This is a genomic window from Amycolatopsis sp. NPDC104819, from assembly GCF_055583145.1.
On sequence record NZ_JBVJON010000001.1, the window covers coordinates 144,898 to 202,568 of the forward strand.

44 protein-coding genes, 1 tRNA gene and 1 pseudogene (1 of these 46 running past the window's edge) are annotated in these 57,671 nt (G+C 71.2%); 14 read left to right on the plus strand and 32 right to left on the minus strand.

Translation table 11 applies throughout. The annotated features are described in order from the left end of the window. On the plus strand, positions 1 to 647 hold a 647-nt coding region (locus ACZ63E_RS00750; protein WP_465333272.1), incomplete at its 5' end, for a pentapeptide repeat-containing protein. Positions 648 to 719: 72 nt separating this feature from the next. Here the strand turns inward: ACZ63E_RS00750 and ACZ63E_RS00755 are convergent. The 9 genes from ACZ63E_RS00755 to dnaA all read right to left on the minus strand — a co-directional run bounded on the left by ACZ63E_RS00755 (position 720) and on the right by dnaA (position 12,710). Further along, a tRNA-Ile gene (locus ACZ63E_RS00755) sits at positions 720 to 793 on the minus strand. A 49-nt stretch (positions 794 to 842) separates the two neighbouring features. Continuing rightward, a complete protein-coding gene (locus ACZ63E_RS00760; protein ID WP_465333274.1) occupies positions 843 to 1,526 on the minus strand; it encodes a DUF3566 domain-containing protein in 684 nt (227 codons plus the stop codon). A gap of 47 nt (positions 1,527 to 1,573) precedes the next feature. After that, positions 1,574 to 4,123 (minus strand): DNA gyrase subunit A, encoded by a 2,550-nt coding sequence (gyrA, locus tag ACZ63E_RS00765; protein ID WP_465333275.1) that lies wholly within the window; start codon positions 4,121 to 4,123, stop codon positions 1,574 to 1,576. A 51-nt stretch (positions 4,124 to 4,174) separates the two neighbouring features. Then, positions 4,175 to 6,142 carry a DNA topoisomerase (ATP-hydrolyzing) subunit B gene (gene gyrB, locus ACZ63E_RS00770; RefSeq protein WP_465333277.1) on the minus strand — a complete coding sequence of 656 codons (1,968 nt, stop codon included), beginning with the start codon at positions 6,140 to 6,142 and terminating at the stop codon, positions 4,175 to 4,177. A 197-nt stretch (positions 6,143 to 6,339) separates the two neighbouring features. Beyond that, on the minus strand, positions 6,340 to 6,945 hold the full coding sequence (locus ACZ63E_RS00775) for a DciA family protein (protein WP_465334325.1): 606 nt from the start codon (positions 6,943 to 6,945) through the stop codon (positions 6,340 to 6,342). Positions 6,946 to 7,051: 106 nt separating this feature from the next. After that, entirely contained in the window at positions 7,052 to 8,206 is a 1,155-nt protein-coding gene (gene recF, locus ACZ63E_RS00780) for a DNA replication/repair protein RecF (RefSeq protein WP_465333279.1), read from the minus strand. A 10-nt stretch (positions 8,207 to 8,216) separates the two neighbouring features. Beyond that, positions 8,217 to 9,107: a phosphogluconate dehydrogenase (NAD(+)-dependent, decarboxylating) gene (gene gnd / locus ACZ63E_RS00785; protein ID WP_465333280.1), complete on the minus strand. Its 891-nt coding sequence runs from the start codon at positions 9,105 to 9,107 to the stop codon at positions 8,217 to 8,219. 31 nt (positions 9,108 to 9,138) lie between these two features. Then, the gene (gene dnaN / locus ACZ63E_RS00790) at positions 9,139 to 10,272 is read right to left on the minus strand and encodes a DNA polymerase III subunit beta (protein WP_451970796.1); all 1,134 of its coding nucleotides are present in this window, start codon (positions 10,270 to 10,272) and stop codon (positions 9,139 to 9,141) included. Positions 10,273 to 11,105: 833 nt separating this feature from the next. Further along, positions 11,106 to 12,710 carry a chromosomal replication initiator protein DnaA gene (gene dnaA / locus ACZ63E_RS00795; protein WP_465306505.1) on the minus strand — a complete coding sequence of 535 codons (1,605 nt, stop codon included), beginning with the start codon at positions 12,708 to 12,710 and terminating at the stop codon, positions 11,106 to 11,108. A 578-nt stretch (positions 12,711 to 13,288) separates the two neighbouring features. Here dnaA and rpmH point away from each other — a divergent pair. The 8 genes from rpmH (at position 13,289) to ACZ63E_RS00835 (ending at position 19,199) form a co-directional block, all read left to right on the plus strand. After that, entirely contained in the window at positions 13,289 to 13,432 is a 144-nt protein-coding gene (rpmH, locus tag ACZ63E_RS00800; protein ID WP_091288857.1) for a 50S ribosomal protein L34, read from the plus strand. A 21-nt stretch (positions 13,433 to 13,453) separates the two neighbouring features. Beyond that, on the plus strand, positions 13,454 to 13,888 hold the full coding sequence (gene rnpA, locus ACZ63E_RS00805; RefSeq protein ID WP_465306507.1) for a ribonuclease P protein component: 435 nt from the start codon (positions 13,454 to 13,456) through the stop codon (positions 13,886 to 13,888). 5 nt (positions 13,889 to 13,893) lie between these two features. Next, positions 13,894 to 14,220, plus strand: a complete 327-nt coding sequence (yidD, locus tag ACZ63E_RS00810; protein ID WP_465307030.1) for a membrane protein insertion efficiency factor YidD — start codon at positions 13,894 to 13,896, stop codon at positions 14,218 to 14,220. Positions 14,221 to 14,225: 5 nt separating this feature from the next. Next, entirely contained in the window at positions 14,226 to 15,377 is a 1,152-nt protein-coding gene (yidC, locus tag ACZ63E_RS00815; RefSeq protein ID WP_465333281.1) for a membrane protein insertase YidC, read from the plus strand. A 30-nt stretch (positions 15,378 to 15,407) separates the two neighbouring features. Next, the gene (locus ACZ63E_RS00820) at positions 15,408 to 15,968 is read left to right on the plus strand and encodes a Jag family protein (RefSeq protein WP_465306511.1); all 561 of its coding nucleotides are present in this window, start codon (positions 15,408 to 15,410) and stop codon (positions 15,966 to 15,968) included. Between the two features lie 558 nt (positions 15,969 to 16,526). Continuing rightward, a complete protein-coding gene (gene rsmG / locus ACZ63E_RS00825) occupies positions 16,527 to 17,198 on the plus strand; it encodes a 16S rRNA (guanine(527)-N(7))-methyltransferase RsmG (protein ID WP_465333283.1) in 672 nt (223 codons plus the stop codon). Positions 17,199 to 17,277: 79 nt separating this feature from the next. After that, positions 17,278 to 18,201, plus strand: a complete 924-nt coding sequence (locus tag ACZ63E_RS00830; RefSeq protein ID WP_465333284.1) for a ParA family protein — start codon at positions 17,278 to 17,280, stop codon at positions 18,199 to 18,201. Further along, entirely contained in the window at positions 18,198 to 19,199 is a 1,002-nt protein-coding gene (locus ACZ63E_RS00835) for a ParB/RepB/Spo0J family partition protein (protein WP_465306516.1), read from the plus strand. Before ACZ63E_RS00830 ends, ACZ63E_RS00835 begins: the two co-directional genes overlap by 4 nt. 132 nt (positions 19,200 to 19,331) lie before the next feature. On the opposite strand, the gene ACZ63E_RS00840 is transcribed toward ACZ63E_RS00835, so the two are convergent. Both ACZ63E_RS00840 and ACZ63E_RS00845 read right to left on the minus strand, forming a co-directional pair. Next, entirely contained in the window at positions 19,332 to 20,276 is a 945-nt protein-coding gene (locus ACZ63E_RS00840; RefSeq protein ID WP_465306518.1) for a D-alanine--D-alanine ligase family protein, read from the minus strand. Between the two features lie 24 nt (positions 20,277 to 20,300). Next, entirely contained in the window at positions 20,301 to 21,620 is a 1,320-nt protein-coding gene (locus ACZ63E_RS00845; RefSeq protein WP_465333285.1) for an aminotransferase-like domain-containing protein, read from the minus strand. A 212-nt stretch (positions 21,621 to 21,832) separates the two neighbouring features. Between ACZ63E_RS00845 and ACZ63E_RS00850 the strand changes: the two genes are divergently transcribed. Beyond that, on the plus strand, positions 21,833 to 22,477 hold the full coding sequence (locus tag ACZ63E_RS00850; RefSeq protein WP_257922727.1) for a GNAT family N-acetyltransferase: 645 nt from the start codon (positions 21,833 to 21,835) through the stop codon (positions 22,475 to 22,477). A gap of 37 nt (positions 22,478 to 22,514) precedes the next feature. Here ACZ63E_RS00850 and ACZ63E_RS00855 read toward each other — a convergent pair whose 3' ends face one another. The 9 genes from ACZ63E_RS00855 to ACZ63E_RS00895 form a co-directional block, all read right to left on the minus strand. Beyond that, positions 22,515 to 22,814 carry a hypothetical protein gene (locus ACZ63E_RS00855; protein ID WP_465333287.1) on the minus strand — a complete coding sequence of 100 codons (300 nt, stop codon included), beginning with the start codon at positions 22,812 to 22,814 and terminating at the stop codon, positions 22,515 to 22,517. A 300-nt stretch (positions 22,815 to 23,114) separates the two neighbouring features. Continuing rightward, the gene (locus ACZ63E_RS00860; protein WP_465306523.1) at positions 23,115 to 24,263 is read right to left on the minus strand and encodes an N-acetylmuramoyl-L-alanine amidase; all 1,149 of its coding nucleotides are present in this window, start codon (positions 24,261 to 24,263) and stop codon (positions 23,115 to 23,117) included. Between the two features lie 285 nt (positions 24,264 to 24,548). After that, complete coding sequence (gene trxA / locus ACZ63E_RS00865) at positions 24,549 to 24,872, minus strand: thioredoxin (RefSeq protein ID WP_247016298.1); 324 nt, start codon at positions 24,870 to 24,872, stop codon at positions 24,549 to 24,551. A gap of 34 nt (positions 24,873 to 24,906) precedes the next feature. Beyond that, positions 24,907 to 25,899: a thioredoxin-disulfide reductase gene (trxB, locus tag ACZ63E_RS00870; RefSeq protein ID WP_465333289.1), complete on the minus strand. Its 993-nt coding sequence runs from the start codon at positions 25,897 to 25,899 to the stop codon at positions 24,907 to 24,909. Positions 25,900 to 26,002: 103 nt separating this feature from the next. Next, positions 26,003 to 26,785: a hypothetical protein gene (locus ACZ63E_RS00875; protein ID WP_465333290.1), complete on the minus strand. Its 783-nt coding sequence runs from the start codon at positions 26,783 to 26,785 to the stop codon at positions 26,003 to 26,005. Beyond that, positions 26,782 to 27,405 carry an RNA polymerase sigma factor SigM gene (gene sigM, locus ACZ63E_RS00880; RefSeq protein ID WP_086679039.1) on the minus strand — a complete coding sequence of 208 codons (624 nt, stop codon included), beginning with the start codon at positions 27,403 to 27,405 and terminating at the stop codon, positions 26,782 to 26,784. Before sigM ends, ACZ63E_RS00875 begins: the two co-directional genes overlap by 4 nt. 31 nt (positions 27,406 to 27,436) lie before the next feature. Further along, on the minus strand, positions 27,437 to 29,026 hold the full coding sequence (locus ACZ63E_RS00885) for a protein kinase family protein (RefSeq protein WP_465333291.1): 1,590 nt from the start codon (positions 29,024 to 29,026) through the stop codon (positions 27,437 to 27,439). 80 nt (positions 29,027 to 29,106) lie between these two features. Beyond that, complete coding sequence (gene murJ, locus ACZ63E_RS00890) at positions 29,107 to 30,828, minus strand: murein biosynthesis integral membrane protein MurJ (protein WP_465334327.1); 1,722 nt, start codon at positions 30,826 to 30,828, stop codon at positions 29,107 to 29,109. A gap of 563 nt (positions 30,829 to 31,391) precedes the next feature. Continuing rightward, positions 31,392 to 31,673, minus strand: coding sequence for a hypothetical protein (locus ACZ63E_RS00895; RefSeq protein ID WP_465333293.1), 282 nt, complete (start codon positions 31,671 to 31,673; stop codon positions 31,392 to 31,394). Positions 31,674 to 31,785: 112 nt separating this feature from the next. Here ACZ63E_RS00895 and ACZ63E_RS00900 point away from each other — a divergent pair, with 112 nt between their 5' ends. After that, positions 31,786 to 31,944 (plus strand): hypothetical protein, encoded by a 159-nt coding sequence (locus ACZ63E_RS00900; RefSeq protein ID WP_465333295.1) that lies wholly within the window; start codon positions 31,786 to 31,788, stop codon positions 31,942 to 31,944. 125 nt (positions 31,945 to 32,069) lie between these two features. On the opposite strand, the gene ACZ63E_RS00905 is transcribed toward ACZ63E_RS00900, so the two are convergent. Beyond that, positions 32,070 to 34,223, minus strand: coding sequence for a DUF6049 family protein (locus tag ACZ63E_RS00905; protein ID WP_465333297.1), 2,154 nt, complete (start codon positions 34,221 to 34,223; stop codon positions 32,070 to 32,072). Further along, a complete protein-coding gene (locus ACZ63E_RS00910; RefSeq protein ID WP_465306535.1) occupies positions 34,220 to 34,762 on the minus strand; it encodes an NUDIX hydrolase in 543 nt (180 codons plus the stop codon). Before ACZ63E_RS00910 ends, ACZ63E_RS00905 begins: the two co-directional genes overlap by 4 nt. Before the next feature lie 100 nt (positions 34,763 to 34,862). Between ACZ63E_RS00910 and ACZ63E_RS00915 the strand changes: the two genes are divergently transcribed. From ACZ63E_RS00915 to ACZ63E_RS00925, 3 genes are all read left to right on the plus strand, one after another. Beyond that, positions 34,863 to 36,305 (plus strand): CCA tRNA nucleotidyltransferase, encoded by a 1,443-nt coding sequence (locus tag ACZ63E_RS00915; RefSeq protein WP_465333298.1) that lies wholly within the window; start codon positions 34,863 to 34,865, stop codon positions 36,303 to 36,305. Between the two features lie 101 nt (positions 36,306 to 36,406). After that, positions 36,407 to 37,744, plus strand: a complete 1,338-nt coding sequence (locus tag ACZ63E_RS00920) for a sensor histidine kinase (RefSeq protein ID WP_465333300.1) — start codon at positions 36,407 to 36,409, stop codon at positions 37,742 to 37,744. Positions 37,745 to 37,756: 12 nt separating this feature from the next. After that, the gene (locus ACZ63E_RS00925; RefSeq protein ID WP_465333302.1) at positions 37,757 to 38,608 is read left to right on the plus strand and encodes a class I SAM-dependent methyltransferase; all 852 of its coding nucleotides are present in this window, start codon (positions 37,757 to 37,759) and stop codon (positions 38,606 to 38,608) included. Here the strand turns inward: ACZ63E_RS00925 and ACZ63E_RS00930 are convergent. From ACZ63E_RS00930 to ACZ63E_RS00975, 10 genes and pseudogenes are all read right to left on the minus strand, one after another. Further along, entirely contained in the window at positions 38,595 to 40,505 is a 1,911-nt protein-coding gene (locus ACZ63E_RS00930; protein ID WP_465333303.1) for a TNT domain-containing protein, read from the minus strand. The genes ACZ63E_RS00925 and ACZ63E_RS00930 overlap by 14 nt on opposite strands. A 36-nt stretch (positions 40,506 to 40,541) precedes the next feature. Beyond that, positions 40,542 to 43,553 carry an ADP-ribosylglycohydrolase family protein gene (locus ACZ63E_RS00935; RefSeq protein ID WP_465333305.1) on the minus strand — a complete coding sequence of 1,004 codons (3,012 nt, stop codon included), beginning with the start codon at positions 43,551 to 43,553 and terminating at the stop codon, positions 40,542 to 40,544. Positions 43,554 to 43,569: 16 nt separating this feature from the next. Then, positions 43,570 to 45,813: an ADP-ribosylglycohydrolase family protein gene (locus tag ACZ63E_RS00940; RefSeq protein WP_465333306.1), complete on the minus strand. Its 2,244-nt coding sequence runs from the start codon at positions 45,811 to 45,813 to the stop codon at positions 43,570 to 43,572. After that, entirely contained in the window at positions 45,814 to 47,229 is a 1,416-nt protein-coding gene (locus ACZ63E_RS00945) for a glycohydrolase toxin TNT-related protein (protein WP_465333307.1), read from the minus strand. Next, positions 47,226 to 47,663, minus strand: coding sequence for a hypothetical protein (locus tag ACZ63E_RS00950; protein WP_465333309.1), 438 nt, complete (start codon positions 47,661 to 47,663; stop codon positions 47,226 to 47,228). The genes ACZ63E_RS00945 and ACZ63E_RS00950 overlap by 4 nt, the downstream gene beginning before the upstream one ends. Beyond that, positions 47,660 to 52,180, minus strand: a complete 4,521-nt coding sequence (locus tag ACZ63E_RS00955) for a toxin glutamine deamidase domain-containing protein (protein ID WP_465334329.1) — start codon at positions 52,178 to 52,180, stop codon at positions 47,660 to 47,662. The genes ACZ63E_RS00950 and ACZ63E_RS00955 overlap by 4 nt, the downstream gene beginning before the upstream one ends. Before the next feature lie 2,793 nt (positions 52,181 to 54,973). Further along, positions 54,974 to 55,405, minus strand: a pseudogene (locus ACZ63E_RS00960) (WXG100 family type VII secretion target); the annotation flags it as partial. Between the two features lie 9 nt (positions 55,406 to 55,414). After that, positions 55,415 to 55,738, minus strand: coding sequence for a WXG100 family type VII secretion target (locus ACZ63E_RS00965; RefSeq protein WP_465333311.1), 324 nt, complete (start codon positions 55,736 to 55,738; stop codon positions 55,415 to 55,417). Further along, positions 55,738 to 56,277, minus strand: coding sequence for a YbaB/EbfC family nucleoid-associated protein (locus ACZ63E_RS00970; RefSeq protein WP_465333312.1), 540 nt, complete (start codon positions 56,275 to 56,277; stop codon positions 55,738 to 55,740). The genes ACZ63E_RS00965 and ACZ63E_RS00970 overlap by 1 nt, the downstream gene beginning before the upstream one ends. Positions 56,278 to 56,419: 142 nt before the next feature. Continuing rightward, positions 56,420 to 57,671, minus strand: partial view of an MFS transporter gene (locus ACZ63E_RS00975; RefSeq protein ID WP_465333313.1) — the 3' portion only. 38 nt of this gene lie beyond the right edge of the window; 1,252 of the gene's 1,290 nt are visible here — the last part of the coding sequence; its start codon lies beyond the right edge, outside the window — the gene reads right to left on this strand; the stop codon is at positions 56,420 to 56,422.

Here is a 57,671-nt window from a genome sequence, read left to right on the forward strand (position 1 = left end):
CGTTCAGCTACGCCACCTTCACCGGCGACGCCCAGTTCGACCACGTGACCTTCGCCGGCCGCGCCCGGTTCAACGACGTGACCTTCACCGGCGACGCCCGGTTCAGCAACGCCACCTTCACCAGCAGCGCCTCGTTCAGCTACGCCACCTTCACCGGCGACGCCCAGTTCGACCACGTGACCTTCGCCGGCCGCGCCCGGTTCAACGACGTGACCTTCACCGGCGACGCCTGGGTCAACGACGCCACCTTCACCAGCCGCGCCTGGTTCGACGACGTGACCTTCACCGGCGACGCCTGGTTCGACGACGCCACCTTCACCGGCCACGCCCGGTTCGGCAACGCCACCTTCACCGGCCACGTCTGGTTCAGCAACGCCACCTTCACCGGCCACGTCTGGTTCAGCAACGCCACCTTCACCGGCGACGCCTCGTTCAACGACGCCACCTTCACCAGCCACGCCTCGTTCCGCAACGCCATCTTCGCCGGCGCTGTCCCCACGATCGATCGGCGACTCGCTGAGAAGGCCGGATTCGCCAACGTCATCCTCACCAGCTACTCGCCAGACCGAACGACTGCTGCGGGAATCGTCGTCGACGCGAATGAGCTGCGGACAACCACCAACGAAGCCCGGGCTTCCCCGCGCTGAATGTCACTCGGTTTGTCACTCAGGTCATGAAAAAGGCCGGTTCGCGTGTCGCGAACCGGCCTTCTACCTGCGTGGGCCTACCAGGACTTGAACCTGGGACCTCTTCGTTATCAGCGAAGCGCTCTAACCGCCTGAGCTATAGGCCCTTGAACGAGGAGAACTTTACAGGACCCCCGAGGGGGCCCTGCAACCGGGTTACTCTCGCTCCGACAGCGTGACCTCGAGGCCGCCGGCGAGGTCGGCCGACACGTTGTAGATGAACGCGCTGACCGTGGCCAGGGCGGACACCAGGACGATGTTGATCGCGCCGAGGATGGCTGCGATGCCGAAGACGCGGCCCGCGCTGATCAGGGGCTCGGACGACGCGTTGGCGCCTTCGCCGCCGACCAGGGACGAGTACGTGCCGTTCAGCTTGTCCCAGACGCCCATGCCGTCGAGGACCGTGTACAGGACGCCGACCGCGACGAGCCAGACGAAGAACATCGCCACGCCCAGCACCAGGGACAGCTTGAGGACCGACCACGGGTCGAACCGCTTCACCTGCAGCGACGCGCGGCGCGGGCCGCGGCCCGGGCGGCGCAGGGCGCTGGGGCGGGCTCGCTGGGTGGACGCCGACGGGATCGCCGCCGCCGAGGGCTCGCCGGGCGGTGGGGTGTCGCCGCCGAAGAGGCGGGGGGCGGCGCTTCCGGTCACCACCGGGCGCTGGTCCGGGGAGACGGGCTGCGTCTCCCCGGCCGGCGCTTCGGTCTTGAACAGCGCATCATCGGTGGCCAGCTTGACCGTCGCCTCGGAGTCGCCGTCCTTGTCGACCCGCTGCCATGGCGGGCTCGCCGGAGTCCCGTTCGAACCCGCTGCCTCGGGATTCTCGGATGGTGTCACGAAGAGTCAGTCCTTACCCGTGCCGTGGGGCGCTGTCCGTAGTGAACTTACTGCTCCGACGGCGCCGTTGTTCCTTCACCCGCTTCGGGTGCTTCCGGGGCGTCGCCGTCGACGTCACCATTGGCGACGTCCGAGGGCTCGTCGGCGTTGCGTGCGACGGCGAGAAGAGTGGTGCCTTCGCCGAGATTCATCAGCCGGACCCCCTTCGTCTGCCGTCCTGCCTTGCGCACATCGCCCGCCGGCGTGCGGATCACGCCGCCGCTCGAGGTGATCGCGTAGAGCTCGTCCTCGGCGTCGACGATGAGCGCACCCACCAGCCTGCCACGTTTGCGGTCGTGCTGAATGGTGAGCACACCCTTGCCACCGCGGCCCTGCACCGGGTAGTCCTCGATCGGCGTGCGCTTGGAGTAGCCGCCGTCCGTCGCGACCAGCAGGAACTTGTCCTCCTTGACCACGCTGATGCCGAGCAGCTCGTCACCGTCGTTGAACCGCATCCCGAGCACGCCGGACGTCGGGCGGCCCATCGGCCGCAGCGCCTCGTCGGTCGCGTGGAAGCGGATCGACTGGCCTTCGGCGGACACCAGGAGCAGGTCGTCCTCGGCCGCCGCCAGCACCGCGCCGACCAGTTCGTCGCCTTCGCGCAGGTTGATGGCGATGAGGCCGCCGGAGCGGTTCGAGTCGAAGTCGGTGAGCTTGGTCTTCTTCACCAGGCCGCGCTTGGTGGCGAGCACCAGGTACGGCGCGACCTCGTAGTTCTTGATCTGGATGACCTGGGCGATCTGCTCGTCCGGCTGGAACGCCATGAGGTTCGCCACGTGCTGGCCGCGCGCGTTGCGGTTGGCCTCGGGCAGCTCGTACGCCTTGGTCCGGTAGACGCGGCCCTTGTTCGTGAAGAACAGCATCCAATCGTGCGTCGAGCAGACGAAGAAGTGCTGGACGATGTCGTCCTGCTTCAGCGTCGCGCCCTGCACACCCTTGCCGCCGCGCTTCTGCGAGCGGTACAGGTCGGTTTTCGTCCGCTTGGCGTACCCCGTGCGGGTGATCGTGACGACGACGTCCTCGACCGCGATGAGCTCTTCGTCGGTGACGTCGCCGCTGAAGCCGATGATCTTCGTGCGCCGGTCGTCGCCGTACTTCTCGACGATCGCCATCAGCTCGTCGCGGATCAGCGCGCGCTGCCGCTCCGGCTTCTCGAGGATGTCCTTCAGGTCGGCGATCTCGAGCTCGATCTCGGCCAGCTGGTCGATGATCCGCTGCCGCTCCAGGGCGGCCAGGCGCCGCAGCTGCATGTCGAGGATCGCGGTGGCCTGGATCTCGTCGACGTCCAGCAGCTCCATCAGGGCCGGCCGGGCTTCGTCGGCGGACGGCGACCGCCGGATCAGCGCGATGACCTCGTCCAGCGCGTCGAGCGCCTTGACGTACCCACGCAGGATGTGGGCCCGCTCTTCGGCCTTGCGAAGGCGGAACTTGGTCCGCCGGACGATGACCTCGACCTGGTGCTTCACGTAGTGCCGGATGATCTGGTCGAGCCGCAGCGTGCGCGGCACGCCGTCGACCAGGGCCAGCATGTTGACACCGAAGTTCTGCTGCAGCTGGGTGTGCTTGAACAGGTTGTTCAGCACGACCTTCGCGACGGCGTCCCGCTTGATCGTGACGACGATCCGCATGCCCGAGCGGCTGTTGGACTCGTCGGCGATGTCGGCGATGCCGGTGAGCTTGCCGTCGCGGACCAGGTTCGCGATGTTCTCGACGAGGTTGTCCGGGTTGACCTGGTACGGCAGCTCGGACACGACCAGGATCGTGCGGCCCTTCGCGTCTTCCTCGACCTCGACGACCGCGCGCATCCGGACCGAGCCGCGGCCGGTGCGGTAGGCGTCCTCGATGCCGGACGTGCCGAGGATCATCGCCTTGGTCGGGAAGTCCGGGCCCTTGATCCGCACCAGCAGCGCGGCCAGCAGCTCGTCGTCGGTCGCCTCGGGGTTCTCCAGCGCCCACACGACGCCTTCGGAGACCTCGCGCAGGTTGTGCGGCGGGATGTTCGTCGCCATCCCGACCGCGATCCCGGACCCGCCGTTGACCAGCAGGTTCGGGAACCGCGACGGCAGGACGTCGGGCTCCTGCGTGCGGCCGTCGTAGTTGTCGGAGAAGTCGACGGTGTCTTCTTCGATGTCGGCCAGCATCTGCATGGCCAGCGGCGCGAGCCGGGACTCGGTGTACCGCATGGCGGCCGCAGGGTCGTTGCCCGGCGAGCCGAAGTTGCCCTGGCCGTCGATCAGCGGGTACCGCATCGACCACGGCTGGGCGAGCCGGACCAGCGCGTCGTAGATCGCCGAGTCGCCGTGCGGGTGGTAGTTGCCCATGACGTCGCCGACGACGCGCGAGCACTTGTTGTACCCGCGGTCCGGCCGGAAGCCGGAGTCGAACATCGAGTACAGGACCCGCCGGTGCACCGGCTTGAGGCCGTCCCGGACGTCCGGCAGCGCGCGCGACACGATGACGCTCATCGCGTAGTCGATGTAGGAGCGCTGCATCTCCTGCTGGATGTCGACCGGCTCGATCCGGTCGTGGTCCGGAGCCGGCGGCAAGGTTTCCGTCATGAGGTCCTTCTCGGGTGCGGGGGTCCTGGCGGGACGAGGATCAGGGGACGCCTACACGTCCAGGAAGCGAACGTCCTTCGCGTTGCGCGTGATGAACGAGCGGCGGGCCTCGACGTCCTCGCCCATCAGGACCGAGAACAGCTCGTCGGCCTGCGCGGCGTCGTCGAGGGTGACCTGGCCCAGCAGCCGGTTGGCCGGGTCCATCGTGGTCTCCCACAGCTCTTCGGCGTTCATCTCGCCGAGACCCTTGTAGCGCTGGATCGCGTCGTCCTTCGGCAGCTTCTTGCCGGCCTCGACGCCCGCCTGGATGACGGCGTCGCGCTCGCGGTCGGAGTACGCGTACTCCGGGTCCGTCCGCGGCCACTTGATCTTGTACAGCGGCGGCCGCGACAGGAAGACGTGGCCGTGTTCGATGAGCGGGGTCATGAACCGGAACAGCAGGGTGAGCAGCAGCGTGGTGATGTGCTGGCCGTCGACGTCGGCGTCGGCCATCAGCACGATCTTGTGGTAGCGCAGCTTCTCGATGTCGAACTCGTCGTGGATGCCGGTGCCCAGCGCGGTGATCAGCGACTGGACCTCGGTGTTCTTGAGGACGCGGTCGATGCGGGCCTTCTCGACGTTGATGATCTTGCCGCGGATCGGCAGGATCGCCTGGTACATCGAGTCGCGGCCCTCCTTGGCCGAACCGCCGGCCGAGTCACCCTCGACGATGTAGAGCTCGCACTCCGCGGGGTTGGTCGAACGGCAGTCCTTCAGCTTGCCGGGCAGGCCGCCGATCTCCAGCGCGCCCTTGCGGCGGACCAGGTCACGCGCCTTGCGCGCGGCCATCCGCGCCTGCGCCGAGGAGATCGACTTGTTGATGATCGTCTTCGCCTCGGTGGGGTTGCGCTCGAACCAGTCCGCCAGCCACTCGTTCGACTGCTGCTGCACGAACGTCTTGGCCTCGCTGTTGCCCAGCTTGGTCTTGGTCTGGCCCTCGAACTGCGGCTCGCCCAGCTTGATCGAGACGATCGCGGCGAGGCCCTCGCGCACGTCGTCACCGGTCAGGTTGGCGTCCTTCTCCTTGAGCAGCTTCTTGTCGCGCGCGTAGGAGTTGACGACGCGGGTCAGCGCGGCGCGGAAGCCCTCTTCGTGGGTGCCGCCCTCGTGCGTGTTGATCGTGTTGGCGAACGTGTAGACCGACGGCGTGAACCCGGTGTTCCACTGCATCGCGACCTCGACCTCGAGGCCGGTGCCCTTCGCGTCGAAGGAGATCACGCTGGGGTGGATCGGGTCCTTGCTGCCGTTGATGTGCTTGACGAAGTCTTCGAGCCCGCCCGGGTAGCAGTAGACCTTCTCCTTGACGCGCGCGACCTTGCCCTCGGCGTCTTCCTCGGTCTCCTCGTCGGCGACGCGCTCGTCGCGCAGGGACAGCGTCAGCCCCTTGTTGAGGAACGCCATCTCCTGGAGGCGGCGCGAGATCGTCTCGAAGTTGTAGGTCGTGGTCTCGAAGATGTCGCCGTCGGCCCAGAACGTCATGGTCGTGCCGGTCTCGGTCGCCGGGCCGAGGTCTTCGAGGGGGCCGGGGATCTGGTCGGTGTACAGCTGGCGCCAGCTGCGGCCGCCGTACTTGACCTCGGCGAGCAGCTTCGTCGACAGCGCGTTCACCACGGAGATGCCGACGCCGTGCAGGCCGCCGGACACCGCGTAGGAGTCGCTGTCGAACTTGCCGCCCGCGTGGAGCTGGGTGAGCACGACCTCGATGGTCGGCTTGTTCTCCTTGGGGTGCATGTCGACCGGGATGCCGCGGCCGTCGTCGACGACGCGCACCCCGCCGTCGGCGAGGAGGGTAACCTCGACCTTGGTGGCGTACCCGGCCATCGCCTCGTCCACGGAGTTGTCGACGACCTCCTGGACGAGGTGGTGCAGACCGCGTTCACCCGTGGAACCGATGTACATGCCGGGGCGCTTGCGGACCGCTTCGAGGCCTTCGAGCACCGTGATCGACGACGCGTTGTACTCGCTCTTGTTCTCGGTCACAGGCCTTGTTTCTCCTCGTCTCGCCCGAGCGGATACTCGCTCGCCTCCAGTGTACTTGGCCGCGTCCGCTGACATGCGGCAAGGACACCCCTGAACGCGTCACAGACGGACGAAATCGGTTCGAGTCGAGTCTTGACGTATCTCGGGAGGTCTGGATGCGTTCTCGGGGCATTCAACCGAGCATCGCGCAACCCGGGTCAGCCGTACGTGTCACGCGGGCCGCGCCCGGGCACGTGACGGGGGCCTTTCCGCCAGCTCGGGGCGGTCGGACCCTGGATCCGCATGCGCTTGACCACGCCGTTCCCGACGCCCGCCGCGATCTTGGCCAGCAGTTTTCCCTGCAGCAACCGGAGCTGGGTGGCCCACGCGGTGGAGCTCGCGCGGACCGTCAGTTCACCGTCTTTCAGCGCGACCGGCTGGGCGTGTTCGGCGACGTCCTCGCCGACGAGCCGCGCCCACTGGGCGAAAACGCGGGCGCCGGTGACGCTCTCGCTCCAGCCGCGGTCGCTGACGAGCCGGGAGACGAGCCGGCCGAGCGGCTGCGGGTCGCGCGCGTCCGCGCCCGGTCCCGACCAGCGCCGGCGCCGCGGGTTCTGGCCGCCGCCGACCGCGGGGCGACGGCGGCCCGGCGGGACGCCCCGCTCCTTCGCCTTGGCCTTCGCGGCTTCGAGGGCGGCGTGCGCGAGGTCGCGTCCGGTCGGAGCATCCTCGTTCGGCCCAGCGTCGCCGTCACGCTCAGTACCAACCGGGGATTTGGTGTCGCTTTCGGGCGTTTTGTGCCACCTATCTGGCCGCACGGTCACGGGCAGCGATAACTCCTGCACCGTGTTATCCACACTGTCCACAGGTTTGTCCCCAGATCGGGTGCGCTTTGTGTGGCCCGTCACACCGGGTGCTCGGTCGTCCTGCTCAGCCACGCGTGACCTCACCATCCGCCACCACGAACCGGCTCCCCGCCAGCTCACTGGGCACGTCTTCGTCGACCGCCGCGGTCACCAGCACCTGTTCGGCGCTCGCGGCCACCTCGGCCAGCCGGGCCCGGCGCTTGCGGTCCAGCTCGGCGAACACGTCGTCGAGCAGGAGCACCGGCTCACCCGCCTCCGCGCGCAGCAGCTCGTAGCTGCCCAGCCGGAGGGCGAGCGCGAACGACCACGACTCGCCGTGACTCGCGTAGCCCTTGGCCGGCGCCTGGCCCAGGATCAGCTCCAGCTCGTCCCGGTGCGGGCCGACGAGACTGATCCCACGCTCGAGCTCGGCCTTCCGGGCCTCTCCGAGCGCCTTGAGTAAGACGTCCTTGAGGACCTCGGGTTGCGCCCGCTCGCCATCCGGTACGCCGTACGTCTCCGGCAGCGCGTCACCCAGCGAAGACCGGTACGAGATCTTCGCCGGCCGGGAGTCCGGCGCGACACCCATGTACGCCGAAGCCGCGTACGGCCCGAGGTCCGCGACGAGGTTCAGACGCGCGGCCAGCAGCTCCGCGCCCGCCACCGACAGGTGGTCGTCCCAGACTTCGAGCGTCGACAGCGCGTACGGGTCTTCGCGACCCGTACGGCGCTTGCCCGCCGTCTTGAGCAGGGCGTTTCGCTGCTTCAGCACCTTCTCGTAGTCCGCCCGGACCCCGGCGTACCGCGGCGCACGCAGCACCAGCAGCTCGTCGAGGAACCGGCGCCGCTCGCCCGGGTCGCCCCGCACGAGCGCGAGGTCCTCCGGGGAGAACAGCACCGTGCGCAGGATGCCGAGCACGTCCCGCGGCCGGCCGACCGCGCCGCGGTTGACCCGCGCGCGGTTGGCCCGGCCGGCGGTGATCTCGAGCTCGACGGTCAGCTCGCGGTCTTCGTTGACCACCGCGACCCGCACCAGCGCGCGTTCACAGCCGTGCCGGATCAGCGGCGCGTCCGTCGCGACGCGGTGCGAGCCCAGCGTCGCGACGTACCCGATCGCTTCGAGCAGGTTGGTCTTGCCGCGACCGTTCTGGCCGACCAGCACGGTCGGCCCCGGTTCGAGCGCGAGATCGGCCTGGGGCCAGGAACGGAAGTCGGTGACCTGCAGATGACGCAGATACACCAGGAACTCCTTATCCGCCGACCTTCTTCACGGCGTGCCCGCCGAACTGGTTGCGCAACGCGGCGACCGCGCGCATCGCGGCCGAGTGCTCCTGGCGCGACGCGAAGCGCGCGAAGAGCGCGGCCGAGATGACCGGCGCCGGCACTGCGTTGTTGATCGCCTCTTCGAGCGTCCACCGGCCTTCGCCGGAGTCCTCGACGTACCCCTCGAGGTCGTCCAGCTCCGGGTCTTCGTCCAGCGCGCGCACGAGCAGGTCGAGCAGCCAGGACCGGACGACCGTGCCGCGCTGCCAGCCCTTGATCACCGCGGGCACGTCGTTGACGACCTTCGCGGCCTCGAGCAGTTCGAAGCCTTCCGCGAAGGCCTGCATCATGCCGTACTCGATGCCGTTGTGGATCATCTTCGCGTAGTGACCCGCGCCGACGTCGCCCGCGTGCGAGAAGCCTTCCTCGCGCGGGCCTTCCGGGCGCAGCGCGTCGAAGACCGGCATCGCGCGCTCGACGTCCGCGGCCGTGCCGCCGACCATCAGGCCGTAGCCGTTGTCCTTGCCCCACACACCACCGGACACGCCGCAGTCGACGTAACCGATGTTCTTCGCGGCGAGCAGGTCGGCGTTCAGCTTGTCGTCGGTGTACTTCGAGTTGCCGCCGTCGATGACCATGTCGCCTTCGGACAGCAGGTTGCCCAGCTCGGTCACGGTCTGCCGGGTCGGGTCGCCGGCCGGGACCATGATCCAGACGATCCGCGGACCCTCCAGTTTGGACACCAGGTCCTCGAGCGACGTCGTGTCCGTGACGTCGGGGTTGCGGTCGTACCCGACCACCTCGTGACCGGCCGCGCGCAGCCGCTCACGCATGTTGAAGCCCATCTTGCCCAGGCCGATCAGACCGAGCTGAACCATCGGATCCCCTTACGTGCTCAGGAAAGTGCGGTCAGCCGGGAAGGCGGACCGGCATCAGGAGGTAGAGGTAGCCGGGGACGACGTTGCCCTCGGGGTCGGCGGGCTTGATCAGCGCGGGCCGGTTCGGCGTCGTGAACGTCAGCTCCGCCCGGTCGCTGTGGAGCGCGCCCAGGCCGTCGACGAGGTAACCCGGGTTGAACGCGATGGTCACCGGCTCACCTTCGTACTCGACCTGAAGCTCCTCTTCGGCGCTTCCTTCGTCGTCGCCGCCCGCGGACAACCGCAGTGTGTTGTCCCCGAACTCCAGTCGTACCTGAGTCCCCCGCTCCGCCACCAGGGAAACGCGCTTGATGGACTCGGTGAGAGCGGACACGTCGATGACCGCGCGTGAGGTGTGCGACGCGGGCAGCAACTGGCGGTACGGCGGGAACTCCGCGTCGAGCAGACGGGTCGTCGTGTAGCGCCCGGAACCGGAGAGACCGAGCAGGCCCTCGCCGCTGGCGAGCGCGAGGCGGATCGTGGCGCCGCTCGCGCCGAGCGTCTTGGCCGCTTCGGCGAGGGTGCGCGCCGGGACGAGCACCGCGGCGTCGGCCAGGCCCTCGGCCGGCTGCCAGGTGAACTCGCGCATGGCGAGCCGGAAGCGGTCGGTCGCGACGAGGGTCAGCGAGCTGCCGGAGATCTCCAGCCGCATGCCGGTGAGCATCGGGAGCGTGTCGTCCTTGCCCGCGGCGACGACGACCTGGGTGACGGCCTGGCCGAACGCGTCGCCGGCGAGCTCGCCCGCGAAGGCGGGCTGGGACGGCAGCTGCGGGTAGTCCTCGACCGGCATGGTCGGCAGGGAGAAGCGCGCGCTGCCGCACGTGATGGTGGCGCGCGCGCCGTCGACGGAGATCTCGACCGGCTGCGCGGGCAGCGCCTTGGTGATGTCGGCGAGCAGACGCCCGGAAACCAGGAGCCGGCCGCCGTCGGCGATCGTCGCGGGGACGCCCACCGTCGCGGACACCTCGTAGTCGAAGCCCGAGACGGTCAGCGCGTCGGTTTCGCCGTCGGAACCGGCGTCGAGCAGGACACCGCCCAGTACCGGCACCGGAGGCCGGGAGGGGAGGCTTCTGGCCACCCACGCGACGGCGTCGGCGAGCCCGTCACGCTCGACGCGGATCTTCATGCGCGCATCCTTTCGACGACCGAGCCGCGGTCGGCTCGGGCCAGGCCTCGTTCTGGCTGGGCAGTGACCGGCTGCCTCGTCCGGCCGGTCCGCCCTCCGCGTTGAGCGGCCGGAGCACGGACCAGGTGCAGGCGTCCACGTTAGGCCGTCGCGGCGGCCCGCGTCACCTCGGCCTCCCCTTGACTTTGTCGACTTGACGACACGTTCTCGCGGCTGTCCCCAACTTCGTCCTTCGCCTGTTTTTATCTTTTTCTCTCTTAGAAGAGATCTAAAGGCAGTAGCAGTAGTAAGCGTTGTGGATTGTGTGGATTGAGCTCGTTCGCGCTGGTCGGAGCGGTCGCGGGCGTGTGGAGAACCTGGGTGGCGATCCTGTGGGCAACCGAGGGCGTCCGTGGATGGTTTCGGGCGACCCCCGATTCGTCCACAGCTGTCCCCAGTTGTCCCCACGGTTGTCCCCAGGTTTGGGACTGTTCCTGGGGGCGGACGGAGCGGTCCGGTTCGCCCTTCCGGGTGATCGGCCCCCGCTGTGCACAAGATGTGGGCAACCTGGGGATTCAGCGTGGACAGAGGTGTGGATTCCCTGTGGATCGCCTGTGGGCGGGGTGTGGACGGATTCGGCGTCGTCGCTGATGGGAGACCCGTTGGCACTGTGGGCAATCTGCCCACACCATGGGGAAACTTCCTTGTGTACAAACAATTTTCGCGAGTTTGCGAAGCGCGCGTAGGCGGCTTCGCTGCTTCGCGTGCTCCGTACGCTTCGGACAGTCCAAACACGACAAAGGGGCGTCCACTGTGCGTGGACGCCCCGAAGTCGTTGCGGGATAAGGGATGTGCTACTGGCGGGCGCGCTGCTTGATGCGCGACGTCAGCTCCTGCACCTGGTCGTAGATGCGCCGGCGCTCGGCCATCTCCTTGCGGATCTTCTTGTCCGCGTGCATGACGGTCGTGTGGTCGCGGCCGCCGAACGTCTGCCCGATCTTCGGCAGCGACATGTCGGTCAGCTCGCGGCAGAGGTACATCGCGATCTGGCGGGCCGTGGCGAGCGCCTTCGTCTTGCCGGGGCCGCAGAGGTCGTCGAGCGTCACGTCGAAGAACTCGGAGATGACACCCATGATCGTGGGCGCGGTGATCTCCGGGGCGTGCGAGTCGGGGATGAGGTCGCGCAGCACGATCTCCGCCAGGCCGGCGTCCACTGGCTGCTGGTTGAGCGACGCGAACGCGGTGACGCGGATCAGTGCGCCTTCGAGCTCCCGGATGTTCGCCTCGACACGCGAGGCGATGAACTCCAGGACGTCACCCGGCACGGCGAGCCGATCCTGGGCCGCCTTCTTGCGGAGGATCGCGATGCGCGTCTCGAGCTCGGGCGGCTGGATGTCGGTGATCAGGCCCCACTCGAACCGCGTCCGCAGCCGGTCTTCCAGCGTCTCGAGGCGCTTCGGCGGGCGGTCGGAGCTGACGACGATCTGCTTGTTCGCGTTGTGGAGGGTGTTGAAGGTGTGGAAGAACTCTTCCTGCGTACCTTCTTTGCCTTCCAGGAACTGGATGTCGTCGACGAGCAGGATGTCGATGTCGCGGTAGCGCCGCTGGAACGCGACCTTGCGGTCGTCTCGCAGCGAGTTGATGAAGTCGTTCGTGAACTCTTCGGTCGAGACGTACCGGACGCGCATGCCGGGGAAGAGGCGCTGGGCGTAGTGGCCGACCGCGTGCAGCAGGTGCGTCTTGCCGAGCCCGGACTCACCCCAGATGAAGAGCGGGTTGTACGCGCGGGCCGGCGCTTCGGCGACGGCGACCGCGGCCGCGTGCGCGAAGCGGTTGGACGCGCCGATGACAAAGGTGTCGAAGGTGTACTTCTCGTTCAGCTTCGTCTTCGACGTCTGCGGCTGCGCCGGCGCGGTGTAGGGCTGGCCGGCGATCGGCTGGCCGGAGAACGTCGGCCAGATCTCGTGCACGGCGGCGAGCGCCTCGCCCTCTTCGTCGACTTCTTCGTCGGTGTCGTCACCGTCGTCCGGCTTCGTGGCGACGGCCTGGGGCAGCGGCGGAGCCGGCTCGGGGCGCGGCGGCGGCAGCATCGGGCCGGGGCCCGGCATCGGCGCGGGCGCCGGCTCGGGACCGGCGCCGTTTTCCACCCGGCCGGGTGACGGCACGTACCGGGGCGCGGCGACCGGGGCGACGGCTTCGGCGCTGTCCACCTTCACCGCGAGCGAAATGGCGCGGCCGAGCCGCCGGGAAAGCGCGTCGGTGATCGCGCCGCGCAGGCCGCGTTCGATCGCTTCCTTCGCGAAGTCGCTCGGCGCGGCGAGGAGGGCGGTGCCGTCGAGCAAGCCGATCGGGCGGGTCACCCGCATCCAGGCGCGCTGCTGCGGGGACAGGGTCCCGTCGGACAGTTCGCGTACCACCTGTTCCCAGATGACACCCAGATTGTGCTGGTGATCCGACACCTGGCTGGCTCCCCTCCCCTCGTCGGTGTGGACGGACCGAACGTTCCCGCTCACGCGGTCCGGCGCTCCCCGGCGGACCGCGTGCGTTTCGGCACAGCGAATATCCACATAGTTGTCCACAGCTGTGCACTAATGTACGGCGACCCGCGGCGACGCCACCTGCGGGCTCGTCGTACGTCGGTGGGCACTCCACCACCCGGATACTCGTGCACCTCGACCGGTGACCCGAGAGAGGCACGCTAACAAGCCCCGCCCGCTGCCACAAGGCATCCTGGGTCGCCAGCATTTCACGGTGTACGGCGTGTTGCCATTCGGTGCCGGGGCGTCGTTGATCTCGGGCGGAACCAGGCGGTCGCGGACCGTGGCCGAGGGGGTGCTTACCGGCCGCCCGACGGGGGTGCGTACCCTCGTAAGGTCTCCCGTATGCGACGGGTGCGTTTTGCGCGCCCACGTTGTCGTCGCTCGTCGTGACGAGGCCACACGTTGGTAGGAGACACCAGAGACTGCCGTGCGCCCGCACGACACGCCAGGCGACGGGGAAGCTTTCCCCGCGTCCGACGCGACACACAGGAGAAGCAGTGAGCAAGGGTAAGCGCACCTTCCAGCCGAACAACCGCCGCCGCGCGAAGACCCACGGGTTCCGCCTCCGCATGCGGACCCGCGCCGGCCGGGCCATCCTGGCGGCCCGCCGTCGCAAGGGCCGCGAAGCGCTGTCCGCCTGATCCGGCACGTCGGGGCGCGCCGTGCTGCCGGCTGCCGCACGTCTGCGGCGGAGTGAGGACTTCCGCGTGGTTCTCCGTCGCGGATCCCGGGCAGGCAGGCGCCGTCTCGTCGTCCACGCGTTGACCACGGACCCGTCCATGGCCGCCGATGCCTCGTCGGCGACCAGGGCGGGTTTTGTGGTGAGCAAGGCCGTCGGGAACTCGGTGGTCCGCCACCGCGTCACCCGCCGGCTGCGTCATCTCGTTTCGGCCCGGATCGGAACCCTGCCCGCCGGAACTTCGTTGGTCGTACGGGCATTGCCGCCGGCGGCGACCGCGTCCAGCGCCGAGCTCGGCTCCGACCTCGAGGGCGCACTGCGCCGGCTGGGTCTGCTGTCGTCGCGCCGTCCGGCCGGGGATGTCCCCCGCCCGACGCGTCCCGCGGACGCGGCCCCCGACCACGGATCAGCGGTGTGACCGGCATGCGAGCCACCCCCGAGCACGACCACTCCGAGCACGACGTCGAGCCCTCGCCCCCGCGGCCCGGCCCGGTCGCCTGGGTGCTGCTGCTCCCCATCAAGCTCTACCGCAAGGCGATCTCGCCCTTCCTCCCCCCGGCTTGCCGGTTCTACCCGAGCTGCAGCGCGTACGCAGTCGAAGCCCTCACCCGGCACGGCGCCGGCCGCGGCTCCTACCTCGCGCTGCGCCGGCTGCTGCGCTGCGGCCCGTGGACACCGCCCGGCCGTGACCCGGTCCCCGAGACGTTCTCGTGGCGCCACCGCAGACCTGAAACACCGATCGAGGAGTAGCAGCAGTGCTCGATTTCATCTACTACCCCGTGTCCTTCATCCTCTGGTGTTGGCACAAGGTCTTTGGGTTCGTCTTCGGTGAGGCCGCGGCGATCTCCTGGATCCTCGGCATCATCTTCCTGACGTTCACGGTCCGCGGCATCATGTTCAAGCCGTTCGTGAACCAGGTCCGGTCGATGAAGAAGATGCAGGACTTCGCGCCGGAGATGAAGAAGCTCCAGAAGAAGTACGCGAACGACAAGCAGCGCCAGGCGCAGGAGATGCAGAAGCTCCAGCGCGAGCACGGCGTCAACCCGCTGGGCAGCTGCCTGCCGATGCTGCTCCAGATCCCGGTCTTCATCGGCCTGAACCACGTCCTGCGCGCGTTCACGATGCCGCCGCCCGGCGGTGGCCCGAAGACCGAGAACTACTTCTTCACGCAGCACGACGTCGAGTCCTACGTCAACGCGAAGCTCTTCGGCGTCAACCTCGGTGAAGCCGTCTACAACGGTGTCGGCGTCGTCAGCGGTGGTGCCACGAACGTCGGCTTCCACTGGAGCGTGCTCCCGGTCGCCCTGCCGCTGATGATCGTCGCGTCCATCGCCACGCACCTCACCGCGCGGCACTCGGTGGCCCGGCAGAACGCCGCGTCGGCCACCCCGCAGACCGCGATCATGAACAAGCTGACGATGTACATCTTCCCGCTCGGTGTCCTCGTCTTCGGTGCGCTGTTCCCGCTCGGCCTCCTCTTCTACTGGCTGGCGAACAACGGCTGGACCCTGATGCAGCAGCGCTTCGTCTACACGAAGATCGACAAGGAAGAGGCGGCCCGCAAGGCGGAGGCCGCGGAGAAGCGCGCGTCGCTCGGCCCGAAGCCGGGTCAGAAGCCGACCGCGCCGAAGGTCGGGCAGAAGCCGGTCCAGCAGAAGAAGAACCAGCCGGCCCAGGGCGGCTCGCAGAAGAAGGTCACCAAGGCGGGCTCGGCCCACGGCTTCGCGCAGACGGCGCAGGAGAAGGCCGAAGCCGCTTCGGCGGCCGCCGCCACGGCAGCCGAGCAGACCCCGGCCGCGGCCGAGGCGAAAAGCCCGAACGGCCAGAACGGCTCGAAGGAGAACGGCACGGGAGTGCCCGGGCTCCTCAAAGACTCGACCAGGAAGTCGGGCCGGAAGCGCCGCTGAGGCGCGACCGGTTCGGAGAGGAGACGAATGATGTCGGAGACGATCGACAAGATCGAAGCCGATCAGGACGACACAACGCCGGGTGCGGCCGGCGAGGAGGCGGGCGAGCAGAAGGCGGGAGGTGGCGACGACGTCCTCGTCCAGGAGGGCGACATCGCGGGCGACTACCTCGAACGCCTGCTGGACCTCCTCGACTACGACGGCGACATCGACCTGGACGTCGAAGCGGGCCGCGCGATCGTGAGCATCGACGGCGGCGAGGACCTCGAGAAGCTCGTCGGCCCCCGCGGCACGGTGCTCGAGGCGCTGCAGGAGCTGACCCGCCTGGCGGTCCAGCAGGAGACCGGCTCCCGCAGCCGGCTGATGCTGGACATCGCGGGCTGGCGCGCGGACCGCCGCGAGGAGCTGCGCGAGCTCGGCCGTTCGACGGCGGAGTCGGTCCTGTCGAGCGGCGAGCGGGTGCGGCTCCAGCCGATGAGCCCGTTCGAGCGCAAGGTGGTCCACGACGCGGTGGCAACGGTCTCGGGCGTCACGAGCGAGAGCGAGGGCGAAGACCCGAAGCGGCGCGTGGTGATTTTCCCGGAGTCCTGAGCTTCGGTTCTTGGAGCGGCCCCATCCGACTGGTTCGGGTGGGGCCGCTTTTTTGACCAAAGGGCGCTGCGGCGCTCGGCTGGGTTCGGCCCGCGCGATCGAGTGCGACTGGAGCGAGGTGCGGCTGTGGAGCCGCTCGGCCCGGCGGAGCCGATGGGCGATCGGCTCGCGCTGCGCGAGTCGGTGGGGATCGAGTTGCGGGGTGCCGGCGAGCGTTCGTCGACTCAGCGATGGCGAGCTCGTGCGGGTTCGGCGGGATCCGGCTGTGGAATGCTCGGCAGCGGTTGGGCGAATTACAGCGGTGAGGTTTCACGTGGAACGTGGGCCGTTCGGCCTCGCACGCGACCGGCCGGTCGCCGGAAGAGCGCGCCCCGGGTGTCCGAGGCTGACCCACCGCCGCCATGTTTCACGTGGAACGGACTCCTCGGCCTCCTGCGCGTGCGCCGCGCGAGTGGAGTTGTCCACATCTGCGGTCTGTCGGCTCGTTTTCGACTCGACATCAGGGACAATCGAACGAGCGCCGTTTCACGTGAAACGCGCGGACGAGGAGTAGACGGAGTGAGCTTGGAGCAGGCCGCGGTGGCGGTGCGGGCCGCGGCGGAGCGGGTGTTCGGTGCGCGGGTGGGCCAAGCCGCTGGGTACGTCGAACTCCTGGAGAGCCACGGGGTCGAGCGGGGGTTGATCGGGCCGCGGGAGGTCGAGCGGCTGTGGGAGCGGCACGTGCTCAACTCGGCGGTGATCGGCGAGCAGATGCCTGAGGGGGCTCGGGTCGTCGACGTCGGGTCGGGTGCGGGGCTTCCGGGTGTACCGCTCGCGATCGCACGACCGGACCTCGATATCGTCTTGCTCGAACCGATGGCCCGCCGGGTGGACTGGTTGGCCGAGGTGGCCGAGAAGCTGGAACTCCCGATCACCATCGTCCGTGGACGCGCGGAGGAGCGGCCTGTGCGTGAGCAGCTCGGTGGCGCCGACATCGTCACCGCTCGCGCGGTTGCCCCGCTCGCCCGGCTCGCGGACTGGTGCCTTCCACTGGTCCGTCCCGACGGCTTCCTGGTCGCCCTCAAGGGCGCCAGCGCGGCGGACGAGATCGAGCGGGACGGCGCCGCCATCAGCAAAGCCGGCGGGGCCGCTCCGCTGATCGTCGAATGCGGCACCGCAGTACTAGAGGTCCCCAGCACGGTCGTGAAGATCCGCCGCCTGCCGCCGAAGGCGCGGAGTAGGAAGCGCTAACGAGCCGCGCCATGTTCCACGTGAAACGACGCGACTCGACCACCGACCAGACGTCTAAATGGAGGAGGTGTCGAGACCGGTGAATCCCCCGCCGTCCGACTCCACGGAGACCACCCCCGACGTGGGCTGGACCCCGATCGCCGAAGAAGCCGCCCGCGCCGCTCGTCTGCTGCACCCGGACGGGTCGCTCCCCCGGCCCGGTCGCCGTCGCGTGCTGACCGTAGCCAACCAGAAGGGTGGCGTCGGCAAGACCACGAGCACGGTCAACCTCGCCGCCGCGCTCGCCGTCCACGGGCTCAAGACGCTCGTGGTCGACCTCGACCCGCAGGGCAACGCGAGCACCGCGCTCGACGTCGACCACCGGTCCGGGACGCCCTCGATCTACGAAGTCCTCATCGGCGAGGTGACGCTCGCGGAGGCGGCCCAGCCCACCGAGCAGTCCCCGAACCTCTTCTGCGTCCCCGCGACGATCGACCTCGCGGGCGCCGAGATCGAGCTCGTCTCGATGGCGTCGCGCGAGTCGCGGCTCAAGGAGGCGATCTCCTCGGAGATCCTCAACGAGATCGGCGTCGACTACGTCTTCATCGACTGCCCGCCGTCGCTCGGCCTGCTGACGGTCAACGCGATGGTCGCCGCGCAGGAGGTGCTCATCCCGATCCAGTGCGAGTACTACGCACTGGAGGGTCTCGGGCAGCTGCTGAGCAACATCGAGCTCGTGCAGCAGCACCTCAACCGCGAGCTCCGCGTCTCGACGATCCTCCTCACCATGTACGACGGCCGGACCAAGCTGGCCGACCAGGTGACGAACGAGGTCCGGAACCACTTCGGCGACACCGTGCTGAAGACCGTCATCCCCCGCAGCGTGAAGGTGTCCGAGGCGCCCGGGTACGGCCAGACCGTGCTCGCTTACGATCCCGGTTCGCGTGGCGCGATGAGCTACGTCGACGCGGCGAAGGAGATCGCCGAGCGCGGCGCACAGATGGAGAGGGGTAGTTCGACATGACCGAGCGCAGAGGTGGGTTGGGGCGCGGCCTGGCCGCCCTCATCCCGACGGGACCGGCGGGCGGCGGTTCACTGCCGGCGCCCGCCGACGGCGCTGCGGCGGACGCGAAGGCGGCCGAGGACAAGGGCTGGTTCGCGGCCAACGGTCAGGCGAAGCAGCACAGCGGCGAGGTCGCCGGCGCGGTCTACCGCGAGATCCCGGTCGGCTCGGTCAAGCCCAATCCGAAGCAGCCGCGCCAGGTCTTCGACGAGGACGCGCTCTCCGAGCTCGAGCACTCGATCCGCGAGTTCGGGCTCATGCAGCCCATCGTGGTCCGCGAGCTCGGCGAGGGTGAGTACGAGCTCGTCATGGGCGAGCGCCGGCTGCGCGCGTCGCAGCAGGCCGAGCTCGAAGCGATCCCGGCGATCGTCCGGCAGACCGCCGACGAGTCGATGCTGCGTGACGCGCTCCTGGAGAACATCCACCGCGTCCAGCTGAACCCGCTCGAAGAGGCGGCGGCGTACCAGCAGCTGCTCGACGAGTTCGCGGTCACCCACGAGGAGCTGGCGAGCCGGATCGGCCGCAGCCGCCCGGTCATCACCAACACGATCCGGCTCCTCAAGCTCCCCCTGCCGGTGCAGCGCCGGGTCGCAGCGGGTGTCCTGTCCGCCGGGCACGCGCGCGCGTTGCTCTCGCTGGAGGACGCCGACAGCCAGGAAGAGCTCGCCGCGCGCATCATCGCGGAGGGCATGTCGGTCCGGGCGACCGAGGAAGCCGTCACGCTCAAGAAGAGCGAAAAGCCGGCCAAGCCGAAGCCCGTGGCGCGCAAGCCGATCCAGGCGCCGGGTCTGCAGGAGCTCGCGAACCGCCTTTCGGACCGGTTCGACACCCGCGTGAAGGTCGACCTCGGCCGGCGCAAGGGGCGGATCACGCTCGAGTTCGGGTCGGTCGACGACCTCGAGCGGATCGTGGCGATCATCGATGCGAATGGGACGAATCAGACACCGAAAACCGATTAGGGATCACCCCAGGACGTTTCGTCACGGTGATGATTGCTCGACGCGTCGTGGCGACCACAACCAGTGATGATCGACTGCGACACGAAAAAGGCCGCCACGGACGTTCCGAGGCGGCCTTTCGCGTGTGGAGAGTCAGCGGGAGATCGCGCGCCCGATCAGGTCGGCGAACACCGTGCCGAGCGACTTGCCCGCCGCTTCGATCGCCATGGGCACCGTCGACGTCTCGGTGAGTCCCGGCGACGGGTTCACCTCGAGGAAGTGCACCGTGCCGTCCGCGGCGACGATCGCGTCCGTTCGGGAGATGTCACGCAACCCGAGGACGCGGTGCGCGGCGACGGCGAGCTCGGCCGCCGCCTTGGCCGCGGCGTCGTCGAGCCGGGCCGGGGTGAAGAAGTCCGTCAAGCCGGCGGTGTAGCGGGCCGTGTAGTCGTACACGCCGCTCTCCGGGACGATCTCGACCGCGGGGAGGGCCTCGGGCCCGTCCGCGCCCTCGATGACCGTCACGGCCACCTCGACGCCGTCCACGAACCGCTCGGCGAGCACCGTGTCGCCGTACGCGAAGCAGCCGACCATCGCCGCCGGCAGTTCCGCCGCTTCGCGCACCACCTGGGTGCCGAGCGCCGAGCCGCCCTGGTCCGGCTTGAGGATCAGGGGCAGGCCGAGCCGCTCGACCATCGCGTCGAGCACCGCCTGGGCGCCGAGCTCGCGGAACGTGCTGTGCGGCAGCACCGCCCACGCCGGCGTCACGAACCCGGCGTTCTCGATCAGCGCCTTGGCGGTCGGCTTGTCCCACGCGCGGCGGCAGCCCTGGGAGCCGGTGCCGACGAACGGCACCTCCAGCATCTCCAGGACCGTCTGCACCGAACCGTTCTCACCCTCGCCGCCGTGGAGGGCGACGACCACCGCGTCCGGCCGCTGCGTGCGCAGGCGCTCCAGCAGCCCCGCGTCGGTGTCCCACTCCTCGATGCCGAGGCCCTCGGACTTCAGCGCCGCGGAGAGCCGCCGCCCGGACCTCAGCGAGACGTCGCGTTCGTGCGAAAGCCCGCCGGCGAGCACGGCAACGGTACGGTCGACCACCGTGGAAACTCCTTAGGTAGAAACTCAGACCGTGTCCGGGGACGGGTTCTGCGGTCCCTGGATCTGGCGCGAGCCCACGCTACCGAAGGTGCGCGCGAGGTCCATTTCGGACTCCAGCACGGCGGCCAGCCGCCGGACGCCCTCGCGGATCCGCTCCGGCGTCGGGTAGCAGTAGGACAGGCGCATCTGGCGGCTGCCGAAACCGTCGGCGTAGAAGCCGGTTCCGGACGCGTACGCCACCCGCGCGGTCACCGCGCGCGGCAGCATCGCCTTCGTGTCGACGCCTTCCGGCACCGTCACCCAGACGTAGAAACCGCCGTCCGGCTTGGTCCAGGAACAGCCCGCGGGCAGGTACTGGTCGAGCGCGGACAGCATCGCGTCGCGGCGCTCGCGGTAGTTCTCGCGGAACTTCTTGATCTGGCCCTTCCAGTCGTGCGTGGCCAGGTAGCGCGAGACGATCATCTGGTTGAACGTCGGCGGGCAGAGCGTCGCCGACTCCGCGGCCAGCACGAGCTTCTCGCGCACCGCGTGCGGCGCGAGCACCCAGCCGACACGCAGGCCCGAGGCGAACGTCTTGGAGAACGAGCCGAGGTACACGACGTTGTCGGGGTCCGTCGACCGCAGCGCCGGGTAGGTCTGGCCGTCGAAGCCGAGCAACCCGTACGGGTTGTCTTCGACCACGAGAACACCGTGGTCGCGGCAGATCTCGAGGATCTCCGCGCGGCGCTCGACGGCCAGCGTGACGCCGGCGGGGTTGTGGAAGTTCGGGATCGTGTAGAGGAACTTGACCCGGCGCCCGGCCTTCTCCGTCTGCGCGAGCGCCTCACGCAGCAGCTCCGGGACCAGGCCGTTCTCGTCCATGGCGACGTGCACGACCTGCGCCTGGTACGCGGCGAACGAGCCCAGCGCGCCGACGTACGAGGGGCCTTCGGCGATCACGACGTCACCCGGGTCGCAGAACAGCCGCGTGACCATGTCCAGGCCCATCTGGGAGCCGACGGTCACCACGACGTCGTCCGGGTGCGCCTTGATGCCCTCAAGCGCCATGATCTCGCAGATCTGCTCCCGCAGCACCGGGACGCCGTGCGCCGAGCCGTACTGCAGGGCGACGAGCCCGTCTTCGGCGATGATCTCCGCCACCTGCGCCGAGAGCGTGTCGAGCGGGAGCGCGGCCAGGTTCGGCATGCCACCGGCCAGCGAGACGACCTCGGGCCGGCTGGCCACCGCGAACAGGGCCCGGATCTCGGAAGCGGTCATCCCGGCGGTGCGCGCGGCGTACCGCTCGAGGTGCGGGTCGAGGTTCTGACGGCCGCGTGGGCGCTTGCTGGGGCGGTTCTCGGTCATCGACGATTCACCCGGGGCTCGGTGGACACGGTCACTCCCGCGGGAGCAGATGGATCCCATCGAGTGTAACCGGGCACCCATCCAGGCCCCCTGGCCTTTCGGTGCTTGTCACATCGGCCTACCATCGGTGCTGGCTCCCGTGTTCGTGCTGTGGTTCCGCGCGGCTTGACGGCCGGGCAGCCCGTCGGGAGCGCAGGTCAGGGAGGTCGCGGGTGTCGCGTCGCGTCGTGGGCGTCACACTGGACAACCTCGAGCACTTGCCGAAGAGCTGTCGGCAGTGCGTCTACTGGGAGCTGGCCCCGCACCTGAAGAACCAGGCCGAGGAGTTCGGCGCCACCGAGGTCGAAAAGGAAGCCTGGGTCTCCAGCGTCCTGCTCGAGTGGGGCTCCTGCGGCCGCATCGTCTACAGCGACACGCTGCCGGTCGGGTTCGTGCTCTACGCCCCGCCGAACGCCGTCCCGCGGTCGCTGGCCTTCCCGACGTCCCCGCCGAGCGCCGACGCGGTGCTGCTGACGGCGTTCCAGGTCCTCCCCGAGTTCCGCGGTGGCGGGCTCGGCCGGATGCTGGTCCAGGCGGTCGCCAAGGACCTCACCAAGCGCGGTGTCCGCGCGATCGAGGCGTTCGGCGACGCGCGTCCCGACGAGACGGACCCGGACGGCGGGCACAGCTGTGTGCTGCCGGCCGCGTTCCTGCAGAGCGTCGGGTTCAAGACTGTCCGACCGCACCAGAAGTGGCCGCGCCTGCGCCTGGAACTGCGCTCGGCGATCACCTGGAAGGAAGACGTCGAGGCGGCGCTGGAGCGGCTGCTCGGCCAGGTGACGATCACCACCGCCGAGCCCAGTCTCGGCCGCGCCTGACCTCGGGCGCGAGCGGTGCCCGAGGTCAGGCCGGCGGTCAGCTCGGGCAGGTGCCGGTCCGGACGGCGTTGGTCACCATGCCCCAGTCCCCGCCCACGTAGCCCAGGAACCGCACCGAGTTGAGCTCGACGCAGATCGAGTGATCCGGGTTGCCCTTGGTGGACACCCGGACTTTGTCGCCGGACGTGCTGCACCCCTTCCAGTACGCCTTGCCGGCGGCGACGCTCAGGTGGCAGGGGGTGCCGGCCGCGGGCTGGGCTGCGGCCACCCCCGAGCCCGCTGCGGTTCCGGCCAGCACCAGCGCGGCCGCCGCGACGATGCGAATGATGTTCTTCATGGTTCCTCCCTCGGCCGGGCCGGTGCCCGGCAGCCGTCCGACGCACGGACGGCCGGGGAAGTTCCGGTCATGCGGTACAGCGCCTGGCGCAAACGTTTGCGCCGGTGTCCCGGCACGGGTGTAACAGCGGATTCCGTCGTGCGTGCACAACTGTGGAAGAAGTGCCGAGTTATCCACAGAGCGCTGATAGGAGCGGTGGACAAGCTGTGGAGAACTGCCCGAAAACCTGGGGACGCACGTGCTGCGTCCCCAGGTGTGGTGGGGCAGGTGAAGGTGAGCCGCTAGGGGTTGTGGTCGGGCCTACTCGGCCTTCGCGAGCTCATGTGCGAGGACGTCCGCGAACGTGAACGTGCCCGTCGGCTGGTCGCCCTCGCCGAGCAGGTACAGGCGCTTGACGGCGATCAGGATGCCCTCGGCGACGATGTCGCGGAAGGCCGGGTCGCCGAGCTTGCGGGCGTCGTCCGGGTTCGTCAGGTAGCCGATCTCGATCCGGACCGCCGGGCAGCGCGTGCGGGTGAAGATGTCCCACGACTTGTAGTGCGTGCGGTTGTCCTGCAGGCCCGTGCGGGCCGCGACCTCACGCTGGATGAAGCCGGCCAGCAGCTCGCCCACCGTGGACGTCGTGCCGTTGCCGTTGCCGAAGTGGAAGCTCGCGACACCCTGCGCGCGCGGCGACGGGTTCTTGTCGCTGTGCAGGGACAGGAACAGGTCCGCGCCCGCGTCGTTGGCGAACTTGGCGCGCTCGAGCTCGGTCGGGCTGTGGTTCGGGCCGCGGGAGATCAGCGCCTCCATGCCCGTGGCCTTCATCCGGCCTTCGAGCCGCCGCGCGAGGTCCCACGCGATGTCGGCCTCACGCAGGCCACCGGCGACCACGCCGAGGTCGTCACCGCCGTGGCCGGGGTCGATCACGATGCGCTTGCCGCGCAGGCGCGGGCCGGCCTGGCGCACCTGCTCCTGCTCGCGCAGGAACACGGGGCGCCCGCCGCGGGCCCGCGGCGAGGACAGGCGGTGCAGCTCGCGGATGGTCGCCGGGCCGCACATGCCGTCCGGCGTCAGCCGCATGTCGCGCTGGAACGTCTTGAGCGCGCGCTCGGTGGCCGGGCCGAAGTACCCGTCGGGGCGGCCGGCGTCGAAGCCGAGCTCGGTCAGCCGCTCCTGCAGCGTGAAGACGTCGTCGCCGTGGACCGGCGACGCGATCATGTACGACAGCGGACGGCTGCCCAGGTGGTAGCTGGCGCCCTTGAGCGCCTGGAACGTCGCCGGGCCCACGATGCCGTCGGTCATCAGCCCACGGCGTTGCTGGAAGGCACGGACGGCGCCTTCGACGGCGACGTCGAACGTGTCGTAGTCGTCGGTGCCGGAGACCGGCGGGAGCAGGTCCATCCCGGCCAGGATGGACCTGATCTCGGCGACGTCCGGACCGGCGTCACCGCGGCGGAGTACCCGCATGCACTCCTCGCTCTTCCTAAGGCACCGACTCGGGGGTTCGGCGCGGGGCAGAAAACTTCGGGAAAACCATCACTGAGACGCGCTCAGGTCTTCTATTGTGCCTTGCCAACTCTCGGTGACAGCGCAGGCCCGGTAGGTCCGTCAAGCGCCCGATCGTGGCGCACCTTCAGTGGCCCTCGTCACGCAGCATTCACCCACACGGGCGGGATTACCCCGAACGGCGACGGACCCGGGGTCCACAGGAGGGGTTCCTGCAGGCCCCGGGTCCGCCGGGTGGGTCTGCGCTCAGAGGACGTCGGCGAGATCCGACAGCAGCGCGGCCTTCGGCTTCGCGCCCACGATCTGCTTCACCGGCTTGCCGCCCTGGAACAGGATCAGCGTCGGGATCGACATCACCTGGTAGTCACGCGGCGTGTTCGGGTTCTCGTCGATGTCGATCTTGGCGATGGTCAGCTTCTCGCCGTTCTCGGCCGCGATCTCCTCGAGCACCGGGGCGACCATCTTGCACGGCCCGCACCAGGTGGCCCAGAAGTCGACCAGAACCGGCTTTTCGCTGGTCAGGACCTCGTCGACAAACGTCGCGTCGGTCACCTTCACGGTGTTGGTCATGGTTTCTCCTTCAGGTGGTTTGTACGCCGGAAAGTCAGTTGGTGCCCGCGCCGTAGCCGCCGCCGACGAGCTCGGCCGCCTCGTGCGCGTCCGATTCGCCGTGCTCCGCCAGCCAGCGTTCCGCGTCGATCGCGGCGCTGCAGCCCGAACCCGACGCGGTGATCGCCTGGCGGTAGGTGCGGTCAACCAGGTCGCCGGCGGCGAAGACGCCGTCCAGGTTCGTGTAGGAGCTGCGGCCCTGGGTGATGACGTAACCGTCCTCGTCCAGGTCGACCTGCCCCTTCACCAGCTGGCTGCGGGGGTCGTGCCCGATCGCGACGAAGAAGCCCGAGACGTCCAGGGTCGACTCGGAGCCGTCCTTGGTGTCCTTGATCTTCAGGCCCTCGACCTTGCCGTCGCCGAGCACGCCGGTGATCTGCGAGTTCAGCTGCCACTTGATCTTCTCGTTCGCGCGGGCGCGCTCGAGCATGATCTTCGACGCGCGGAACTCGTCGCGCCGGTGCACCACGGTGACGGACTTCGCGAACTTCGTCAGGAAGGTCGCCTCCTCCATCGCCGAGTCGCCACCGCCGGCGACCACGATGTCGTGGTCGCGGAAGAAGAAGCCGTCACAGGTCGCACAGGCCGAGACACCGCGCCCGAGCAGCTCCTGCTCACCCGGCACGTTCAGGTACCGCGCCGCGGCACCCATGGCGAGGACGACCGCACGCGCGGCGTAGCGCTTGCCGTTGGCGTGGACGTACTTCACGTCCCCGGTCAGCTCCAGCGACTCGACGTCCTCCGCGCGCAGCTCGGCGCCGAAGCGCTCGGCCTGCTTGCGCATCTCCTCCATCAGGTCCGGACCCATGATGCCGTCGCGGAACCCGGGGAAGTTCTCCACCTCGGTCGTCGTCATCAGCGCGCCGCCGAACTGCGTGCCTTCGAACACCAGCGGTTCCAGCTGGGCCCGTGCCGCGTAAACGGCAGCGGTGTATCCGGCAGGACCCGACCCGACGATGATCAGGTTCCTGATTTCCTCGGCAGCCACCCGTGACCTCCGCTCGTAGTGACCCGTGTACCAGGGTTAACACGATCGTAGGTGGCCATGTTCCCAGGGGTGACAGCCGCTACTCGTCTCCTCGGTGGTGCGGTTACTTCTCGCCGACGATCTTGTCGAACAGCACCGCCGGGTTGCCCGGTCCGCAGTCCGCGCCAAACGCGACCAGGCGGAACTGCGCCAGCTTCCCGGTGGTCAGGATGATCATGACGCCGGCCTTGCCGCCGACGTTGACCGGGCGGATGCCCTCCGGCCGCACCTTCGGGTCGAGCCCGGCGGCCGCGATGCACGCGTCCAGCCGGTCTTCGGTCTGCAGCGGGCCGAAGTCGCGGACGCCGACCGCCTTGCCGATGAGGGCCTGCGCGCCGCTGCCGTCGCTGCCGACCGTCGGACCCGACGGCGGCGCGGCGACGTTCGGCGTGCCTGTCTGCTGCGACGTGCTGGGGATGGCGACCGTCACCGCGACGACGGCCGCCGCGGCCGCGGTCAGGATCCCGGCGCCCCAGCCGAGCCGCTTGTTCCGGCGTCGCCGGGCCGCCGCGAGGTCCACCACCGGGGCGTGCCCGGACCCGGCCTGCTCCGGTGCCGTGCGCGGCGACGGAAACTTGGCGGCTGCTTCGGCGGCCAGAGCCGCGTCCAGCCGGGCCGCGAACTCCGCGGGCATCGGCGGGGCCGGCGCGTCGGCGAACGCGGCCAGGTCGGCCTGCGTGGCGTCGAGGGCGTCCAGGATCGCGCGGGCTTCCGGGTCGGCGTCGACCAGCGGCCACAGCTCCGCCGCCCGAGCGTCGTCCAGCACGCCGGCGTGGAGGTCGGCGAGCACGTCGACGGACCAGGGCGGACCGACGGTCCCCCCGATCCCCCGGCTTTCGTCCGTCATCGTCCCTCCCCGCTACCCGGCTGGCGCCCGGCCCGTTTGCTTTCGTGAGTTGGGACGTTCGCAATCGCATCGGGGTTCCGCAGGTGTCCGAGAACCTTCGCGAGTTTTCCGCGGCCCCGCGCGCACCGGCTCTTCACGGTGCCTTCGGCGATGCCGAGCATCTTCGCGGTCTCGGCGACGGAGTAGCCCTCGACGTCGACGAGCACGATCGGGGCCCGCTGGTCCTCCGGCAGCTGGTCGAGCGCCTCGCGGACGAGCAGGCTCGTCTCGCGCTCGGCCATCGAGTCGCGCGGGGTCGCCGGCTCGTTGAAGCCCGTCTCCGGCAGCGGCACGGTCGGCCGCGCCTGGCGGCGGCGGATCCGGTCGAGGCAGGCGTTCACCACGATCCGGTGCAGCCACGTCGTGACCTGCGACTCCGCCCGGAACTTGTCGGCGGCGCGGAACGCCGAGATGAACGCGTCCTGCAACGCGTCGGCGGCCTCCTCCGGGTCCCGGACCGTGCGCAGGGCGACCGCCCACATGCGGTCGCGATGTCGCTGGACGAGTTCGCTGAACGCATGAGGATCCCCCGCGGCGTGAGCCGCTATCAGATCCGCATCCGTGGGAGCTGCAGCTGTCACCCGGGAGAGCCTACTGACCTCCCCGGGCGCGTCACCCCGCAGGCAGGAAGGTCAGGTCGGCGATTTCCGTCTGGAACTTGCCGTCCTCACCACCCAGAGCGGTGATCCAGACGATGAAGTACTCACCCTGCGTAGGCTGGGCCAGCGCGATCGTCGTGTCGCCGTCCTTCAGGTCGCCGTTGCCGACGACCTTCGTGTCGGCCAGGTCGGGGTTCTTCTCGGTCGCCGAGCGGATCTCGACCTTGGTGCCCGGCGTGCCGCCGCCGATCTTCACCTGGCTGAGGGTGATCGGGTCCTTGAAGGTGACGACCAGCCCGACCCCCGGCTTGATGACCGGGAACTGCTGCTTGTACTGCTCGGTCCGCCACTGCGTCTCGGGCTTGTCGTCGGTCGCGTACTTCGCCCGCGCGGTGTTGTCGCCCTTGCCCTCGGGGTTGTAGACCGCGACGGCCTGCGGCTTCACCGCGGCGCCCACGGCGGGCGACGGCGGCGGCGCGGGCTGGCTCGACGCGGGCGGCTGCCCGGCCGGCTGGCTCGACGCCGGCGGCGCGGCGACGTTGATCGTCGGCCCGCTCGCCTTCGAGTCACCCTGGAAGACGTTGATCAGCATCAGCCCGCCCCAGGCGAGGATGACGACGGTCGCGACCACCAGCACGGTGACGCCCAGCGCGAGCTTGCGCCGCCGGGCGACGTCCTTGACCGGCTTCTTCGTCGTCCAGACGGTGCCTTCGCCCTCGGCCGGGTCACCGCCGACGGCCTTGATCAGCTGGGTGCGCTCTTCCTCCTCGGCCACCTGGTCGAGCATCCGGAGGATGGCCGCGCTGGTGCGGATGCCGCCGTTGCCGCCGTCCTCGATCGTGCGGACGGCCAGCGACGACAGGTCGGCCGGCACCGTCGGGATCAGCTGCCGCGGCGGCACGATCCCGCCCTGCGGGGTGGTCGGCGCCGGCTGGATGGCGGGCGGGCCGCCGGGCAGCGCCCAGCGTCCGGTGAGCAGCAGGTACAGGACCGCGCCGAGCGCCTTGACGTCGTCGCGCAGGGTCGCCTCCGGCAGCGGGCCGGGGAACGCGAGCTTCAACGCGCCGTTCGGCGTCAGCCGCAGCCGCTGGGGGTGGTCGAGGCCGAGCACGAGCCCGTTCTGGTGGGCCTGCTCGACGGCTTCGGCCAGCGCCTGCACCATCCGCGCGGCCGCGGCGGGCGCCACCGGCCGCTGCGCGACGAGGTCGACCAGGTCGCTGCCCTTGGTCCACTCCGCGACGACGACCCCGAGCAGGCCTTCGCTCGAGGTGATGCCGCTGCCGAGCGCGAGCACGTCGAGCACCCGGGCGACACCGCCGTGCCCGAACTTCGACGCGTGTGTCGCGCGTTCGAGGGTGCGCCGCGCGAGCCGCGCCGCCTCCGGGTCGGCGGGGTCGCCGACCAGCAGCGTCAGCGCGACATCACGCTTCAGCTGCCCGTCCCGCGCACGCCAAAGGTGCGCGTCCCCCCGCTCGTCCACGCCGAACTGCGCGAGGAGGCGGTAGCGGCCGTCGCCGACCACACGCCCGGGGGCCAGCGATCCGACCTGGGCCTTGCCCACGTGGTTCGCACCCCCCGCCTGTTCGCTCCGCCTCGTGTCCACCCGCACTCTCTCCCGTTAGCTCCCCCGCCAAGGTTACCCAGAATACGACGCGGGAGTCGTCGCCTTCCGTACCGGAATCGTTACCCGCGCTTGATCAACCGGGTGAACCTGGATGTGGCCGGTTTCAGCTCCTCCACCTTCAAGGCCATCAAGATCCCGAACGAGACCGCGATCCCGACGATGCCCTGCAGGAAAAGCTTGATCCAGGCCCCCAAAGTCGGCCCGAACGAGTCCGGCACGACCTGCCCGGCGACCCAGGCCGCGCCGACGCCGAGCGCGCTCGCGACGACCGTGAACAGGATCACGCCGATCACCCGCTTGCTCCGCAGGTTGCCCAACGTCACCCAGAGCCACACCTGGCCGAGGATCGCGCCGACGACGAACGTCAGCGCGTTCACCATCATGACACCGAGCACGACGTTGTCCGGCGACAGCAGCACCGGGCACAGGTACAGCAGCGGCACCTTGACCAGCGTCATCACGATCATGATCAACGTCGGCGTGCGGGCGTCCTTCATCGCGTAGAAGACGCGCATCTGCAGCATGACCAGCGCGTACGGCAGTAGTGCGAACGCCGAGATCGCGAGCGCGTCGCCGAGCCGCTCGGCGGTGTCGACGGTGCCCTTGCCGAAGGTGAACAGCGCGATGCCGATCGAGCCGCCGACCACGGTCATCACCGCGGAGATCGGCACCAGCATCACCGTCGACATCCGGGACGCGTACGAGAGGTCGCCGATCAGCTTCTTGTGGTCGCCGTCGGCGGCCGCGCGGCTCATCCGCGGCATGATCGCGGTCAGCAGCGAGACGCCGATGACGCCGTACGGGAGCTGGAAGAGCAGCCAGGCGTTGCTGTACGCGGTCACACCACCGGGTGAACCGCTGGTCAGCACGCGCGTGTTGATCGTGTACCCGACCTGGCTCACCGCGACGTACCCGAGGATCCACAGCGCGAGGCCGCCGAACTCCTTCATCTGCTTGTCGATGCCCCAGCGCCACTTGAACCGGAAGCCCGACCGCAGCAGCGGCGGCACCAGCAGGATGGCCTGGGCGACGATGCCGCCGGTGACGCCGATGCCGAGCGTCAGCACCTTCGGGTCGAAGATCGACGGCTGGTCGGTGTTGATGTCCCCCGGCATGATCCACACGACGAGGATCGTGAAGATGACGACCAGGTTGTTGATCACCGGCGCCCAGGCCGTCGGGCCGAAGATCTGCTTGGCGTTCAGCACCGCCGAGAGCAGCGCGAACACGCCGTAGAAGAAGATCTCGGGCAGCAGCAGGTAGGCGAACGCCGTGGTCAGGCCGGAGCTGGCCTTGCCGGAGCCGTCGACGTAGAGGCTGGTGAACGCCGGCGCCGCGAGCACCGCGACCACCGTGCCGACCAGCAGCAGCGAGAACGCCACCGTGATCAGGCGCTGGGTGTAGGCCGCGCCGCCGTCGGGATCGTCCTGCGAGCGCACCAGCAGCGGCACCACCACGCTGGCGAGCACGCCACCCATCAGCAGCTCGAAGATGATGTTCGGCATCGTGTTCGCGACGTTGAACGAGTCGTTCGCGATGCCCTGGCCGATCGCGCCGACCAGCAGCAGCTTCCACAGGAAGCCGGTGATCCGGCTGATCAGCGACGCGATCGCCATCCGGCCGGACGCCTTCGCCAGCGACGGCGCCTTCGCCGGCGCGGCCTCCTTGCCGGGCTCGACCGGCTTGACGAGCGGCGTCTTGAGCGCCGGCATGACCTGGGTGGCCAGCGCGTCGTACGGGCGCATGACGTCCGGGTCGGCGACCGGCCAGCGCGAGTTCATGGGGACACCGGCGGTGCGCGGGATGAACCGCGTCGCCTCCGGGTCGGGTGGCCGCTGGGCCTCCTCCTGCCACGGCCGGACCGGCGCCGGCCGCCGTGACCCGCGACCGCGCGGCGGCACGGGCACACCGGACGCCGGGGTGCCGGGAGCTCCGGGCGCGGGGGTGCCCGGCGGCGGGGTCGCGGGCGGCGGCAGCGGCGGTGCGGGCTGCGGCAGGCGGCCCTGCGCCGACGGCGGTCCGGCGGGCGGCTGAGCCGGTGGCTGACCGGGCTGACCGGGCGGGGGCGGCACGGGCTGGACGCGGGTGGGCGCCGGACCGCCGGCCGCGCGGGGCGGCTGCCCGCCGCGCGGGGGCGGGCCTTGCGGCGGTGGCCCCTGGGGCGGCGGGCCCTGCGGGGGCGGACCCTGCGGCGGCGGGACGCGCCGGGCCGGGCGGCCGGGGGCGTCGTCGCGCACCGGGGCTTTGTCGTGGACGGGCCACGCCTCGCGCGGAGGCCCGTCGTCGCGGACCGGGCGGCCGTCGCGAGGAGGCAGGTCGTCGCGGGGTGGCCTGCCCTCGCGGACTAGACCATCGTCGCGGACGGGGCGACCCTCGCGGACGGGACCGTCTTCGCGGATCGGTCGGCCGTCGCGGGGCGGCAGGTCATCTCGGGGTGGGCGGCCGTCGCGAACGGGACCGTCGTCGCGCATCGGGCGGCCATCGCGAGGAGGCATGTCGTCGCGGGGTGGTCGGCCGTCGCGGACTGGGCGGCCTTCGCGCACAGGACCGTCGTCGCGAGCCGGGCGGCCCTGGCGGCGCGGTGGGCCGTCCTCCCGGACCGGCCGCCGGGGCGGGGCGTCGTCACGGGCGGGGCGCGGCGGAGCTTCGTCGCGCGGTGCCCGCCGGGGCGGGGCGTCCTCGCGCCGGGCGCGCTTGTCGCGGGCCGGGGGCTCGTCGGGGGCCGGGAGGTGGCGGGTGTGCCCGTTGCGCGATGGCTGGCGGCGGCCGCGCTCGGGCGGCGGCTGCTGCGGCGGAGGCTGGCGGCGGACCGGCTGCCCGGCACGCGGCGGCCCGTCACCCCGTTGCGGGGGCGGAGCGCCTTCGCGTCGAGGACGACTCGCACGCTCGGGTGGTAAGCCCGGCTCTCTCTCCAACGCGTGCCCAATCCTCGGTGCTCGAACCCCGCCGCCGCGGCCCGGTGCCGCGCACGTGCGGACCAAGGGTAATCGGGAACCGGCCGAAGCACTCAAAGGCCGACGGATCAGTCGACGACGTCGCGACCCGCCCGGGCGTCCTTCACCCTCCGGTAGATGCGCCGCGAGGCGAGCAGAAGCAGGGCCACACCTGCGGCGACGGTCGCGATGATCGTGATCGCGCCGTACTCCGTGGACGTCAGTTCGAACCGCGCGGATGACCCGAGCGGGGTACCGGTGGGCGTGCTCAACGACACATCGACGCTGAACCGGCCGGCCCGCAGCGCCTCCACCGGGAGGAAGTACTGCCGCCCGCCGCCCGCCGGGAACGACACCTCCTTGCGGTCGTCCGCACGCAGGCCGATGTTGTTGTTCAGCGTGAACCGGGCGTTGATCCCGACCGGCAGGTCGTTCACCACGTACACCGGTAGCGGCGAGTTCCCGGACGCCAGCGCGATGGTCTGCTTCGGCTGCGAGACGCTCACCCGGTCGCTGATGGCCCCGATCTCGGCCCGGGCGTTCGCGGTCGCCGCGTCGGCGGGCAGGCCGCGCCAGCCGACCGACGAACCACGCAGCTCGGCCAGCCGGACCGGCGCGACGACGTCCTCCGGTTTCACCCGTTTGGTGGGGTCCAGCTGCATCGCGGACGCCATCCCGGTGGCCTGGTCGTCGAGCTTCGCCAGCGTCGAGACGACGGCCGGGTCGATGCCCGCGTCCGGGCTCTGGCCGCCGTCGCCGACCGCGCCGGAACCCTGCGGGTCCGCGTCGAGCAGCGACGGGAGCGACTGCGCCGTGACGAGACCCGTGCCGAGGAAGCCGCCGACCTGCTTCAGGTACGCCGTGAGCTCCTCGGCCGGGGCGTCCCACCGCCGGGGCGGCGCGACGAGCAGGTGGTTCGGGCGCTCCTGCCCGGCCGGCACGCCGAGGCCGGCCCGGAAGGCGAGCGCGCCGAGCCCGTTCTGGCTGGCGATCGCCCGTTCGGTGTTCGCAGCGACGGTGACGGAGTCGGGCACGCTCGGCACGCCGGTCATGGCCGCGGAGATCAGCGAGTCGGTCGGCTGGGCCCGGACGGTGCCGCCCTGCACGGTGACCCCGCCGCCCGCGCCGGCGGGGGCGAGCTTCGCCGCGTCCGTCAGCACGGTCTTGACGCCGGCCTGGGTCAGCGCGGTCAGCACGGCTTCGTTGAGCGTGCCGTCCGGCCAGAGCACGCCGGTCTGCGGGGTGACGCCGGCCAGCTGCTGGATCGTGGCGGCCGCGGCGGCCGCCTGGGCGACCAGGATGGGGTCGCCCGGACGGATCCGGGAGACGGTGTTGAGGTCGGCGTCGGCGAAGGGCAGCGCGATCGCGCACCGGCCGACCAGCAGGTTCTTGAGCTCGGTCAGCCACGTCTTCGCGGTCCCGGCGCCCTTGCCGTCGACGTTGCCGCCGTCGGTGTGCACCTGGTAACCGCGGCTCATCGCGTCGACCGTGCTCAGGAGGTCGGGGTCGAGCGCGAAGCACATCGACTTGGCCAGGGCGGAATCGTCGTGCACGGCCTTGGCCGCGGCCGTGACCAGCGCGTTCAGTCGCCCGTCCGGGCCGAGCTCGTCGGCGAGCCGGTCGTCGCGCAGCACCAGCGGCTGGCCGTACGGCGCCGCGTAGACCTGCGGGACGCTGCTGGTCAGCGGCCAGAGCAGGGTCATGCTCGGCGCGCCGCCCGCCGCGTGCCCGGGCGGCTTGCCCGGCCCGGCCAGCACCGGCATCAGCATGCTGACCGCGCCGAGGCGGGCCGCCCCGCCGAACTCCGGGGTGCCGTTGACGTTCACCAGCAGCGGGTAGACGCCGGGCCGGCTGAACAGCGCCTTCGAGCCGGTCAGGTCGACCGAGATGTCCAGCGGCGCGCTCTGGCCGGGCTCCAGCGCGTCCGCGACCGAGCTGAAGTCGGTCAGCGGGGTGTCCTTGATGACGGCGCCGGACAGCACGTCGTTGACCCCGCGCGAGGTCGTGACCCGCTCGCCGACCTGCAGCCGCACCTGCGGCCGGTTGACCTTGCGGTCGCCGGTGTTGGTCACCGTGCCGGTGACGGTCAGGGTGGTCGTCGAACCGGTGATCACACGCGGGTTGAGCGCGTCGAGCTCGACGCGCAGTCGGGCGCCTTCTTCGGCCTGGGCCACCGTGGCTCCGGCGAGGGCGGGGACGGCCAGGAAGAGGACGGAAAGGAAGGCTGCGGCGAACCGCTTCACTCGGGGGCTCCCTCAGGGGCGTGCTCGTCTCGTCCGTGGACGTCCGGGCGCGCGAAAAGTTCCTTGGCCTTCCGGACGAGCTTGCGCTCGTCGGAGTAGGCGAGTTTGGTCTCCAGCTCGGCCAGCGGGACCCAGGCCACCTCGGTGACCTCGACGTCTTCGTCGGAGAGTTCCCCGCCGAGCGCTTCGAGCAGGAAGTGGTGGACGGTCTTGTGGATGCGCCGCCGCTCGGCCACGAACCAGTAGTCGATGGTGCCCAGTGGCCGCAGGACGCGCGCGGAGATGCCGGTTTCCTCCTTGACCTCGCGCACGGCCGTCTGCTCCACCGTTTCACCGTCCTCGATGTGGCCCTTGGGCAGCGACCACAGCAGTCTGCCGTGCCGGTCGAGCCGGCCGATCAGCACCGCCTGTTCGCGCGCCGCGTCCATCACGAGGCCACCGGCCGACGTCTCGTCGACCGTGGTCAGGCGCCTGCCGCGCTGACGCCTCCGCCGCCTCCGCGGCTTCGAGGCGCCGGGACGGCCGGCTGATCCAGACATGCTGCGATGCTAGAGCAAACGGTTGCCCCGGTAGGCTGGCTCTCCGTGTCCTGTCCGGTGGTGCCTGTAGTAATCGCACCCGACAAGTAGTGGGATCTTCGTGAACGACGTGGTCGCCAAGGAGAACGCGGTGGTCGAGCTGATGCGGCTCTCCCCCCTGGCGGACGAGCTGGCCGAACGGTTCGCCCGGGCCGGGCACCGCCTGTACCTCGTCGGCGGGAGCGTGCGCGACGCGCTCCTCGGCCGGCGATCCGGCGATCTCGACTTCACCACCGACGCCCGGCCCGACCGGGTGCTGAAGATCGTCAGCGAGTGGGGCGACGCGGTCTGGGACGTCGGGATCGCCTTCGGCACGGTCGGCGTGACGAAGAAGGGCATGCAGCTCGAGATCACGACGTTCCGCGCGGACAGCTACGACCGCGTCGGCCGCAACCCCGAGGTCACCTTCGGCGACAGCATCGAGGGTGACCTCCTGCGCCGTGACTTCACGGTCAACGCGATGGCCGTCGAGCTGGCGACGAAAACGTTCATCGACCCGCACGACGGGCTCGGCGCGCTGCGGGAGAAGGTGCTGGACACCCCGGCGACCCCGCAGGAGTCGTTCGCCGACGACCCGCTGCGGATGCTGCGGGCCGCCCGCTTCGCCGCGCAGCTGGGCTTCACCGCCGCGCCCCGGGTGGTCGACGCGATGGCGTCGATGGCCGGGGAGATCGACCGGATCACCGCCGAGCGCGTGCAGGCCGAGCTGTCGAAGCTGCTGCTCGCGGCCGACCCGCGGCCGGGCCTGGAGCTGCTGGTCGACACCGGGCTGGCCGACCGGGTGCTGCCCGAGGTGCCCGGGATGCGGCTGGCGATCGACGAGCACCACCAGCACAAGGACGTCTACCAGCACTCGCTGACCGTGCTGGCCCAGGCGATCGAACTGGAGAAGTCGCACGAGCCGACGTCGGAGCCGGACCTGATCCTGCGGCTGGCGGCGCTGCTGCACGACGCCGGCAAGCCCGCGACCCGCGAGTTCCAGCCGGGCGGCGGGGTGAGCTTCCACCACCACGAGGTGGTCGGGGCGCGGATGGCCCGCAAACGTTTGCGGGCGCTGAAGTTCTCCAAGGAGATCATCGACGACGTCTCCCAGCTCGTGTTCCTCCACCTGCGGTTCCACGGCTACGGCAAGGGCGAGTGGACGGACTCGGCGGTCCGCCGGTACGTCACCGACGCCGGCCCGCTGCTGACCCGGCTGCACAAGCTCGTCCGCGCCGACTGCACCACGCGCAACCGCCGCAAGGCGGCCGCGCTGCAGGCGACCTACGACGACCTCGAGGCCCGCATCGCCGCGCTCAAGGCCAAGGAGGACCTCGACCGCGTGCGGCCGGACCTCAACGGCGAGCAGATCATGGAGCTGCTCGGCCTGCGGCCGGGGCCGGACGTCGGCAAGGCGTGGAAGTTCCTCAAGGAGCTGCGCCTGGACCGCGGCCCGCTGGAGCACGACGACGCCGTGGCCGAGCTGAAGAAGTGGGCTGCCGAGCAAGGAATCGGCGACTCCTGATCATCCAGGCCGTCAATTCGTCGGAAAGCTGGACCAGTTCGCCACGAATCGGTGATACTCCCCACCTCGGCTCACCGATGTGATCAGGGGGTGTCCGCGCCATGTCCACCGAAGCGCCCGACGCCCCCGAACCGGTGACCTCGGGCAGCTTCTTCGTGGCGCTGCTGCGGCAGGGCGCGCCCGCCATCGCGACGGCGACCAGCGAGCTGTCCGACGAGGTCGGCGACCCCACCCCGATCCACGCGCTGAAGCGCATCTCGAAGATGGCCGGGCCGATCGACCCGACCCGGCGTGACGGCTTGCTGCTGCGCGCGACCCGGTACGTCGTGCTCATCCCGCTGGCCTTCCGGCTCCTGGCCGTGCCCGGCCAGTTCGGGGTTTTCCTCTTCCAGCACGGCTCGACCGGGCTGCTGCCGGTCGGGGTGTTCACCCTGCTGTCGGTCGCGCTGAACGTGATCGGCTTCCGCTGGATGTTCCGTTCGGCGCCGTTCCGCGGCCGGGACGCCGGGAAGCTGCTGGCCGTCGACCTGGTCTTCACCGTGCTCTCCCCGCTGGTGCTCGCGCTGACCGTGCCGTCCGAGGCGTACTTCGACGCGCTGGCGGTCAGCAGCGTCCACCTGCTCGGTGAGGCCGGACTGCTGACGCTCGCGGTCGGCGCGCCCAGCGGGCTGGTGTTCGGGTTGGCCGGCTTCCCGCTGCGGATGCTCGCGAACTGGGTCAACACCGGTCAGTTCCACGTCGGAGCGGCGTTCTCGACCTTCTCGGCGTTGCTCGCCGAGCTGTTCTTGGCGGCCGCCGCGCTGGTGCTCACGGGCCTCGGCACCCGGCTGGCCCTGGCGTACGGGACCCGCAACGGCCGGCTCGCCGAGCGCGCCCAGCAGCACCGGATGCTGCACGACACCGTGCTGCAGACCCTCGAGGCGATGGCGCTGTCCGGCACCACGAACCCGGAGCAGCGGCTGGTCGAGATCCAGCGGCTCGCGCGGGCGCAGGCGATGGAGATCCGGCACACGATCGAGTCGGCGGCGTCCGAGCGGGCCGAGGCGGGCGCCCGGCCGCTGGGCGAGAAGCTGGCCGCGCTCGCCGCCGAGATGGCGCGGGACGGGCTGCGCGCCCAGCTCGTGGTGGCCGAGCTCGACGACGACACGCTGTCGGAGGTCCGCCAGATCGCGATCCGCGACGCCGTGCGCGAGGCCCTGCGGAACACGATGAAGCACTCCGGCACCGACCGGGTCGTGGTGCGGGTCGAGGAACGCGAAGGCGGCATCGCCGTCATCACCCGCGACCACGGCGCCGGGTTCAGCCCGGCCGAGCGCCCGGCCGGGTTCGGCATCAGCGAGTCGATCACCGCCCGGCTGGCCGAGGTCGGCGGGACGTCACTGGTCGAATCGGGACTCCCCGGCGGAGGCACCCGGGTGACGCTCTGGGTGCCCTTCTGATATCTCCTGAGCATGACCTCGATCGAGCTGCTCGCCGACGCCCTCGCCGCCCACCGCGCCGGTGACCGCGCCCAGGCCGCCGACTTCGCCGTGCGGGCCGGCCGCGCCGGCTCCTCCCTGGCCGACGAACTCCACACCTACCTCGCCGGAGACGCCACGGCTTCGGTGTACGACCAGCCGAGCGCGTTCACGGCGTTCATCCGCGGCGGTGGCAACGTCGGGCTGTACCGGGCGCTGAGCGCCGCGCTCGCCACCCGTTACGACGAGGCGAAGCCGGAGTCCCTGCTCGACCTGGGCTGCGGGGACGGCCTGGCCGTCGTGCCCGCGCTCGAGCAGGCCACGCACATGCCCGCGCGGATCGACCTGGTCGAACCGTCGGCGGCGCTGCTCGAAGGCGTCCACGAACGGGTGCCGTCGGCGCAGTGCTGGCAGTCCACCGCGCAGGAGTTCCTGGCCCGCGACGACCTCGGCTGGGACTTCGTCCAGTCGACGTTCGCGCTGCAGTCCATCGAGCCGGAGCAACGCGCGGAGGTGCTTCGCGCGCTTCAGCTACGCACGGGGACGCTGGTGATCGCCGAGTTCGACATCCCGGAGTACGTCGAAGGGTCGCCGGAGCACCTTCGCTCGCTCGTCGAGCGCTACGAGCGCGGAGTCGCCGAGTACGGCGAAGACGCGTCGCTGGTCGCGCAGGGCTTCCTGCTGCCGGTGCTGCTCGGGATCGTCGACGGCCACGAGCGGACGAACTGGGAGCAGCCGGCGAGCGGCTGGGCCGAGCAGCTGGAGACGGCGGGCTTCACCGAGGTCGACGTCGCACCGCTCGCCGACTACTGGTGGTCGCCCGCCGTCCTCATCACTGCCTGCTGAGCGAGCCCGTCTCGAGGTGCTGGGCGAGCGGCCGCGGCAGCAGGTACGCCACCCCGCCGCCCGGCATCGTGGTCCACGGCGCCGTCACGCCGGTCAGCACCCGCAGCGCGCGCTGCACTCGGTAGAGCCGCTTCTCCCGCTCGCGTTCGAACGCCAGCGACGTCTCGGCGAACCGCGTCCCGTCCGCGTGCACCAGGTTGCCGGTCTCGTTGCCGAACCGGACGACCGTCGTGCCCGGCGCGAGCACGACCAGGCGCTTACCGCGGTAGAAGTTCAACGGCGGCTCGCCGCGCATCGGCAGGATCGGCCAGTCGGCAGGCTGGTCGGACTCCTCCGACGGCGGAGGCGGCGGCAGCATCAGCAGCACGCCGAGCAGGAAGCGGGCCGCGTCGGCGAGCGAGCCGAACGCCACCGGCTCGTCGGCCGGCGGCCGCGAGACCTCCCAGCCGTTCTCCGCGCGGCGCAGCGTCCAGACGTCTTCGGCCGGCACTTCGCCGGCGCCGATCCGGTAGGCCGCGGGCGGCACGCCGTGCTCGGCCAGCCGCTGCTGAAGCAGCTCCAGCGTCTCCGCGCCCCGCAGCGTCCGCACGCTTTCGCCGCGCGCGACGCGGGACAGCGCGCTCTCGTCGGGCAGGTCCGCGGATGTCTGAGCCGGCCGCGGCTGGCCCAGGACCTCCGCCTCGGCCGTCGCGCGGACGAGCTCCCCGACGAACGGCGGGCGGAACCCGGCGGCCCGGATGTGCTCGACCAGCTCCGGCTCCGGCGGCACCCCGTACTTGCGCAGGTAGTGCGGCACGGCGGCGGGCCAGATCCAGGTGCCGTCGGTGTGGAACGCGTTCGGCACGTCCGGCTTCGCGCCCGGCGCGCCGAAGATGTCCGGCAGCGGCGCGGGCCGGTGCAGCGCGACCGGCGCCCGGAACAGGTAGTCGAGCACCCCGCGGACCTGGTCGGGCGGCACCGGCGGCCGGTTGACCACCGGGCGCTCGCCCTCGGTGTGCGAGTCGGCGGCCCGCGCCTGCCGGAACACGACGTCCAGCGGCAGCCCGGCCTTGGCGGTCAGCCAGGCCGGCATGTGCTTCGACGAGCGCGGGAAGTTCGCCAGCTCCAGCTCGTAGGCGGCGGTCGACGGGCGGCCGCCGTCGTTGGGCGGCACCCGCCAGTCCGGCTCGCGGTCGGCGTCGAAGTCGAAGTCGAACTGCGACGCCGAGTCGAGCGTGAACGTGCCCTGGAACCAGGTGCCCGCCTCCGCCTGGTACATCGCGGCACGCAGGCGCGTGAAGAGCCCGCCGAGCCGCGGCACCGCCGGCAGGGACACCGAAACCGGGCCGTCCTCGTCGCCGACCGCGCGGAGCTCGATCTCCGAGTAGTCCCCGACCTGCCGGAACTGCGCGCCGACACGAGCCCAGCCGCCCGGCACCGTGTGCAGCAGCGTCCGCCCGATGGCGCGCAGCAGCGCGTTCTGGTCACCGGCGCCCGGCTGCGGCCGCGCCTCCGGCGCCTCGGTGAAGTCCAGCCTCGTCTGCCACAACGCCGTGACCTGCTTCGCCGGCACCGTGACCGAGAAGTCGGTCAGGCCCAGCTGCGCGGCGCGCGCGGCGTCGTCGTGGATCCAGCGCAGGGTCAGCTCGGGTCGCGTGCCCGGCGCGACCTCGAAGACCTCGTCGTCGTACTCGCCGAAGGTGCGCAGTGTGAACGTCGCCGGCACTTCGCTCGCCGGCACCACTCGCGCGGGACGCCCGTCGTGCTCCTTGTCGAAGCCTTCCGGCGCCTCTTCCTCCGGCAGCACCGAAAGCAGCACGGTGCCGTCCGTCGTCGAACGCTGAGCGCGGAACGTCCCCTCGCCCCACGTCGCGTACAGGCCGTCCGGGCGTTCGGCCACCTCTACCCGGTAACGCACGTTTTGTCCTCCCCTGACCCCAGTGACCCCAGAAACCTAGTCGACCGGGTACCGAGCGAACCACCGGTCATCACCCGGCGCATCCGGGCCGAACTCGGTGAGCGCGTCGTCCGCCAGGCCGACGATGACATCGCGGAGCTCCAGCTGTTCGAGCCAGCCGGCCCGCAGGGCTTCCTCGCCGTACATCGCGCCGACGAGGTTGCCGCAGACCGAGCCGGTCGAGTCGCTGTCCCCGCTGTGGTTGACCGCCGCGAGCAACGCCGTGTCGGCGTCCGTGGTGGTCAGCGCGACGTACACGGACATCGACAACGCCGTCTCGCCGACGTTGCCCTGGCCGAGTGACTCGAGCTTCTCCGGTGTCGGCGGCCCTTGCTCCGCCAGCGCCAGAGCCGCGTCGAGCGCCGCGCTCTGCTCTTCGTGCCCCGGGTGCTTCACGAGCTCGTCGCGCGCGGCCGCGAGGGCGTCGAGCAGCGGTTTCCCGTGCAGCAGCCCGTGGACGAGCACCGCGAAACAGCCCGAGGACAAATACCCGCTCGGGTGACCGTGGGTCAGCGCGGCGCTTTCGGCGCCCAGCCGGAACACCTCGGCGAGGTCGTCGGACCACAGCGCGACCGGGGCCGCGCGCATCACGCCGCCGCAGCCCTTCGAGTTGTTCACCGGACGTTCGATGGTGCCCCGGACGCCCGAGCGGCCGTACGCCTCCAGCTCGCCGAAGCAGGTCAGGCCAGGCGCGCGGCGGCTGAACAGGTCCTGGTGGGTGACCAGCCAGCCGTCCGGCGCTTCGACGTCCGACTGCGGCCCGCGCGCCCGGTCCCACGCGACACCCTGCGTGTGCAGCCAGCGCTGGTAGGCCAGCTGCAGCGAGTGCACGACGTCGGCCGAACCGGTCCGCCGCCGCTGCGCGTGCGCCCTGATCAGCGCTTCGAGCGTGAAGAGCGTCATCTGCGTGTCGTCGGTGATCCGGCCGACACCGCCGTACGCGGGGATGAAGTCGGTGATGCCGGCCGGGCCCGCGATTTCGCGGATCCGGTCGATCGAGTCGAACTCCGTCTTCGCGCCCAGCGCGTCGCCGATCGCACCGGCCAGCAGGCTGCCCCGGAGGCGTGATCGCAAGCCCGGTCCCTTCGGTTTCGGGGTGAACCGGCCGCTCGGGTACCGGCGCTCCCAGCGTGCGTGCTCCGCGGTCTCCGTCTGGAGGCCGTTGCGGTTGAAGTACCAGAAAACGTCGCTTGCGACGTCGTCGAGCAGGCCGAGGTCGGGCAGCGCCGCGACCCACGCGGCGGGCAGGCCCGGCACGCCGAGCCGTGCGCCGACGAGCGCTCCGGCGACCGCGCCCGCGACCGAGCCGGACCGCGCGGCGAGCGTGATCGCCGCGTGCGGGTCGTAACCGCGCTTGGCCGCGGCGAACAACGCCCGGCCGAGCACCGACCGCACGCTCTCGCCGTCACCGATGCTTTCCAGCTGCTCGACGTCGTCGGCTTCGCGGTCTTCGCGCAGCTCCAGCGCGGACGTCGCGAGCTCCCCGCCGATCTCCTGCAGCCTCAGGTGCACCGGCAGCGCGAACGCGTCCCGGGTCAGCACGGTCTGGAACAGCGCCACCAGCAGCTCGACGCCTTCGGCGTCGACGCCTTCGGCGTCACCGCCGGTCAGTGCACGGGCGACGTCCTTCGCGTACTGCTCGCCGTCGACGTTCGCGAGGGCGACCGCACTCGCCGGCGTCGCGGCCAGTGCCGTGGCCAGCAGCGCTGAGGCGCCGGTCGGCGCGGGGCCCGCGTGCCGGGTCGCGACGGCGAGCCAGCCGTCCGGGTCCGGCTCGGGCAGCGGCGGCACCACGCCGTCCGGGACCGGCGGCAGGCCGCGCAGCACGACGTCGGTGTGGAACAGCAGGTGCCGCGTCAGCCCGCCCAGCGGCAGCGGCCCGGCGGGGTCGGGGCCGCCACCCAGCGCGTCACCGATCGCGAAGCCGACGTACGCGCCGACGATCCGGTGCCACGCGAAGCGCGCGGCGAGGGTGCCGTAGGCGGAGAACTTCCCGAACGTCCACGGCACCGGGCGCGGGCGCGCGTCTTCGTCCACGTGCGCGATCAGGCCGTCGGCGCCCAGGTCGGCGGGCCATTCCGGCTCCTGGCCGGCCCGGCGCCGGACCCCGTTGCGGTACTGCCAGGCGAACCCGCGCAGGTACCGGACGCACTCCTCCGGGGTCAGCTCGAAGTGGTAGTCGCGAGCGTGGTCGGCCGCGTACCGCAGGTGCCGTTCCAGCAGGTCGGGCGGCTCGACGCCGAACTCGGCGACCAGCGCGGGCAGCGCCTCGGCGACCTCCGGGCCGGCTTCGGGCGCGGGCTCGTCGACCTTCGGGTGTGGCTCGCCGTCCCCGAGGTCGGCCAGCTCGGCCGCGGCGAGGCTGCGGACCAGCCCGGTGCCCGGGTCGAGCGTCAGCCCGGTCCCCGGCCGGTCGCGCAGCAGCTCGCGGACGCCGATCCGCCACCGGCGCGGGTAGCGCCCGGGAACTTTCGCCGACGAGCTGTAGGCGATGACCTCGTGGCTGCTCGTGCCGGGAACCGGCCGGACCAGGGGCTCGCCGTCCGGGGTCGGCACGAGGACTTCGCAGTCCAGGAGCGCGCGCACGAAGTCGGCGCGGCTGATCCAGTTCGCGCCCAGGTAGTTGAGGAGCTTCTCGACGTCGGTCACCGGCACCGGGAAGCCCCGCCAGACCGGCCCCGGCGTGTACTGCCCGCCGGTCCGGATCGCGCGCACCGGGACGTCCAGCCGCGGGAACGCCTTCTCGTCGAACTCCGGGTCGACGTCCGGCCGCGGGCCGGCCATCGCGGCCAGGTCGAGCGTGATCTCGCCGCCGTCGTCCGGCACGACGGCCACCGGGCTGGGGAACAGCCCCGAGCCGACGTCGGTGCCGTCGAGGTAACCGGCCGTGTTGACCGTGAAGCTCCAGCCGTCCGGACGGCGCGCGGTGTGCCGGATCCGCAGCCGGTCGCCGTCGGGCCGGGTGCGGAACCACTCCCGCACCCGCGCGACGGCTTCCTCTTCTGTCATTCTCCCCATCCTCGGGCTAATGCCGCGGGTACCGCTCGATCCACTGGTCACCCAGCGCGCTCAACGCCGAATGCCGGTCGAAGTGCCAGTAGGCGTCCGAAGCGACGTTCTCCACCAAGTGCCGCAGCTCCAGCTGGTCGACCCACTTCTGCGGCAGCCCGGGGATGCCGGTGCGCGCGCCGAGCAGGGCCCCGGCCAGCGCGCCGGTGAGCGCGCTGCGGCCGGAGTGGTTGACGGCGCGAAGCAGCGCCTGCTCCGGGTAGTTCTCGAAGCCGGACAGCGCGGCGAAAGCGCGTCCGAGGACCGAGAGCGTCGTCTTGCCGTCGCCGATCAGCTCGGGCATCCGCAGGTCGGGCAGCCCGTGCTCGCCGAAGAACGGCACGGACTCGGCGACCATGTCCTTGATCGCCGTCCACTCCGGGCCCTGCTGGTACTGGTTGTCCGGGTTGAGCACCTCGCGGCTGAGGTTCCAGATCGGGAAGCTGAACGCCTCCTTGGTCAGCGCGTGCTCGAACAGCCAGGTCAGGTAGGTCGTGGCGGCCAGGTCCGCCTCGCCGGGGTGGGTGACGCCGGCGAGGTCGCGCGCGGCCTGGCGCGCGCCGCCGCTGAAGCCGCTGCCGGGACCGGCCATGGTCAGCGCGGCGGGCAGCGCCGGGATCAGCGCGGCCGGGCCGGCCATCGTCACCGCGCCCGCGGCGCCGGTCGCGAGCTGGTGGTAGGCGTTCAGCTCGGCATCGTCGGCGTCCCGCCGGGCGTGCAGGTCGGTGACCTGCACCAACCAGCCGTCCGGGTCGTCCAGCGGTGCGCCCTGGGTGCGCAGCCAGCGCTGCAGCGACCCGCGGACGACGTCGGGGAAGAGCTGCTCGGCTTCGCGCGACTCCGGCTGTTCGCGGTGCGGGCTGCGGATGACGGCCTCGGTGTAGAACAGCAGCCGCTGCGTCAGCGAGCCGATCCGGCCCGGCTGGTCGAACGCCGGGATCAGGTCGGTGACACCCTCGATGCCCCACTTCGCGTGGATGTCGTGGAGCGGCATCCGGTCGACCGCGGCGCCGAGCGCTTCGCCGAGGGCGAAGCCGACGTACGCGCCCGTGACGCGCTGCCAGCCGTAGCGGAACCCGTCGAGGTCCCGCTCGAAGTACTTGCCGAACGTGTCGAGGCGCGGCACCGCGCGCCCGGCGTTGTCGTACGTCGGCGCGAGGCCGTTCGCGCGCAGGTCGTTGGGCTTGCTGCGCGGCGGCTCCGGCATGTCCATCCGCTTGAGCCAGGACTCGCCGAGCACGGTCTTCGCGCACTCCTCGGCGGTCAGCTCGTAGCCGCGCCGCCGGGCCTTCTCGGCCGCCAGCAGCGGTGGCCTCACCGGGTCCGGCAGCCCCATCCGCGACGCGGTGTCGGCGGCGACGCGGATCAGGTCCTCCTCGGCCTCCGGGCAGCGGCCGTGCACGTCGATGCGCGGCTCGTGCCGCGGGAACCGCTTGACGATCTCGGCGAGCTCACCGCTGGAGACGTCCTCGATGGTCGTCGGGCCGCCGTTGATCACCAGGTTCGGCGGGTGCTCGAACTCGGCCAGCGTCGCGACGTCGACCTTCCACCAGCCGTGCTCGCGTGAGGGCAGGTGCCGGGTCGAGCTGAACACCTTGAGCTCGTTGCGCTCCTCGGCGAAGTAGAACCGGTCGGTCTTGCCGGTCTCCAGGTCGAGCGGGATGAACACCTCGCACCGGATCAGCCCGATGAGCAGCAGCTCCCGCGTCAGCCAGCCGACGCTGGCGAACGACAGCAGCGTCTCGAGCGTGTTCTCGGGCTTCGGGTAACCGCGGCGGATCGGCCCGGCCTTGTACTCGGGGTTCTCGCGTTCTTCGCCGGTCTGGTTGCCCTCGGCGTCGACCTTCACCCAGCCCGCGACGGCCTGCAGCGGCACGCCCAGCTCACCGAGCCCGGCCTTCACGTACTCGGGGTCGACGACCTCGCGCCAGTTCTCCTGGCCGGGGAACGCCACCGGCACCGACAGGCCGCCGGGGTGCGGGTGCGCCTGCCGCAGCTCACCGTCCGGCTCGCGGACGACGACCGACGGCGGCGGGAAGATCTCCTTCTCCGGCCGTCCCTCGTCGAGGAACGCGATGGTGTTGTAGGGCACCGACCAGCCCTCGGGAATGCGCAGCACCTTCTCGGTGTCCACCCGGAGCCCGGCGGGACCGGAGACGTCCGGACCGTGCACCGCGCGCAGCCACTGGCCGACCTTGGCAATCGCTTCCGCCGCTTCCACCTACTCGATCCTCTCCAGGCTTCCGTCGGACTCGTGCTCGGCGATCGTCTTCGGCAGCACGAAGGCCACCGCACCACCGGGCAGGTTCGCCCACGGGACCGTGATGCCGGTGATCACGTGCAGCGGGCGTCTCAGCCGGTAGCTCCGCCGCTCCCGCTCGCGTTCCAGCGGCAGCGACGTCGTGGCGAACCGTACCTCCCCGTGGTGGACGAGGTTGCCGGGTTCCTCGCCGAAGCGCAGGACGACCGTACCCGCCACCAGCCGGGTGATGCGCTTGTTGCGGAGCAGGGTGAGGGGAGGCTCACCCGGCGCCGGGTGGACCGGCCAGTCGTCGAGCTCCTTGGCGGTTTCCAAGGGTGTTTCGTGGCCGGCGGTCATCCGGGCGGGGTGCAGCAGCAACGCGCCGAGCAGCTGCTGGGCGGCGTCTTCGAGGCGCTCGAAGTACTTCGGCTCGCGAGGCTTCCCGCCGATGTGGGCGGCGACCTCCCAGCCGTCGGGTGTGAAGTTGAGGCACCAGGTGCCGTCCGCGCGGTCGCCGACGCGGTAGGCCTCCGGCCAGACGCCGTGCTCACCGAGCCGCTGGACCAGGACGATCAGCAGCTCCTCGTCGCCGAGCCGCGGGTCCGGGGTGGTCTCCAGCTCCGCGACGACGTCACCGCTCGTCTTCTTGACGTCGGCGCGGCTCGGCTTCGGCCGCGGCTGACCCAGCAGGTCGGCCTCGGCGGTCCGCCGGACCAGCGGCTCGACGTACGGCGGCTGGAAGTGGTGCCGGCGGATGTGCGCGACGAGGTCCGGGTCGGGCGGGATGCCCTGCTCGGCCAGCTGGTCGGCCACTGTCGACGGCCAGATCCAGGCGCCGTCGGTGTGGAAGCGCTCGTCGCCGTCTTCGTGCACGACGGCCTCGCGCTCGAGGTACTGCAGCACCAGCGGCGCCTCGGTGTCGGTCAGCGGCGGCCGCTCGACGTCCGGGCCGCCGGGCTCGGCGTGCCGGAACACCACCCCGAGCGGCAGCTGCGCGCGCAGCCGCCACCAGTCCGGGACGTGCTCCTCGGCGCGCGGGAACTCGGCGAGCTCCGCCGGGTAGGCGGCCGACGGCGGCGAGTCCGTCCACACCGGATCGTCGTCGAGCGCGAAGTCGAAGTCGAAGGTGCCGTCCGGGGTGAGCGTGAACCGCGCCTGCAGCCAGGTGCCGCGGCCCTCGGCGTACATCCCCTTGCGCAGCTCGGTGAACAGCTCGGCGATCGCGGCGGACGTCGTCGCGTTGTGGCCGTCGAGCTCGCTGTGCCCGCCGACCTGCCGGAAGTCGACGGCGGCGGGCCCGGTCGGGTCGGCCCGGTGCTCGCGGACGAGCTTTCCCAGCTGCACCAGGAGGGTGCGCTGCTCTTCGGGCGAAAGTCGTTGTTCCACGTGAATCATCGCGCCCACGTCGAGGTGTAGCTGAAGGTCGGGGCTTCGCCGGCGTCGCGGCGGGCGAACTCGTCCTCCCACATCTTGAAGGTCCGCCGGTACAGCGAAACCTTGAGCGCGGCCTCCTCGCGGCTCAGCGGCCGGCCCTCTTCCCGGGCCACCGAGTGCAGCGCGGAGATCGTGTCGTAGAGCGCGAAGAGCGCTCCGCCGCCGCGCAGGTATTCGCGGCGCAGGTCCTCGGTCCGGACGACGAACTGCTGCTCGGTCAGCGGGCCGATGTCGCCCTCGCGCGCGAACAGGACGTCGTCGATCTTGAGGTTGTCCTCGACGAACCGCCCGGTCCGCCAGTCCAGGATGTGCCCGGTCAGCTCGCCGTCCGCCGTGGTGTCCAGCCGGTACGGGCTGTCGTGGTGCCGGAAGTACGCCGGCGTCTCGATCGTCATGACTCCGGCCTCTTGTTCAGCGCTTCCCAGAACTTCTCCCGCTCCCGCTTCAGCAGGGCGTTGATCAGGGCTTGCTCCTCGGGGGTGTACGGCCTGGCCCGCTTCTTGTGCGTCACCGGGTCCGGGCCGGGACCCTCGTCGACGGCGCGTGCCTTGATGTCCCGGCGCACCTCGTAGAGCGAGTGGTCGTAGGCCGACACCGCGTCGACGGCCTTGAGATGCAGCCGGAACTCGGCGACGTGCCCGTCGATCCGGACCTTCATCTGCAGGTCGCTGTACCCGGCGGGCTGGGGTTTCACGAACCGGTCCTCGAACTCGACGATCTCGATGTCGTCGCGCGCCCGGATCTTCTCCAGCGCGGCGTAGAGCATCTCGATCTTCTCGAACCGGACGATGCCGCCGGCGATGTCGGTCAGCCGGGACGGGTCACCGCCGTAGTTCGACTCGATCTTGTCCTCGGCCCGGCCGCGGCCCTTGAGCGTCTTGCGCAGGTCCGGCTCACCTTCGGTCTCGGCGGCGATGTCCGGCACGACCTCGCGCAGCTTCTGCATCGCGACCTCGGCACGCGTGTAGACGTGGTCGAGGTACCGCTCGAACTCCGCCCGGTTGCCCAGGTGCTCCGCCGGGTAGTGCGGCTGACGGCGGTCGGCGTCCTCGTACCGGTCGTTGTCCGCGGTCGCCTCCGCGGAGAGCCGCAGCTCGGTTTCACCCAGGTCCAGGCGCTGGGGCTCGTCCGGGATCGCCTCCGGCATGGTGCCGTGCTCCCGCTGCGCCTCGACGTCGTGCAGGGAGTCCTGGAAGATCCGCACGGCCTCGTCGTGCGCGAGCAGGTTGCCCAGCGCGAGCGGCCGCTTCGCCAGCGAGTCCGCGATGTAGGCGTTGGCCTCGTCGCCGAGCAGCCGGACCAGTTCGGGATGCCGCGGCAGCTGGGCCTCGAGGTAGTCCCGCAGCGGGCCGAGGTTGTGGGCGTGGCCGAGCGCGTCCTTCGCCTCGACACGCGCGTCCGCCAGATCCGGGTGGGCCAGCGCGGCCTGCAGGTCTTCACGGCCGAGGAAGCCCGCGTCCGGTTCGGTCATGCCGTAACCGCCGTGCGTCCCGCCGGTCTCCGCGTGCTCGGTCCGGACGTGCTCGGTGTCCGGCGTCCCGACGTGCAGCAGCCGGATGTCCTTCGGCGGGTGCGGCAGGCGCATGAGGTCACCGGACTGCGGGTCGATGAACGCGACGCCGTCCCGGGTGTGCACGACCATCGCGACGTGCCCGTGCTCGACACCGTCCGGGCCGTCGTACTTCACCGCGACGGCGGCGTGGTGGTCGACCGGCCGCTCGCGCATCTCGCGGATGACGTCGTCGTAGCTCGCGCGGCCGGAGAACGTCTCACCGAACCGGCTCTCGATGTGCTCGAGCGTGCCGCGGCTGCCCATCTCGTGGAGCAGGACGGGCTCGGCCGTCATGTCCCCGCCGTGCAGCCGGTCCCAGTACGCCTCGGGGGCGCGGGTGCAGTTCGAGACGAAGCCGTTCTCGAGCGCACCCGGCTCACGGAAGCCCGGGTTGACGTCGCGCAGGTGCGGGTGGCGGTCCTGAACGTAGGCCGCGCGCTCCTCCGGCGTCGCCGCGCCGGCGTGGATGGCCGGTTCGGCGGGCGGGTTCGTCGCGCGGGCCAGGCCCGAGTAGTCCGGCGCCGGCTCCGGCACGGGCGGCGGCTCGGCCGGGCCGTCGAGGACGTCGCTGACGGACTTCGGCTCCGGCTGCGGGTGCTCGCCGAGCCCGCCGAGGCGCTCGGCGATCGACTCCTGCTTGCGGCGCTCGAACTCCGCCGCGTTGTGGTCGTTCTCGGCGCGCCGCTCGGCCATCTTGCGCTGCGCGGCCTCGGGGTCGAGGTACCGCGGGTGGCCGGGGCCGATCTCCTCGGCCTCGATGATCCACTTGCGGCGGCCCTCGGGGGTGATCACCAGCCGCTTGTCGTGCACCAGCAGCTGGGTTCCGGGCGGCGACAGCGACTCGCGCTCGCCGGGGTTCTCGGCGAGCTTCGAGATGTCGCGGAGGTTGTCCGAGCGGACGTGCAGCTCGACGTCGTCGCCGAACTTCGTCGTCGAGAGCTCGCCGGTCTTGATCGAGGCGCTGGAGAACGCGGGCTCGACGACGACCTCGCCCTGGCGGTAGGGCCCGGCGACGAGCTCGGCCAGCCGCGGATCCCCGCCGACGTCGTACCCGCGGACGGTCTTCCCGGACGTCCGCGGAACCTGGTTGAGGCCGTCGGTGATGGCGCGGGTGTTCTCCTGCGCGAGGTCGAAGCCGGGGTGGCCCGGGCCGCGGCGCAGGGCCTCGTTGACGTCGTAGGCGTACTCGCCGCGGGTGTAACCGTGGATCGCGACGGCGCCTTCGTCGGTCAGGTGCAGGCCCGCGGCGTCGCGGCGGGCGAGCGCGCGGTCGTGGATCTGCTGGTAGATGTCACCGTCACCGACCGCCCGGCGGATGCTCTCGTGCTCGGCCGGGGTGGCGCGGTGCGCGTCGTCGAAGAGGTAACCCTCGTCGTGCCGGACGTGCTCGGGCGCCGGGTTGAGCCGGTCGGTGATGGCCGGCGTGGTGTCCCCGCCGAGGGGCAGCTCGTGGATGTGGGTGGCGTCGGGCGGCAGCTCGGCGAGCCGCCCGGTGACGGGATCGGCAAAAACGACCCCGTGCTCGGTGTGGACGCCGGCGACCAGCTGCGTCTCGCCGTTCCCGTGCTCGAAGGCGACGGCCGAGCGCGCACCGATCGGACGTTCACCCAGGTCGTGAGCGACGTCGGCGAGGCTGTCCCGGCTGTGCCACCGCCCACCGAGCTGCTCGCTGACGCTCCGCCCGGTCGAGGGAGCGGCGCTGACGTCCTCCCCGTTCATCCGCCGCTCGAAGGCGACCATCGACTCGGCGGCGCTGGTGCGGAAGCCGTTCTCGAGAGCGCCGGGGCCGTAGTGGTTGCGGGTGTTGACGGCGCCCAGTTCGGGAACGGCGTCCCGGACGAGGCGAGCGTGCTGCTGCGACGTCTCGACGGACCCGGCGTGCAGCACCGGCGTCCCGCCGGGCGCGAGCGGCTCGGCGAGCTGGGACCAGCCCCCCGCGGGCTCCCCGGTGGCCGGCGCGGGCCGCTCGGGAGGCAGGGAATCGGGGTCGGCGCCGAGGAGTTTCGCCATGTCCCCGGTCGGCTTGAGGTGGGGATGCTCGGCGTAGAACTGATCGAGCTCGGCGTCGGCCTCACGCTGGAAGCGTTCCTCGTCGGCCCGCTCCTGAGCCCGCCGATCCTCGATGGCCTGGCGCGCATCGGCCTCACCGAGGTGCCGCGGATCCCCGGGAGCGATCTCCTCGGCATGCACGATCCACTTCGGCTCGCCGGGCTTGCGGTTCGGGTTGTCGGGATGCCCCGGCCCCTTCTCGACACCGGTGATCTCGAACTGCGACCCGGCCTTGAAGAGGACTTCGCGCTCATGCCCGATGCTGGCCATGGACTCGACGTCCCGGCCGGTCTTGGACTGGATCCGCATCTCGACCTCACCGGCGAAGGTGCTGCGCGGATGCTCCGCGTCGACCTTCGACGAGCTGAGGAACGACGGTTCGGTGATGTGCGCGTCCTGGTGGAAACGCCCGAGGAAGGCCTGCAGCCGAGCAGGGTCCCCATGGAAGTCGATCCGCCGCGAGACGACCCCGACATGCGGCGGCAGCTCGTTGAGCCCGGAAACAAGCGCCCCGGCCTGCGGAGCGAGCTCACGGAGCTCAGGCCCCCCGAACCGCAGAGCGTGGTTGAGCGGCCCGACCATCTCCTGGCGCGTGTAGGCGTGGACGGCGAAGGCGCCGTCGTCGGACATGCCGGGATGGAAGTCGTCGCGCTTGGCGAGCGCCTCACGCCGGACCTGCTCGTGGCGCCATTCGCCGGTCTCCCGGCTCTGGCGCCCGGAGTCCATGAAGGTGTCCTCGATCCGCCGAGCCCCGGCGGGATCGTCGGTGCGGAAGTGCTCGTCGGTGAGGTAGGGCTCGTGAGGCGCGTCGTGCTCGGACTGCCCGTAGTCGGCCGGGTGTTCGGGTGCCTGGGCATCGGGGTGGTCGGAGCTGAGCGGCTCGTCGGATCCCTGGTCCCCGGACGTCGGCTCGGCAGCCTGCTCGGCCGCAGGCGTTTGCTCGGCGGGCTGCTCATCGCCTGGCGCCTGTTCGCGCGGCTTTTCGTCTGCAGGCGTCGGCCCGGCGGGCTGCTCATGCGTCGGCTGTTGCCCGTTCGCGGGCGCTGGTTCGTCAGGCCGCTGGTGCTCGGCCGCGGGCACTGACTCGCCTCGCACCGAGCCGTCCCCGCGCACCGGCGCCGGCTGTCCGTCTCCGAGCGAGCCCGGTTCGGCCGCGGGCTGCGAACCAGCAGGGTGTTCGCGCGGCACCGCTTGCTCGCCCGTCCGCCCCACCACGGACGGCTCCTGCCCCGACGCGCGCTCGACCGAAGGCGAGCCCGGCTCCGCCGGGTGCTCGCCGACGGGCCCGTGCTCGACTGGCCCTTCCTGCATCGGGGCATGCCCGGCCGCGGCCTGTTCCACTGGGTGCTCGCCGACGGGCCCGTGCTCGACTGGCCCTTCCTGCATCGGGGCATGCCCGGCCGCGCCCTGTGCCGCCGGACGTTCCGGTGCCGACCGCTCGGCGGCTGGCGGTTGCGCGTGCTCGCCCGCAGGCTCCTGCACTGGGCGCTCGGCAGCCGGGCGTTGCTCCGTCGTCGGCCGGTCTTGCGGCGGGGCAAGCTCGGCCGCGGGCCGCTGCTCGGCGACCGGCCGTTCCACAGGCGGCTGCTCGAACGGTCGCTGCACCGCCGGCTGTTCCGGCGCACGCTCCACCGGCCGCGGCTGGTCGAAGGGCCGGCCCGGCAGGTTCTCCTGCGGCGGCCCGAACCGCGGCGGCGGCACCTGCGGCGGCCCACCCGGCCAAGACGGCCCCACCCGCGGATCATGCGCCGGCCGTCCCCCGGGCGGAGGCGGCATCGGCGGCCGCCCACCGGGACCCTGGGGTCCACGCGGCTGACTCGGATACCCAGCCGGCCGCTGCCCACCAGGCATCGGAGGCCGAGGCCCACCTTGCGGCGGCCCCGACGGCATCCGCCGCGGATCATGCGGAGCCATCCCACCCTGCGGCGGCGGTCCCCGATGCCCCATCGGCGGTGGCCCACCTTGCGGCGCCGGCGGCTGTCCGCCGGGCCGTTGCTCACCCGGCCGAGTCGGCGGGTGCCCAGCTTGCGGTGCCGGGGGTTGTCCGCCGGGTCGTTGTTCGCCTGGTCGGGTAGGCGGTTGCCCGGCCTGCGGTGCTGACTGTTGCCCTCCGTGCCCCTGTCCGCCCGGCGGTTGCCCACCCGGCCGCTGTTCGCCGGGCCGAGTCGGCGGTTGTCCGGCCTGCGGTGGTTGCGCTCCGGGTCGGTGCTCGCCTGGTCGGGCCGGTGGTTGCCCACCTTGCGGCGCCGGCGGTTGCCCAGCGGGCCGCGACGGCGGTCCGCCAAGTGCCGTCGCAGGCTGGCCGCCGGGGTGCACGGGACCGCCGCCCGCCATTGGCTGGCCGCCCGGTCGCGGGGGGAACTGTCCGCCCTGGGGTGCCGGTGGCTGGCCGCCTGGGCGTCGGGGCGGCTGGCCGTTCTGCGGTGACGGGGGCTGACCGTTCGGATGCACCGGAGTTTGCCCACCATTCGCGGCGGGCCGATGCTCGCCCGGCCGCGCGAACGGCGGCCGTCCGGCCTGCGGCTGCGCGCCGCCGCTTGCTGGGGGCATGCGGCGCGGGTCGTGCGGGGGCTGGCCGCTGCGTGGGGGCATGGGCTGCTGGGGTGAGCGCGGACCCGCGCCGCCGCCCGTGCTCGGCATTCCGGCAGAAGGAGGCGGCGGTGGTGTGAATCCGGCCGGCGGTGGGGTCTGCGGTGTCGACGGACCGTTCTGGAACTGGCCCGCCTCCGCCGCGAAGGGCTGGGTTCCGCCGGTGAATCCCGCCGCGCCGACCGTGTCCTGCGGACGGCCACCACTCTGCCGCCCCTGCTCCGGGCCGAACGACGGCGGAGCCATGCCGTAGCCGCCGCTCGGCGAGGAGCTGTGCCCCCCGCTGCTCGGCATTCCGCCGCCCGTCGGCTCGCTCGGCTCGACGCGGGGCGCTTGTGCGACAGCTTGCTGCTCAGAGCTCGGCCGTGGCGCAGGCGGCTGGTCTGCCGCGGGCCGAGCGTCGACGGATTGGCGTTCCGGACCCTGCGGCTCAGTCGTGTGCTGAGGGCTAGGCGGTTCCGGAGCCGGCGGCTGGTCCGCCGCGTGCCGCGCCTCGACGGATTCGCGTTCCGGAGCCTGGTCCGCCCTGGACGATTCCGGGGTCGGCTGGTCCGTCGCCCGTGACTCGGCGGACTGCTGCTCCGCGCGCTCGGGTTCCCGCCGGACCTCCGGCTCGGAGTCCGCCGAAGAATGACGCGGCTCTTCACCGCGTGACTCGGGTTCCGACGCAGTCCGCGACTCCGGCTCCGAAGACTGCCGCGACTCCGGTTCCGACGACGGCTCCCGCCGCGACTCGGGCTCCGACGACGCCCCCGACTCCTCGCCCGAACCCCGCCGCGACTCCCCAGAGTCCCGCGAGTCCCCCGAGCCGGAGTCCGAACCCCGCCCGGCCTCCCCGGAGTCCGCCGAACCAGAGCGAGAGCCCGAGTCGCCGGAGTCCGCCGAGCCAGAGCGAGAACTCGAGTCGCCGGAATCCCCCGAACCAGAGTCCGAACCAGAACCCGAGTCCGAACCACCGCCCCCATCCGACCCCGCCCGCGGAATGTTCGCCTCATGGACCGAATGCATCTGCGCCTTGGCGCCATCAACGGCCCCACCGACCGCCCCACTCGAAGCCCCGGTCAACAACTGCTCCGCAGTCAGCGACCCTAAATCCCCGGTAACCGCCGCCTGCCCGACAGTCTGCGCAACCCCCTCGACCGCCCCCCGAGCTCCAGCCCGCATGGCGGCGTCCGCGATCTGACCGCCGGCGCTGTGCGAAAGCCCCTCGGTCGCCCCGCGCCCGATCGCTCCGCTGCCCGCGCCGACCACCCCGCCGACCGCGCCCGAGATCGCCGAGTCCGACGTCTTCGACCAGTCCCAGCTCTGACGATCCCCCTTCGCCATCTGCAGGCCCTGGATCCCCGCGTCCATCCCCAGGTTGATGGCCTCGTTCTTGAGGACCTCCATGCCGATCTTCTTCAGGCCCTGCTTGAGCAGCTTCTCCAGCAGCTCCTTCGCGACCTGCTTGAACCCCTGCTGCGCCAGCTTCTCGAGCAGCTGCCGGAACAGCATCTGCACGGTCATCCGCGTCGCGATCTGGGCGGGCGCGATGCCGGCCGTCGAGCCGCCGAACGTCACCGCCGCCGCCGCGATCATCGCCGCGATCTGGGCGGCCAGCACGATCAGCGAGATGATGATCATGTACTTCGTGTACTCGACGTCCAGTGCCGTCTGGTCGCACGAGTCCCCGAGGGCCTTCGTCGCGTCGGCGAGCTGCTTGAAGTACGCCTCGTCGCCCTCGACGAACTTCTTCCACTGCTCGACGAACGCGTCGGCGCCGTCACCGGTCCAGTTGTCGCGGATGCCGCCGGCCGCCTGGTTGCCCGTTTCCGACGCCGGGGCGATCGCCGACGACGCCGTGTGCCAGGCGTCCCTCAACAAACGCAGCTTGGTTTCGTCGCCCTCGGGCCAGCTTTCCCCTACGACGATCGGCAGCAGCCACTTGACCGCGTCGGGCATCTCCATACCCACGCGTCATTGCCCCTTGCTCAACTGGGACGTCACGTCCTCGTCGGCGCCCGACAGCGCCTTCATCGACTGCGCGACGTTCTGCTGCATCCCCCGCAACCCCTGCACGAGGTTGGTGAACCCTTCGACGGCGCCCTGCGAGCCGGGCACGTAGTCCTTCGCGAACTCCTTGCCGGAGTCGTCGGCGCCCCAGCACTCGCCCTGGGCGGCGAGGGCGCCCTGCAACGTCTTGAGCGCGTTGTCGAGGCCGTCCGCGGCGGTGACCAGGCCGTTCGAGGCGCGCAGCACCGCGTCCGGTTCCGCGGTGAAGCCGGAACCCCCGTCCGGCATCAGTCGCCCCTCGTCATCCACGACGCCGGCGGCTCCTCGTCCTCGTCACGCGGCGGGCGGACGCGCTTGGGCGCGGGCTTCGGGGCGGGCATCGGCGGCGGCGCCTGCTCGTTGCGCATGATCGACCCGCCGTCCTCGAACGACTCCGGCCGCGGCGCCTCGACCGGCTCCTCGACGAACTCCGGGATCGGTGGCACCAGCCCGGCCAGCGACGGCGCGCCCTCGACGAGGTCGGCGAGGTCGGGCAGGCCTTCGGTGATCGGCGCCATCAGGTCCGCGATCTTCTGCTTGACCTGCAGGGTTCCCTGCCGCACCACGGTCTGGACGGTGGTCGCGAGCTGGGAGGGGGTCGTGCGTTCGAACGCGTTCGGCGAGAACTCGAGCTTCGTGAGGTTGGCGCCGGCGTCGATGGTGGCGCGGACCAGGCCGTCGGGGGACGTCACGTGGGCGCTGGTCTCGGCGGCCGCGGCCTGGGCGTCCCGCAGCTGGGCGGTCTGCCGCTCGAAGTTCTCCAGCAGGGTGTCCATCTGGTCCTTCATCGCGGCATTGCGTGCTTCGAGCCGTGCACGGTCGTCGCCCGCGGTGGTCACAGGTGCCCCCGGTGTCCCTCGAACCTACTAATGACTTGCCGTCACCCTAATGCCAATGGAGCAGTGCCCGTGACCGGTTCGGCGGTTTGCCTCAGCGAATCGTGCGACGCCGGGCCACCAGGTACCCGGCCCCGCCGACGAGGTAACAGGCGGTCGCGGCGATCAGCAGGCCCGGCGAGCGGCCGTCGGCCGGCACCACCAGCGCGCCCAGCGAAACCGCCGCCACCTGCGTGATGTTGAACAGCGTGTCGTACAGCGCGAACACCCGCCCGCGGGCTTCGTCGGCGACGTCGAGCTGGATCGACGAATCGACACAGAGCTTCAGCACCTGCCCGGCCCCGGTGATGACGAACGACGCGAGCAGCGCGAGCGGCAGCAGCATCGGCAGGCCGAACGCGGACTGGGCGATCGCCGCGAGCAGCAGGGAACCGAGCACCGCGCGCAGCCGGCCGAACTTCCGGATCAGCCGCGCGGTCAGCAACCCGGCCAGCAGCAGACCGGCCCCGGCGAGCGCGGCCATCTGCCCGAGCCCGGGCAGGCCGGCGCGGAACAGCCCGTGGTCGGTGAAGTAGTTGCGCATCAGCAGCACGGTGACCAGCAGCGAGACTCCGAACGACGCCCGGTGCGCGAACAGCGCGACGAACCCGGCCGTGACGCTCGGCGCGCGCCACGCGTGCTTCGCGCCGTCGGCCAGCCCGCGCGCGACGGCCAGCACGGGGTTCGGCGGCTCGTCGACAACCGTGGGCCCGAGCACGCCCCGCGCGAAACCGCGCGCGAGGAACGCCGAGACCAGGGTGCCGATCACGGCGAACGCCGTCGTCTCGGCCGAGCCGACGTCGTTGCTGCCGAAAAGCGCGCGCAGGCCGATCGCGCAGCCGCCGCCGATGACGGCGACCACCGAGCCGAGCGTGGTGGCGAAGGCGTTCGCCGTCACGACGCTCTCTTCCGCCACCACGTGTGGCAGCGACGCCGAGAGCCCGGATCCGATGAAGCGGCTGATGCCCTCCGCGGCCAGGGCCAGCGAAAACAGGCCGATGCCACCGAACCCGAAGCCGACGGCGGCCGCGGCGCAAACGATTGCGAGCCCGCGCAGGAGGTTCGCGAAGATGAGGACCTTCCGGCGGTCCCAGCGATCGAGGAGCGCACCGGCGAAGGGGCCGACAACCGAGTACGGCAGCAGCAGCGCGGCGAACCCGCCGGCGATCGCGAGCGGGTCGGCGGCACGCTCGGGGTTGAACAGCACGGCGCCGGCGAGACCGGCGCGGAAGACGCCGTCTCCCCAGCTCGCCGCGAAGCGGGTGAAGAGAAGACGGCGGAAGTCCGGGTCCTTGAGCAGCTCCCGG

Excerpts from the sequence above, each read along its gene's own strand:
- ACZ63E_RS00950 (WP_465333309.1), bottom strand. The coding sequence starts at position 47,663 with ATGACGATCGAGACGCCGGCGTACTTCCGGCACCACGACAGCCCGTAC.
- gnd (WP_465333280.1), bottom strand. The coding sequence starts at position 9,107 with ATGGTTCAGCTCGGTCTGATCGGCCTGGGCAAGATGGGCTTCAACATG.
- ACZ63E_RS00965 (WP_465333311.1), bottom strand. The coding sequence starts at position 55,738 with ATGCCGGACGGGGGTTCCGGCTTCACCGCGGAACCGGACGCGGTGCTG.
- ACZ63E_RS00920 (WP_465333300.1), top strand. The coding sequence starts at position 36,407 with ATGTCCACCGAAGCGCCCGACGCCCCCGAACCGGTGACCTCGGGCAGC.
- ACZ63E_RS00875 (WP_465333290.1), bottom strand. The coding sequence starts at position 26,785 with ATGACGGACGAAAGCCGGGGGATCGGGGGGACCGTCGGTCCGCCCTGG.
- ACZ63E_RS00910 (WP_465306535.1), bottom strand. The coding sequence starts at position 34,762 with ATGTCTGGATCAGCCGGCCGTCCCGGCGCCTCGAAGCCGCGGAGGCGG.
- murJ (WP_465334327.1), bottom strand. The coding sequence starts at position 30,828 with ATGAACTCGCGCTGGCCGGTCGCCGACCCGGACGTCATGCGCCCGTAC.
- ACZ63E_RS00925 (WP_465333302.1), top strand. The coding sequence starts at position 37,757 with ATGACCTCGATCGAGCTGCTCGCCGACGCCCTCGCCGCCCACCGCGCC.
- ACZ63E_RS00820 (WP_465306511.1), top strand. The coding sequence starts at position 15,408 with ATGTCGGAGACGATCGACAAGATCGAAGCCGATCAGGACGACACAACG.
- ACZ63E_RS00860 (WP_465306523.1), bottom strand. The coding sequence starts at position 24,263 with ATGCGGGTACTCCGCCGCGGTGACGCCGGTCCGGACGTCGCCGAGATC.
- gyrA (WP_465333275.1), bottom strand. The coding sequence starts at position 4,123 with ATGACGGAAACCTTGCCGCCGGCTCCGGACCACGACCGGATCGAGCCG.
- ACZ63E_RS00955 (WP_465334329.1), bottom strand. The coding sequence starts at position 52,180 with ATGCAGGAAGGGCCAGTCGAGCACGGGCCCGTCGGCGAGCACCCGGCG.
- trxA (WP_247016298.1), bottom strand. The coding sequence starts at position 24,872 with ATGACCAACACCGTGAAGGTGACCGACGCGACGTTTGTCGACGAGGTC.
- ACZ63E_RS00855 (WP_465333287.1), bottom strand. The coding sequence starts at position 22,814 with ATGAAGAACATCATTCGCATCGTCGCGGCGGCCGCGCTGGTGCTGGCC.
- ACZ63E_RS00945 (WP_465333307.1), bottom strand. The coding sequence starts at position 47,229 with ATGATTCACGTGGAACAACGACTTTCGCCCGAAGAGCAGCGCACCCTC.
- dnaN (WP_451970796.1), bottom strand. The coding sequence starts at position 10,272 with ATGAAGATCCGCGTCGAGCGTGACGGGCTCGCCGACGCCGTCGCGTGG.
- ACZ63E_RS00935 (WP_465333305.1), bottom strand. The coding sequence starts at position 43,553 with ATGACAGAAGAGGAAGCCGTCGCGCGGGTGCGGGAGTGGTTCCGCACC.
- ACZ63E_RS00835 (WP_465306516.1), top strand. The coding sequence starts at position 18,198 with ATGACCGAGCGCAGAGGTGGGTTGGGGCGCGGCCTGGCCGCCCTCATC.
- ACZ63E_RS00845 (WP_465333285.1), bottom strand. The coding sequence starts at position 21,620 with ATGACCGAGAACCGCCCCAGCAAGCGCCCACGCGGCCGTCAGAACCTC.
- yidD (WP_465307030.1), top strand. The coding sequence starts at position 13,894 with ATGCGAGCCACCCCCGAGCACGACCACTCCGAGCACGACGTCGAGCCC.
- ACZ63E_RS00970 (WP_465333312.1), bottom strand. The coding sequence starts at position 56,277 with ATGAAGGACCAGATGGACACCCTGCTGGAGAACTTCGAGCGGCAGACC.